This is a genomic window from Gemmiger qucibialis, assembly GCF_027689445.1.
GTDB lineage: Bacteria > Bacillota > Clostridia > Oscillospirales > Ruminococcaceae > Gemmiger > Gemmiger qucibialis.
In genome coordinates this window covers 1-57,671 of sequence record NZ_JAQFEN010000009.1, presented here as the reverse complement: position 1 = coordinate 57,671, position 57,671 = coordinate 1, and the positions used below count along the sequence as shown (strand labels likewise).

General features: G+C 55.8%; 41 protein-coding genes, 1 tRNA gene and 4 pseudogenes (1 of these 46 running past the window's edge). 22 read left to right on the top strand and 24 right to left on the bottom strand.

The annotated features are described in order from the left end of the window. The 4 genes from PG062_RS12180 to PG062_RS12165 all read right to left on the bottom strand — a co-directional run. Positions 1-507 carry the 5' portion of a hypothetical protein gene (locus PG062_RS12180; protein WP_113999852.1) on the bottom strand. It extends 99 nt beyond the left edge of the window, so the window shows 507 of its 606 coding nt (coding positions 1-507); its start codon is at positions 505-507; its stop codon lies off the left edge, out of view. Positions 508-799: 292 nt separating this feature from the next. After that, positions 800-1,936: a L,D-transpeptidase gene (locus tag PG062_RS12175; RefSeq protein WP_270752491.1), complete on the bottom strand. Its 1,137-nt coding sequence runs from the start codon at positions 1,934-1,936 to the stop codon at positions 800-802. Positions 1,937-2,020: 84 nt separating this feature from the next. Next, positions 2,021-3,211: a pyridoxal phosphate-dependent aminotransferase gene (locus tag PG062_RS12170; protein WP_270752490.1), complete on the bottom strand. Its 1,191-nt coding sequence runs from the start codon at positions 3,209-3,211 to the stop codon at positions 2,021-2,023. Positions 3,212-3,241: 30 nt separating this feature from the next. Further along, positions 3,242-3,895: an HAD family hydrolase gene (locus PG062_RS12165; RefSeq protein ID WP_114000369.1), complete on the bottom strand. Its 654-nt coding sequence runs from the start codon at positions 3,893-3,895 to the stop codon at positions 3,242-3,244. 227 nt (positions 3,896-4,122) lie between these two features. Between PG062_RS12165 and PG062_RS12160 the strand changes: the two genes are divergently transcribed. Then, entirely contained in the window at positions 4,123-4,998 is an 876-nt protein-coding gene (locus tag PG062_RS12160; RefSeq protein WP_270752489.1) for an undecaprenyl-diphosphate phosphatase, read from the top strand. 424 nt (positions 4,999-5,422) lie between these two features. Here the strand turns inward: PG062_RS12160 and PG062_RS12155 are convergent, their stop codons facing one another. Beyond that, positions 5,423-7,300 carry an LTA synthase family protein gene (locus PG062_RS12155; RefSeq protein WP_270752488.1) on the bottom strand — a complete coding sequence of 626 codons (1,878 nt, stop codon included), beginning with the start codon at positions 7,298-7,300 and terminating at the stop codon, positions 5,423-5,425. A 266-nt stretch (positions 7,301-7,566) separates the two neighbouring features. Here PG062_RS12155 and PG062_RS12150 point away from each other — a divergent pair, with 266 nt between their 5' ends. From PG062_RS12150 to PG062_RS12135, 4 genes are all read left to right on the top strand, one after another. Beyond that, positions 7,567-8,403 carry an MYG1 family protein gene (locus PG062_RS12150; protein WP_270752487.1) on the top strand — a complete coding sequence of 279 codons (837 nt, stop codon included), beginning with the start codon at positions 7,567-7,569 and terminating at the stop codon, positions 8,401-8,403. Further along, positions 8,355-9,260, top strand: a complete 906-nt coding sequence (locus PG062_RS12145; RefSeq protein WP_270752486.1) for a GNAT family N-acetyltransferase — start codon at positions 8,355-8,357, stop codon at positions 9,258-9,260. The genes PG062_RS12150 and PG062_RS12145 overlap by 49 nt, the downstream gene beginning before the upstream one ends. 388 nt (positions 9,261-9,648) lie before the next feature. Then, positions 9,649-11,517, top strand: coding sequence for an ATP-dependent zinc metalloprotease FtsH (ftsH, locus tag PG062_RS12140; RefSeq protein WP_270752485.1), 1,869 nt, complete (start codon positions 9,649-9,651; stop codon positions 11,515-11,517). 254 nt (positions 11,518-11,771) lie between these two features. Next, positions 11,772-11,987, top strand: a complete 216-nt coding sequence (locus PG062_RS12135) for a hypothetical protein (protein WP_270752484.1) — start codon at positions 11,772-11,774, stop codon at positions 11,985-11,987. Positions 11,988-11,999: 12 nt separating this feature from the next. Here the strand turns inward: PG062_RS12135 and PG062_RS12130 are convergent, their stop codons facing one another. The 5 genes from PG062_RS12130 to PG062_RS12110 all read right to left on the bottom strand — a co-directional run bounded on the left by PG062_RS12130 (position 12,000) and on the right by PG062_RS12110 (position 20,240). Then, positions 12,000-12,551, bottom strand: a complete 552-nt coding sequence (locus PG062_RS12130) for a GtrA family protein (protein ID WP_270752483.1) — start codon at positions 12,549-12,551, stop codon at positions 12,000-12,002. Positions 12,552-12,570: 19 nt separating this feature from the next. Next, on the bottom strand, positions 12,571-14,985 hold the full coding sequence (locus tag PG062_RS12125) for a glycoside hydrolase family 3 C-terminal domain-containing protein (protein ID WP_270752482.1): 2,415 nt from the start codon (positions 14,983-14,985) through the stop codon (positions 12,571-12,573). Positions 14,986-15,089: 104 nt separating this feature from the next. Continuing rightward, the gene (locus PG062_RS12120; protein ID WP_270752481.1) at positions 15,090-17,990 is read right to left on the bottom strand and encodes a glycoside hydrolase family 3 C-terminal domain-containing protein; all 2,901 of its coding nucleotides are present in this window, start codon (positions 17,988-17,990) and stop codon (positions 15,090-15,092) included. A 262-nt stretch (positions 17,991-18,252) separates the two neighbouring features. Beyond that, on the bottom strand, positions 18,253-19,533 hold the full coding sequence (locus tag PG062_RS12115) for an ATP-binding protein (RefSeq protein ID WP_270752480.1): 1,281 nt from the start codon (positions 19,531-19,533) through the stop codon (positions 18,253-18,255). After that, a complete protein-coding gene (locus PG062_RS12110; protein ID WP_270752479.1) occupies positions 19,530-20,240 on the bottom strand; it encodes a LytR/AlgR family response regulator transcription factor in 711 nt (236 codons plus the stop codon). Before PG062_RS12110 ends, PG062_RS12115 begins: the two co-directional genes overlap by 4 nt. A gap of 89 nt (positions 20,241-20,329) precedes the next feature. Between PG062_RS12110 and PG062_RS12105 the strand changes: the two genes are divergently transcribed. Beyond that, complete coding sequence (locus PG062_RS12105; protein WP_270752478.1) at positions 20,330-20,581, top strand: hypothetical protein; 252 nt, start codon at positions 20,330-20,332, stop codon at positions 20,579-20,581. 992 nt (positions 20,582-21,573) lie between these two features. Here PG062_RS12105 and PG062_RS12100 read toward each other — a convergent pair. Continuing rightward, positions 21,574-21,702, bottom strand: coding sequence for a hypothetical protein (locus PG062_RS12100; RefSeq protein ID WP_270752477.1), 129 nt, complete (start codon positions 21,700-21,702; stop codon positions 21,574-21,576). Positions 21,703-21,719: 17 nt separating this feature from the next. Here PG062_RS12100 and PG062_RS12095 point away from each other — a divergent pair, with 17 nt between their 5' ends. Continuing rightward, a complete protein-coding gene (locus tag PG062_RS12095) occupies positions 21,720-21,956 on the top strand; it encodes a hypothetical protein (RefSeq protein WP_270752476.1) in 237 nt (78 codons plus the stop codon). 92 nt (positions 21,957-22,048) lie between these two features. Here PG062_RS12095 and PG062_RS12090 read toward each other — a convergent pair whose 3' ends face one another. Then, positions 22,049-22,579 (bottom strand): hypothetical protein, encoded by a 531-nt coding sequence (locus PG062_RS12090; RefSeq protein WP_270752475.1) that lies wholly within the window; start codon positions 22,577-22,579, stop codon positions 22,049-22,051. A 36-nt stretch (positions 22,580-22,615) separates the two neighbouring features. Next, positions 22,616-23,854: a DNA polymerase IV gene (gene dinB / locus PG062_RS12085; RefSeq protein WP_270752474.1), complete on the bottom strand. Its 1,239-nt coding sequence runs from the start codon at positions 23,852-23,854 to the stop codon at positions 22,616-22,618. 183 nt (positions 23,855-24,037) lie between these two features. On the opposite strand from dinB, the gene relB reads away from it, so the two are divergent. From relB to PG062_RS12060, 5 genes and pseudogenes are all read left to right on the top strand, one after another. Then, the gene (gene relB / locus PG062_RS12080; protein ID WP_270752473.1) at positions 24,038-24,454 is read left to right on the top strand and encodes a type II toxin-antitoxin system RelB family anti-toxin; all 417 of its coding nucleotides are present in this window, start codon (positions 24,038-24,040) and stop codon (positions 24,452-24,454) included. A 102-nt stretch (positions 24,455-24,556) separates the two neighbouring features. Further along, positions 24,557-25,078 (top strand): ImmA/IrrE family metallo-endopeptidase, encoded by a 522-nt coding sequence (locus PG062_RS12075; RefSeq protein WP_270752472.1) that lies wholly within the window; start codon positions 24,557-24,559, stop codon positions 25,076-25,078. Positions 25,079-25,098: 20 nt separating this feature from the next. Beyond that, positions 25,099-25,380, top strand: coding sequence for a hypothetical protein (locus PG062_RS12070; protein WP_270752471.1), 282 nt, complete (start codon positions 25,099-25,101; stop codon positions 25,378-25,380). Between the two features lie 74 nt (positions 25,381-25,454). Beyond that, a pseudogene (locus tag PG062_RS12065) lies at positions 25,455-25,595 on the top strand (helix-turn-helix domain-containing protein); the annotation flags it as partial. Then, entirely contained in the window at positions 25,584-26,048 is a 465-nt protein-coding gene (locus PG062_RS12060) for a S24 family peptidase (protein WP_270752518.1), read from the top strand. The pseudogene PG062_RS12065 and the gene PG062_RS12060, both read left to right, overlap by 12 nt. Before the next feature lie 116 nt (positions 26,049-26,164). Here PG062_RS12060 and PG062_RS12055 read toward each other — a convergent pair whose 3' ends face one another. Beyond that, entirely contained in the window at positions 26,165-26,881 is a 717-nt protein-coding gene (locus tag PG062_RS12055) for a SpaA isopeptide-forming pilin-related protein (RefSeq protein ID WP_270752517.1), read from the bottom strand. Positions 26,882-30,182: 3,301 nt separating this feature from the next. Between PG062_RS12055 and PG062_RS12050 the strand changes: the two are divergent. The 3 genes and pseudogenes from PG062_RS12050 to PG062_RS12040 all read left to right on the top strand — a co-directional run. Further along, positions 30,183-31,034 (top strand): annotated as a pseudogene (locus PG062_RS12050) (DUF4253 domain-containing protein); the annotation flags it as partial. A gap of 15 nt (positions 31,035-31,049) precedes the next feature. Then, a pseudogene (locus PG062_RS12045) lies at positions 31,050-31,418 on the top strand (CbrC family protein); the annotation flags it as partial. A 67-nt stretch (positions 31,419-31,485) separates the two neighbouring features. Next, on the top strand, positions 31,486-32,955 hold the full coding sequence (locus PG062_RS12040) for an IS1182 family transposase (protein ID WP_270752470.1): 1,470 nt from the start codon (positions 31,486-31,488) through the stop codon (positions 32,953-32,955). 70 nt (positions 32,956-33,025) lie between these two features. On the opposite strand, the gene PG062_RS12035 is transcribed toward PG062_RS12040, so the two are convergent. The 7 genes from PG062_RS12035 to PG062_RS12005 all read right to left on the bottom strand — a co-directional run bounded on the left by PG062_RS12035 (position 33,026) and on the right by PG062_RS12005 (position 45,442). Continuing rightward, a complete protein-coding gene (locus tag PG062_RS12035; RefSeq protein ID WP_333559423.1) occupies positions 33,026-34,501 on the bottom strand; it encodes a glycogen synthase in 1,476 nt (491 codons plus the stop codon). Positions 34,502-35,093: 592 nt separating this feature from the next. After that, positions 35,094-36,611: a DUF4127 family protein gene (locus PG062_RS12030; RefSeq protein ID WP_270752468.1), complete on the bottom strand. Its 1,518-nt coding sequence runs from the start codon at positions 36,609-36,611 to the stop codon at positions 35,094-35,096. Positions 36,612-36,626: 15 nt separating this feature from the next. Next, entirely contained in the window at positions 36,627-37,829 is a 1,203-nt protein-coding gene (locus PG062_RS12025) for an AGE family epimerase/isomerase (protein WP_256273346.1), read from the bottom strand. Between the two features lie 46 nt (positions 37,830-37,875). Continuing rightward, positions 37,876-40,356, bottom strand: coding sequence for a glycoside hydrolase family 3 protein (locus tag PG062_RS12020; RefSeq protein ID WP_270752467.1), 2,481 nt, complete (start codon positions 40,354-40,356; stop codon positions 37,876-37,878). 22 nt (positions 40,357-40,378) lie between these two features. After that, positions 40,379-41,662 carry a Gfo/Idh/MocA family protein gene (locus PG062_RS12015; protein ID WP_256273348.1) on the bottom strand — a complete coding sequence of 428 codons (1,284 nt, stop codon included), beginning with the start codon at positions 41,660-41,662 and terminating at the stop codon, positions 40,379-40,381. A 28-nt stretch (positions 41,663-41,690) separates the two neighbouring features. Then, a complete protein-coding gene (locus tag PG062_RS12010) occupies positions 41,691-43,559 on the bottom strand; it encodes a beta-N-acetylhexosaminidase (protein ID WP_270752466.1) in 1,869 nt (622 codons plus the stop codon). Beyond that, a complete protein-coding gene (locus PG062_RS12005; protein WP_270752465.1) occupies positions 43,556-45,442 on the bottom strand; it encodes a hypothetical protein in 1,887 nt (628 codons plus the stop codon). Before PG062_RS12005 ends, PG062_RS12010 begins: the two co-directional genes overlap by 4 nt. 258 nt (positions 45,443-45,700) lie before the next feature. Between PG062_RS12005 and PG062_RS12000 the strand changes: the two genes are divergently transcribed. The 7 genes and pseudogenes from PG062_RS12000 to PG062_RS11970 all read left to right on the top strand — a co-directional run. Next, on the top strand, positions 45,701-46,642 hold the full coding sequence (locus PG062_RS12000; protein ID WP_270752464.1) for an ABC transporter permease: 942 nt from the start codon (positions 45,701-45,703) through the stop codon (positions 46,640-46,642). A gap of 29 nt (positions 46,643-46,671) precedes the next feature. Then, complete coding sequence (locus PG062_RS11995; protein ID WP_270752463.1) at positions 46,672-47,583, top strand: carbohydrate ABC transporter permease; 912 nt, start codon at positions 46,672-46,674, stop codon at positions 47,581-47,583. 48 nt (positions 47,584-47,631) lie between these two features. Next, the gene (locus PG062_RS11990; RefSeq protein ID WP_270752462.1) at positions 47,632-49,269 is read left to right on the top strand and encodes an extracellular solute-binding protein; all 1,638 of its coding nucleotides are present in this window, start codon (positions 47,632-47,634) and stop codon (positions 49,267-49,269) included. Positions 49,270-49,561: 292 nt separating this feature from the next. Next, positions 49,562-51,625 carry a helix-turn-helix domain-containing protein gene (locus PG062_RS11985; RefSeq protein ID WP_270752461.1) on the top strand — a complete coding sequence of 688 codons (2,064 nt, stop codon included), beginning with the start codon at positions 49,562-49,564 and terminating at the stop codon, positions 51,623-51,625. A gap of 46 nt (positions 51,626-51,671) precedes the next feature. Further along, positions 51,672-52,589 carry a DUF4855 domain-containing protein gene (locus PG062_RS11980; RefSeq protein ID WP_256273356.1) on the top strand — a complete coding sequence of 306 codons (918 nt, stop codon included), beginning with the start codon at positions 51,672-51,674 and terminating at the stop codon, positions 52,587-52,589. Between the two features lie 3 nt (positions 52,590-52,592). After that, positions 52,593-53,705: an SGNH/GDSL hydrolase family protein gene (locus tag PG062_RS11975; protein WP_270752460.1), complete on the top strand. Its 1,113-nt coding sequence runs from the start codon at positions 52,593-52,595 to the stop codon at positions 53,703-53,705. A 1,711-nt stretch (positions 53,706-55,416) separates the two neighbouring features. Beyond that, positions 55,417-55,671: pseudogene (locus PG062_RS11970) on the top strand (transposase); the annotation flags it as partial. Positions 55,672-55,843: 172 nt separating this feature from the next. Here the strand turns inward: PG062_RS11970 and PG062_RS11965 are convergent. The 3 genes from PG062_RS11965 to PG062_RS11955 all read right to left on the bottom strand — a co-directional run bounded on the left by PG062_RS11965 (position 55,844) and on the right by PG062_RS11955 (position 57,532). Next, on the bottom strand, positions 55,844-56,116 hold the full coding sequence (locus PG062_RS11965) for a plasmid segregation centromere-binding protein ParR (protein WP_253009369.1): 273 nt from the start codon (positions 56,114-56,116) through the stop codon (positions 55,844-55,846). Next, positions 56,113-57,042, bottom strand: a complete 930-nt coding sequence (locus PG062_RS11960) for a ParM/StbA family protein (RefSeq protein WP_270752459.1) — start codon at positions 57,040-57,042, stop codon at positions 56,113-56,115. Before PG062_RS11960 ends, PG062_RS11965 begins: the two co-directional genes overlap by 4 nt. Before the next feature lie 414 nt (positions 57,043-57,456). Beyond that, positions 57,457-57,532 (bottom strand) — tRNA-Lys (locus PG062_RS11955). Between the last annotated feature and the right edge of the window lie 139 nt (positions 57,533-57,671).

Genomic DNA, 57,671 nt, shown 5'->3' with positions numbered 1-57,671 from the left:
CTTGTACAGCCTGCCGGGGGTCAAGCCGGAGATGGTATAGGTGCTGCACTCCCCGCCGGTCGGGAAATACACCGTGGTGCCCGCCACATAGGAAGTGGTTGCCTTATCCTCCGAAAGTTCCCACAGCGCCACCTTGAACTCCAGAATACCGGTGGATTCGGTGGTGCCATAGCCCGTTACCTGCACGGTATCGGAACCCGCCACAAAATACTCGGTGTTGCGGTTCTGGATGCTGTTAAACGCAACATACAGCGTTCCATCCTGCACCTGTTGGTTCCAGTGGACCGAGGTATCCTGCAGCCCATCCGGGAAGTTCACCTCACCGCCGGGCTGCGCCACAATTTCGTCCGCCTCATCGTCATCGGAACCTTCTTCACGCAGGCCCAGCAGGTCTGCCGTTTTCAAAATCAGATTGCTTGCTACTTCCTTGGGGCTGCAGGCGGTCAGGCTGAGCGCCAGAACCGCTGCCAGCACAAGTGCAGCTGCACGTTTTGCCAGTTTCATCATTCATTGCCCTCCATGGCAGGTAAAGCTGTTTGTAACCCTTTTATTATATCCCAATTCGCCGGGCAGAACAAGTGCTTCTTGGTGAAAACCTGGTAAAACCTAAGGCAATACCGCATAATTCTAAGTGCCGATACGGCGAGCGAGGTGCGGCAGCTGCTAAGCCAAAAGCGCAGATAATACTGGATGTCTTATTGAGCATTTTGGCAACGCAGATGCCGTGCCGCAGCCGCCGAAGCGGTGCTTAAGCCGCTAGGCGGGAATTGTGCGGTATTGCCCTAACCCCTATGGTGTGTTATCCGCGGGTGCCCTCAACGCTGGAATCGGTGCTCCAGCCCTGCAGGTCAGTGGGGTTGATGGTGCCGTTCCAGCGGCCATCGTTCTGGGCGTCGTTCCATTCGTTCCAGGCTGCCTCGCTGCGGATAGCTGTACCGCTGCGGAATGCTGCATCCCACGGGTTGGCGGAATCCGGGTCGGTGGGGTCCCAGCCGCGCTTGCTCTCGTCCGTCGGGTCGGTGTAAATGGTGCCGGGCTTTCCCATGGGGCCGGGGTCATCGGCGTTATCATAGATCACCACGCGGGTGCCGATGGGGCAGTTATCATAGATCCACTTTACATCACAGACCAACAGCCGGATACAGCCCAGGCTGGCCTGGGTGCCCAGCTGGTTGAACTGGTCGTACTCGATATCGTCCTTGTGCTGGCTGTAATACGGCACAGTGTGGAACAGATAGGAATCCCAGATGCGGGTAGCGTACTGGCCATAGCTCGGCCCGGCCAGCAGCCGCCAGTCATAATTGACCGGCGTTGCAAAGAATCCCAGCGGGGTATCCGCGCCGCCGGAGCACACCATGGCCATATACGGCTTGGTGTAGTTACCCTCATCGTCCAGCGCCAGTACCGTCACGGTAGAAGCCGCGCGGTTGACCGCGATCATATAGGGGCAGCCATCTTTGGCACTGTATTTCAGCCCCTCGCTCTGGTAAAATTCATCGGCAGCCAGCTGTTCCATCAAGGCTTTGCCGCGCTCATCCCAAAGCGCCGGGTCCACCACCTGCGGGGCATCCTTGGTGCAGTTTGCGGACGCCGTTGCGGTGGCATCGGCAATGCGCTGTTCTTCCTCGGTCATGGTGGGCTGTTCCTGTTGGCTGTCGCCATCCGTGGTGCTGTCTGCACCGTCGGGCGCGGTGGAGCTGGAATCCCCCTGGCTCTGGTTGGGCTTGTTGGTAATGGTGCCATCGGTTTTTACCAGCAAAAAGCAGCCTGCGCACACCAAAATAAACACGGCAATGCAGAAAATCAAGGTGATCAGGGCATGCACGCGGCGGTTCTGTTTGCGTGAAACAGCGCGGCGGCGCTGCATATTGCTGCTCCTGGCAGCGGGTGCAGGGCGGCGCTTGGGTCCCTGCGCCGGACGTTTTTGTTGCGGCATTGTGCAGACCTCCCGTTTATGGTGTCAAAATCGTATGTTTCGGGCTTTGCTTCCCACTGCGGGCGGGCGCGGCCCGAACGGAATTCATTTCCCGTATTCTTCCGCCACAAATTTTTCCAGTGCGGCAAAGCTGCGGCGGACCTTCTCGGTATCAATGCAGTACGCCATGCGGAAGTAGCCGGGGCAGCCAAAGCTGTCGCCGGGAACCAACGCCAGGTCATACTTCATGGCCTTTTTGCAGAACGCATTGGCGTCCTCCTCCAGCGCTTTGGGGAAGATATAGAAGGTGCCGGAGGGTTTAACCACGGTAAAGCCCAGCTTTTTCAGCTCGGCGTAAATCAGCTCCATGTTGGTTTCGTACACGCCCAAGTCGCTGGTTTCGTCCAGACATTCGGCCACGGCCAGCTGGATCAGTGATGCCGGGCAGTTGTGGCCGGTTCCGCGGCTGATCTGGCCGCACATGGGCACAATATACTCGGCGTCCTCGCAGCGCGGGTTCGCAGCCACATAGCCGATGCGCTCGCCCGGCAGGCTCAGGCTCTTGCTGAACGAATAGCAGGTCAACGTATCGTCATAGAACTTGGCGACGTACTGGATGGGCTGCCCGCCGAACATGATTTCGCGGTACGGCTCATCCGAGATCAAAAAGATTCGGTGCCCATACTTGGCGCTGGCGGCGCGCAGGCGGTCGGCCAGGCCGGTCAGCGTCTCGGCGCTGTAGGCTGCGCCGGAGGGATTGTTGGGGGTGTTGATCAGCACGGCGGCGGTGTTCTCATCCAGCATCGCGTCAAATGCGTCAAAGTCAATCTGGAAATCCTTCGTGCGGGGCGGAACGACCTTCAGATTCAGGCCCGCGCCCTCCACATATGGCTTGTATTCCGGGAAGAACGGCGCAAAGGTGATAATATCCTGCCCCGGCACCGCCACGCAGCGCATGGCGTGGGCCAGCGCACCGGCAGCACCCGTTGCCATAAAGATATGCTCCATACCGTAGTCCATGCCAAAGCGGCGGTTCAGGCTTTCGGCCACCGCCTTGCGCACGGCGGGGATGGTCAGCGTGGGGCTGTAGCCATGCAGCGTCACCGGCTCCTTGGTCTGCAGCAGATCGATGCAGGTTTTGGTAAAGTGCTCCGGGCAGGGCACCGAAGGGTTGCCCAGCGAATAATCAAACACATTTTCATAGCCGATCTCGGTCCCGCGAGCCGTGCTCCACTCGGAGATTTGGCGAATAACGGACTTGCCGCTAAGCATATCTTTATAGCGCTGCGCAATCATTTTACAGTTCCTCCCACCGCAATTTCGCAGTTATTTCATGATAACGTCATACAGTTCATCGCTGTTTTCTGCCAGGTATTCCGCCCCGGCCGCATTCAGTTCCTCCCGCGTGCGGAACCCCCACACCGCCCCGCAGCAGGGCAGGTTCGCATTGTGGGCGGTTTCCACATCCACGTTGCTGTCCCCCACATACAGGGTGCTGGCCGGGTCGGCATGCAGGGCCTGCAGCAGGGCGTTCGTGCCCTCGGCGGCGGGCTTGGGGGCCACGCCGGTCATCTGGCCGCGCACGATCGTAAAATACTGCGTGCCGAAATAATCCTTGACGACCTCTTTTGCCAGCGCATCCGCCTTGTTGGAAAACACCGCCAGCTGCACGCCGTTCGCTTTCAGCTTTGCCAGCATTTCGGGGATGCCGGGGTACGGTGCGGTGGTGTCCCGCAGGTGCTGGCCATAATCCCGCTTAAAATCCGCCAGGGCCGCTTCCAGCACCGCCGGGGTGCGCTGGTCTGCCGGGGCCAGGCGCTCCACCAGTTTAGGGATCCCGTTGCCCACAAAATAGCGGTACGCCTGGCGCTCATGGGTGGGCCAGCCATATTTCCGGCACAGCCGGTTGCCGGCATCCGCCAGGTCAGTCAGGGTGTTCAGCAGCGTACCATCCAGGTCAAACACTACAGTTTTATACATTTTGTAATATCCTCTATTCTCTATACACATTCTAACTTTTCCCACTGATACGGCAAAAGCCACACTTCTATTATAGGAGCATTTTGCCAAAACGGCAACCGCTTTTGCCTGTTGTTTTGGAGCAAAAGTGTAAATTATACAGCGGCAGGGTGCAATATCACGTAAAGTGTGCTACTATATATTTGTATTGCTGGCCGGGAGTGATCCCGCCAAGGGGAGGAAAAAAGATGGACCTGTTTCTTTCAATTCTGAAATCCGTCATTTACGGTGTGATTGAAGGCATCACCGAATGGCTGCCGATTTCCAGCACCGGGCATATGATCCTTGCCGAGCAGGTGCTGAAGTTTGGCTATACGGAAGATTTTATGGAAATGTTCCGCGTTGTCATCCAGCTGGGTGCTATTCTGGCTGTTGTGGTGCTGTATTTCCACAAACTGTGGCCGTTCTGCAAGGATAATGGCCGCGATACCGGCTTTGCCGCCCACCTGCGCTGGCCCGTGGTCCGGCTGTGGTTCAAAATTATTGCAGCCTGCGTGCCCGCCGCCGTGCTGGGCATTCTGCTGGACGACTGGATGGACGCCCACCTGTATAACAGCGTGGTGGTTGCCCTGATGCTGATTGTGTACGGCGTTGCCTTTATCCTGATCGAGCGCCGCCCGCGGGTGCCCACCACCACCAAGCTTTCCCGCATTACTTACCCGCAGGCGTTCAAGGTTGGCTGCTGGCAGGTGCTCTCCCTGATTCCCGGCACCTCCCGCAGCGGCTCCACCATTCTGGGCGGCATGCTGTGCGGCATGTCCCGCCCGGCTGCCAGCCAGTTCACCTTCTTCCTTGCCATCCCGGTCATGGCCGGTGCCAGTTTGCTCAAGCTGGTCAAGTTCTTTGGCAAGGGCAACAGCTTCACGCTGGATCAGACCGTTGTGCTGATCGTTGGCTGTGTGGTTGCCTTTATCGTTTCCATCATCGCCATCCGCTTCCTGATGGATTACGTCAAGCGCCACACCTTCACCGCGTTCGGCGTTTACCGCATCGCGCTCGGCATTGTTGTTCTGGTGATCTGGGGCGTACAGACCTTTGTGCTGAAAGCGCCCGCCACCGTGTAACGGCCCAGAGTGTATCTGAAATCGAAAATCTCCCCGCTGCATTTTGTGCATCAGCACATTGCAGCGGGGAGATTTTTTCTTGCCGTTTTTGTTTCTAAGGCAATACCGCATAATTCTAAGTGCCGATACGGCGAGTGAAGTGCGGCAGATGCTAAGCCAAAAGCGCAGATAATACTGGATGCTGCAAAGGTGAGCGCCGCCAGTGGCGGAAACAGCGAACCGAAGCAGGGGCAGCGGTCGCAGAGTGCGAGGGACTTTTGCCCCCGAAGCACGATGCGGGTACCGCAACCCGACATTATCGAGCATTTTGGCAACGCAGATGCCGTGCCGCAGCCGCCGGAGCGGTGCTTAAGCCGCAAGGCGGGAATTGTGCGGTGTTGCCCTAAATCAGAGGAATCCTGGCTGACGTCTGCTTATCAGCTTCTTACTTTTCCATCTGGAACAAATTCTGCTGACTGGTTGCTTTGGCACCGATGTTGTTATACTCCAAATAGAAGTACCCATGCACCCAGGCATCCAGCTCTGCATTCTCGCCGTAGGTGTGGGTCACGCCGTCCGCGTCCATATAGTCATTGGCGGCTGTCACCACCGGGGCCACCTGCTTGAGTGCCAGCAGGTACTGGTAATACGGGGTCAGCGGCAGCCCGGCATTTTCCACCAGGGTGGGAGCCAGCATGCACATATCCATGCGGTTGTACTCGTCGGTGGCGCTGGTCTGGCCTGCGTTTTCCAGCGGGTAGTTTGCCCAGATCAGGTAGGGCGTGCTGCGCTCCAAAATCTGCAAATTGTTCTCATCGGTAAAGGTATGGTCGGCCACATGATCCACAAAGCTGGGGGCGTGGTCGCCTGCCATGGCAACAATCACCTTGCGGCCGGTCTTTTCGTACTGCTCGGTTAGGTATTCGGTCAGTTCACCAAAGGCACGGTCGGTCATATAGATGTTGCTCAGGTATTCATCCATGATGGAATCATACTCGCCGTAATCGGTTGCGGCATGCACGATATCCTCCTCCGGGGGGTTCATATCGTAATCGCCGTGGCTCTGGATGGAAACCAGGAACACAAACCGCGGCTGGTCCTCCGGCATTGCTTCATACAAACCTTCCAGGTCGCGGTAGGTGGCGCTGTCGGTCTGGTAGGGGCGGCTGCCATAGGTTTCCTTGGTCGGAAAATCATCCTGGAAGTGGGTCTCGTCAAAGCCCAGCGTCAGCCAGGCAGAATCGCGGCGGTAGTTGGAGTTGGTATAGGGGTGGGCTGCCAGCGTGGCATACCCCAGATCTTTCAGGTTGCTGACCAGGCTGTTTGCCTTGTGCAGGTTCAACCAGTTGAACGGTGTGATGGAGGGCATCAGCATCAGCGAGTTGGAGGAAAGCATCTCGTACTCGCTGGAGTTGGTGCCGCCGCCCACATGCGGGCTGATGGTGTGGCCGTAAATGGAGTTGGGCAGGTTTTTGGTCACCTGCATGATCTCCTGGTCGGCCTGCAGGTCCGTTACCAGGTCAAAGTCATAAAAGCTTTCGGACAGGATCAGGAACACATCGGGGTAGTCCTGCTCGTTTGCCGTTTCGGGGCTGGCCTGATAGTCCTGCGCCATTGCAGCGGCCTCGGTGGCGGCGTCCTCGCTGTAGCCGTCCGGCTGCAGGATGGGGTCCACCATCAGGCTGGCGGCTTCAAGGCTACCCGCCAGGTAGCCGTACTTATAATAGGTTTCCTGCCAGGCCCAGCCGTAAGTGGCGGCGGGCTTGATGGGGTTGGGGCTGAAATACCCCAGATACAACACCGCAAAAATGCCGCAGGCGCAAGCCAGCGCATGGGCGCCGCGCTGTTTCCAGCTGCGCTTATGCTTGCCGGCCAGTTTGACCTGCACAACGGCAGCCACCAGCACCGGGATGTACAGCAGCGCAATGGTAATAACTGTCTGGGTAATGTGCAGGGTATAACTGCCCATCACCTCTGCCGCGGTGCCCAGGTTCAGGATGTCCTGCGGCATCAGGGCGGAACCATGCAGGTCCCGCGTGTAATAGTTGACCAGCGCCAGCACGGTAAAAATCAGGCCGGAAACGCCGGTTGCAATGCCCCAGCTGCCGCACAGGGCAAACACCACCAGCGTCAGGCAGAACGCCGTCAGCGCATTGAGCGGTGCGTATACCGGCCACTGCCCTGCCATGTAGTTGGCAGTTGCGCCGTCAGAAATTTCTAACTGGTAGCGCGCCACAAAGGCCGCTGCCACAGCCAGCGCAAATGGCAGCACCGTGCCAAGCCAGAAGCGCTTGCTTTTTAATGTTTTTTTGATGTTTTGCATGGGTATCCAGTTCCTTCGCTTTGTTTGTTCATTAAGTTGCGGTCAACATTCCGCGTCAACGCACCGAATGTCCGGTATGCCCGCAAAAGGGCATATTAGGTTAGTATATCATATTTTATGCCGGTTGTGAATCACCGTTTTTCGGCCAAATGCTGCCACTTGTTCCAAATCCGGCCCGCCCGCGCAGATTTTGCATTTACCAACCTACGCTTTCATGTTATAATATTAGTTAATCATCATTTTACCCCATAGACGGAGGCTATTCTATGAAAATTCCTGCAAAAGGTTTTACTCACGGCGGCAAGTTCCATGCAGATGATGTGTTTGCCACAGCGCTGCTGATGATTGTGCGGCCGGATATCAAAGTAACCCGCGGTTTTGTTGTGCCGGATGGTTTTGACGGCATTGTGTACGATGTGGGCTGCGGTATGTTTGACCACCACCAGGAACCGCGCGAAAGCCGCCCCAACGGCGTGCCCTATGCGGCCTTTGGCCTGCTGTGGCGCGTGTTGGGTGCCCAGCTGGTGGGTGCCCACCAGGCTCGCCTGCTGGATGAAAACTTTGTTCAGCCCCTGGACTTGAACGATAACACCGGCGAACAGAACTCCCTGGCCGATGCCATCGGCAGCTTTAACCCCGTGTGGGATTCCGGCGAAGATTCCGATGCCTGCTTCTGGCGCGCCGTGCCCTTTGCCAAGCAGGTGCTGGAAAACGAGATTGCCGCAGCCAACGCCGTGAACCGCGCGGACGAGACCGTCCAGAACGCCTACAAGAACTCCAAGGACGGCATTGTGGTCCTGCCGGACTACATGCCCTGGAAAAACGGCCTGTACAAAACCGATGCCCTGTTTGTTGTCTACCCCAGCCAGCGCGGCGGCTACAGCGCCCAGTGCGTAACCGATTACAAGACCCGCCGCAGCAAGGTGCCGTTCCCGCCCGCATGGGGCGGCCAGCCGGAGGAGATCCTGCGCGAAAAGAGCGGCCTGGCTCTCAAGTTCTGCCACCCCAGCCGTTTCCTTGTCACCGCGGAAACCAAAGAGGATGCCATTGAGGCATGCCGCCGTGCCCTGCGCGCCGCCGGAAGGCCGGTGAGCGCACAGTGAGCGCCGAAACTCTAGAGCAGTTTGGTCCCCGCCCCAGCACCGCGGCGGACTGCCAGCCAGACCCGGCTTCCGCCTGGGTCTACATGGTGCGCTGCGCGGATGGCAGCCTGTATTCCGGCTGGACCAATGACCTTGCCCGCCGCCTGCGCGCCCACAAGGGCGGCAAGGCCGGTGCCAAGTATACCCACGCCAAAGGTGCCGTTAAGCTGACCTATGCCGAGCGCTGCACCGATAAAAGTGCCGCCCTGAAGCGGGAAGCCGCCCTGAAAAAGCTGCCAAAACCCGAAAAGGAAGCCCTTGCCGCCCAGTGGACCGCTGAAAACACCATCACCCTGCGGGATGCCGCGCCGGAGGACGCCGCCGCCGTGGCGGAGCTGTACAACTGGTATGTCACCCACTCCACGGCCACTTTCCAGTATGACCTGTGTACCGAGGAATTCCAGCGCGAAAATATCGCCTATGTGCAGCAGCGCGCGCCGTTCCTGGTTGCCGTCAATGCAGCGGGCAAGCTGTGCGGCTTTGCCTGCGCTCACCCCTGGCACAGCCGCACAGCTTATGCGTGGGATGTGGAGCTAACCGTTTACTGCGCCCACGACTGTGTGGGCCAGGGGGTTGGCGGGCGGCTGTACAAAGCCCTGCTGGACGGCGTGCGCCAGCGCGGCTACTGCAACGCCGTTGCCCTTGTGACCGGCCAGAACAAAGAGAGCTGCGCGTTCCATAAGGCGCTCGGCTTCAAAAAAATCGGCGTGGAACCCCGCACTGGGTACAAGTTCGGCCAATGGCTGGACCTTGCCTATTGGTGGATGGACCTGCGCCCCGGCCAGGAGCCTCCGGAGCCGGTGCGCCTGGGGCGATAAAACTGCATAACACAAAATTAAGCGGGGCACTGCTGATTGGCAGCGCCCCGCTTTTGTTATAAAGATTTGTAGAGGACGATGCCTGCATCGTCCCGCATACTGAGCTGCAACCATGGTATCCTGTCATCAACATCCTATCTCCCCGCCGCGCGTTTTTGTTTTCCACAAGAAGCCCCTCTGTTTGTGGAAAACCGTTCAGATTCTTTTCACTTTTCCCTGTCGTTACGCGGTCTGCATTCCTGTTTTTGCCCACAAACTGCCCTTGTTCACGCAAAGTTTACCGGAATTTCCAGCTATTTCATGCCTTGTTCATCCGCAGTTCATTTTTATTCTTCATGATAGAATCTATCGGGGGCCCCTATTACCGCCCCCAACTGGAGGAATTGTTATGCACGAAACCCAACAGCCGCGCGACCCCAAAAAGACGACCGGCATTGTATATGCCGTGATCCTTGTGGTGTTGCTGCTGCTCAATTTCTGGGCCTTCCCCGCCATGATGAAAGGCCAGGTCAAACAGGTCGATTACGGCACCTTCCTGAACATGCTCGAAGGCGGCGAACTGAGCACCGTTGAAATTCAGGACCAGCAGATCTATTTTGTGGACAAAAACGATACCACCTACTGCACCAACTCCATTGCGCAGGACCTGCAGCTGGTCAACCGGTTGGAAAGCGCCGGCGTTTCCTTTGGCAAGGTGTACAACCAGACCACCTGGGTGGATACCCTGCTGGGCTGGGTCATCTCGCTGCTGCCCATGATCATCCTGATCGTCTGGTTCAACCGCATGATGCGCAAGCGGGTCGGTGAAATGACCGGCGGCGCCAACAGCATGATTTTTGGCGGCGGCAAATCCGGTGCCAAACAGTATGTCGTTGAGGATGGCAAGTCCATCAAATTTGCCGATGTTGCCGGTGAGGACGAAGCCAAAGAGAGCCTGCAGGAAATCGTTGACTTCCTGCATAACCCCAAGCGTTACGAGGATATCGGTGCCAAAATGCCCAAGGGCGTTCTGCTTGTCGGCCCCCCGGGCACCGGTAAAACCCTGCTGGCCCGCGCTGTTGCCGGCGAAGCCGGTGTTCCCTTCTTCTCCATTGCGGGTTCTGAATTTGTCGAGATGTTCGTCGGCATGGGCGCTTCCAAGGTGCGTGACCTCTTCAAACAGGCCAACGAAAAAGCCCCCTGCATTGTCTTTATTGATGAGATCGATACCATCGGCAAAAAGCGTGACGGTGCTTCCGGTATGGGCGGCAACGATGAACGCGAGCAGACCCTGAACCAGCTGCTGACCGAAATGGACGGGTTTGACGCCGCCAAGGGTGTTATCATTCTGGCCGCCACCAACCGTCCTGAATCCCTTGACCCCGCTTTGACCCGCCCCGGCCGCTTTGACCGTCGTGTGCCCGTGGAGCTGCCCGACCTGAAAGGCCGCGAAAGCATCCTGCGCCTGCACGCTCAAAAGGTCAAAATCGGCCCCGACTGTGACTTTGCCGTGGTTGCCCGCATGACTCCCGGTGCTTCCGGTGCCGAGCTGGCCAATATCATCAACGAAGCCGCCCTGGGCGCTGTGCGCCACCACCGCATGGCCGTTACCCAGTACGACCTGCAGGAAGCCGTGGATACCATCCTGGCCGGTGCCCAGAAAAAGAATAAGATCCTGAGCGACAAAGAAAAGTGCATCGTGGCCTACCACGAAGTCGGCCATGCCATGGTTGCCGCCCTGCAGAGCCATTCCGCCCCCGTGCAGAAAATCACCATTGTGCCGCGCACTTCCGGCGCGTTGGGTTTCACCATGCAGGTAGAGGACGGCGACCACACCCTGATGACCAAGGAAGAGATCCTGGCCAAAATTGCCACCATGACCGGTGGCCGTGCCGCCGAAGAAGTGGTGTTCAACTCCATCACCACCGGCGCATCCAACGATATCGAGCAGGCCACCAAGATGGCCCGCGCCATGATTACCCGCTACGGCATGACCGACGACTTTGACATGGTTGCCCTGGAAACCGTGAACAACGCCTACCTGGGCGGTGATGCCAGCCTGGCCTGCAGTGAGCGCACAGCCGCCACAGTGGACGATAAGGTCGTGGAAGTCGTCAAGCAGCAGCATGAAAAAGCCAAACAGATGCTGATTGAAAACCGCGGCAAGCTGGACGAGATCGCCAAGTACCTGTACGAGAAAGAAACCATCACCGGCGAAGAGTTCATGCGCATCCTGACCGCTGTTCCCCAGCTGCCCACCGGTGCCGTGGAACAGTAAAGGCAACACCGCACAATTCCCGCCTGACGGCTCAAGCACCGCTCCGGCGGCTGCGGCACTTAGAATTGTGCGGTATTGCCTAAAATCTCCGCTCTGCGCGTTTTCTTTGTAAAATAACGGTGCCCCCGCCCTATGCAGTTCATTTACCGCACGGGCGGGGGCGTTTTGTTGTCATTCCGTAGGGGCGCACACCATGCACCCATCCGTTTTATATCATCACACTACAGCGCTACACCATGTAATAGCGCCATTTTATGGCCAGCCGTTACCCATTTGTAGGGGCCGCTGCTCACCTCTTTCCGAAAAACGCAATAAAAATGCTGTCTTTCTCCACATCAGGGAAAGGCAGCATTCTTCTTTATCCGTTCAGATCTTCGCCGTTGCTGGCAATCACATTTTTATACCATCCAAAGGACTTTTTCCTGTGCCGTGCCGCCGCCCTATTCGAGTACCGGGAAAAGCACCAGTGATCCTGCCGGGCTTTATTTTGCCTGTGCGCTCTCTGGGAAGATGATCTTGTTCACAAAGAAGAAGATCACCATGGAAATGCCGCCATTGAGCACGGTGGTGCCAATGTTGTAGATGAAATCCGGCACCAGCAGGCCCGCAACCGCCACCCACACGCAGTTGATGGAGTTGACGATGCAGGTGATCAAGCAGAACGCCACCACATACCAGGCGATCTGCTTGGCCAGGTTGCCCTTGCTGCGGAACACAAAGTTGCGCTGGATGGGAAAGTTTATGCATTCTCCCACCACCATGGCAACCATGTAGGCGCAAAAGTACGGCAGACCGCCATGGGCGGAATCATACCCCAGGATGTTCCACTGGAAGGTTTCGCCAAACAGCGTGACCGGGATGCCTGGCCAGCCAAAATCCACCACCGGCAGGCTGCTGAACGCCGCCGGCAAAAATTGCAGCAGCAGGTATTTGAACACCGTAACCAGGTTGGATACGATCACAAACAGTCCGCCTTCGCGCACCCACTTGGCTGCGGCGGGGTGTTTTGCCGCAAAATTATTCCATAGCTGCATAAATAGCCCCTCTCTTTCCTCAGCTGTTGCGCAGGCGCTGTTCCAGCTGTGCGTTCAGTACCAGGTTTTTCACGGCTTCTATGATCACCCGCACAAGGCCGATGATCCAGAATCCCTGTAATTCCATCACAATGCCATCCACCATGCCCATGCTGATGGCACCGCTGGTCATTTTGGCCAGGGCACGTAGCGGCATGTTATACTGGAACAGCACATTCAGGTCCGGCTTGCCGCGCTTGTAGCTGGCGTTCAGCAGTGCGGTAAGCACCAGCCAGATCAGCCAGCCCAGCGGGCTGCGGCTGTGGTTCAGCTCGCCCAGGGTCATGTTGCGGTCAATTTTAACTTTTCCCTGCTGCACCGGGCGGCCCAGCAGGGTGGCCCATTCGTCATCCGGCACGCTCTGCACCTTGCCGCTGGTATAGTGCGGCAGATGCTTGCCCGCATAGGGGTTGGGTGCGCCGGTACCGGTCACTTCCACCACGGCGGTCAGGCGGATGTCCGTACTGGACGCGCCGACCCGCAGCTCATAGCTGCCGCCTTCCACTTCCCAGCTGTCGGTCTTGGTGTTCCAGTAGCGGAATGCCTTGTCGTCCAGCGGGATGGTCACGGTCTTGCTTTCGCCGGGCTGCAGCTGCACCTTGGCAAAGCCTTTCAGCTCCTGTGCGGGGCGGAACACTTCTGCCCCGGGTTTTGCCACATACAGCTGCACGATCTCTGCTCCGGCGCGCTTGCCGGTGTTGGTTACGGTCAGGGTCACGCCATTGGACGCAGCCTGCAAATTGCTGTAGGCAAAGCTGGTGTAGCTTAACCCATAGCCAAAGGGGAATGCCACCGGCACACCGGCGGTCTGGTAATAGCGGTAGCCGACATACAGCCCCTCGCGGTACTGCACCATGCGGCCCGGCCCGGCAAAGTTATCCTTGGCGGGGGTATCCGCATAGGCGTTGACCCAGGTTTCGGCCAGCTTGCCGCTGGGGTTCACTTTGCCGGTCAGCACATCCAGCATGGCGCCCGCCCCCGCCTGGCCGCCCAGCGCACCATACACCAGGGTACGGCAGTGTTTGAGCCACGGGGTTTCCAGCGAAGCCCCTGCGCTGAGCACCACAACGGTGTTGGGGTTGGCCTGCTGCACAGCCTTTAACAGTTCGATCTGGTTGTCCGCAAGGTTCATATCGCCGCGGTCCAGACCCTCACTTTCCTTGATTTCATCCAGCCCCAGGCAGAGCAGCACCACTTCGGCCTTTTGGGCCAGAGCTACAGCCTCGGCCTGTTTGGCGGCATCCAGTTTGCCCTGGCGGTCAAAGCCGAGAGCAAAGCCCACGCTGGCCAGGCCGCTCTCTTTCAGGCAGTCCAAAAAGGTATCCACCTTGATGGAGTTGACCGCGCTGGAGCCAGCGCCCTGGTACCGCGGTGTCTGGGCAAAGTCGCCGATCACGGCAACTTTTGCGCCCTCGGCCAGCGGCAGCAGGTCGTTCTCATTTTTCAGCAGCACAATGCTTTCGGCTGCGGCGCGGCGGGCCAGGGCATGGTGAGCGTCCGCATCAAAGGTGCGGCTGTGGGACTGCACGGCGGCATGGGTATCAAACACCAGCGTCAGCAGCTCGTCCAGCCGGGCGTCCACATCCGCTTCGGTAATTTTGCCGCTCTGCACAGCCTGCATCAGCTCGCGCACCGCGTCCCCGCCGGGGGCGGGCATTTCCAGCGTGGAGCCGTTCTGCACGCCCAGGGCATGGTCATTGCTGCCGCCCCAGTCCGTTACCACAGCGCCGTCAAAGCCCCACTCCCCGCGCAGGATGTCCATTAACAGGTGGCGGTTCTCGTTGGCGTAAGTTCCGTTGATGAGGTTATAGCTGCTCATGATGGTCTTGGGCTTTGCTTCCTTGACCACGATCTCGAATCCGGTCAGGTACAGCTCCCGCAGCGTGCGTTCATCCACCACAGAATCCGACGCCATGCGGCGCAGTTCCTGGCTGTTGACGGCAAAGTGCTTGGGGCAGGCCGAAATACCGTTGGACTGGATGCCCCGTACATAGCTCGCGGCCATTTTGCCGGAAAGATACGGATCCTCGGAGAAATACTCAAAATTGCGGCCGCAGAGGGGGCTGCGCTTGGTGTTCAGGCCCGGCCCCAGCAACACGGCAACTTCCTGCGCGGCGGCTTCTTCGCCCATGGCCTGGCCGATCTGCTCGCCCAGGGCGGGGTCCCAGCTGCACGCCACAGTGGCTGCCGTGGGGAAGCAGGTGGCCGGAACACTGGGGTTCAGCCCCAGATGATCCGCCGCGCCCGCCTGCTTGCGCACACCGTTCGGGCCATCGGATAGGGTGATGGACGGGATATTATTTTTCGGCAGTGCACGGGTCCCAAAGGTAGTAGCGCCCGAAAGCAGCGCACATTTTTGTTCAAGCGTCAAAGCTTGCAGTTGTTTCTTTTGCATAAGGTGGTTCCTTTTCTTAAAAACAGCCTTGCGGCCCACCGCACAACCGCGCAAAGTCGGCGGCGATGGACCGCAGGGCAGCCGCACAGCTTACAAATTACACTTTACTGTGCCTTTTTCTTCTTGTAGCTTTTGAAGGTGAGAACTTCCAGCACGACCAGTAGTACAGCCAGCAGCACGTTGACCACGATCATAGCGGTACGCCAGATGGGGGTGGAAACAGTGTTGGCGGGGTCGTAAACGCGGGAGTTGACCACGGTGTACATGATGTTCTTGCAAGCCTGACGCATAGCCTTAACACTGGTAGCACTGGTGGTATCGGTCAGGTGGTTGGTGGCAACGTCGTAGTTCTTCAGCATCAGGTCGCAGCCGTTGCGGATGGCAATATCTGAATCCATGTAGTCAGTGAAGTGGAAGCCGTCGGTGATGACCATACCGCGGAAGCCCCACTCGCCGCGCAGCACGCCGTTCAGCAGTGCATTGCAGGCACCGGCCCACTGGTTGCCAATATAGTTCCAGCTGGACATGACGGCCTTGCAGCCGCCCACCTTGGCGCTGATCTCGAAGGGACGCAGGTAGATCTCGCGGATAGCCTGCTCGTCAGCCCAGGTGCAGAGCAGCTTGCTCTGGTTGATCTGCTGGTCGTTCAGGGCAAAGTGCTTCATGTAAGCGTAGACGCCGTAGCTCTGGGCACCGGCAATGGAGCTGGCACCGATGTAACCGGCGAGGACGCTGTCCTCAGAGTAATATTCGAAGTTACGGCCGTCAAAGGCGGAACGGTGGCCGTTCATGGCGGGGGCGTACCAGCCGGTGACGTTCATCTCGCTGGCCATGCGGCCGATGCTCTCGCCGTAGCGGCGGGCCAGGTCGGTGTTGAAGGTGGAAGCGATGATGATCTCGGACGGGAAGCCAATGGAAGAAACGCCGGTAAAGTTGTTGTTGATGGCAGCGGGGCCGTCGCAGTCGATGGTCGCGTACTTGTCAACGCTGGCCTCGGCCTTGGTCTGGTAGCCGCCCAGTGCGATCAGGTCGTCCATCTCGGTGACGGTCATCTGGTCGAGCAGGGTATCCCAACGCTCGTCGTCGTAGTCAGCACCGCGCAGGTCAGCCAGCTTCAGGCCGTTGTTGGCACCGGTAACGGGCATCTCATCGTTGGGGTCGTTGAAGTCCTCAGGGTTCCAGTTGTGGTCGGTGTACATGGTGTTCATGCTCTCCTCAGACATGGTGAAGTCGGAGGGAACGGCGACAGCCTCGGCATAGTTGGCAAAATGGCCTGCACGGGACAGGGTGACGAGCTTATCGTCAGCGAAGTCGAACTTGGTGGTTGCAGCCTCGGCATCGGTGCTGCGGGGGTTGGACTCGTCATAGACGATGGTGGAAGCGACATTGTAGGTCTTGGAATCCAGCACCGTGTGGGAATCCTCGTTGATGCTGATGATATAGTCGCCCTCTTCCAGCACGTAGCAGCCCTTGTCCTTGCTGTCAAAGCTGGCCATGTCCTCGGTGTTGAAGGTCAGGGTCAAGGTCTGGGAAGCGCCCGGCTCAATGGAGTCGGTCTTGCCGAAGGTGACGAGGTTGGCAGAAGCCTTCTCAATGCCGCCATCGGTGTACGGCGGGTTGAAGTAGACCTGCACGGCGTCCTTACCGGCCACACTGCCGGTGTTGGTGACGGTGACATCCAGGGTGATGGTGCCGTCAGCCTCGGTCATGGAGTCGATTTTCTGGGTAAAGGTGGTGTAGGACAGGCCGTGGCCGAAGGGATACTGAACGGTCTTGTCATAGTCGATCAGGCCCTCGGCAGCGGCAGTCTCGTAGAACTTGTAGCCGACGTAGATGCCCTCAACATAGTTGACGAAGTGCGGGGTAACCTGCTCTGGATCACGGCCAAACAAGCCGGCAGCGGTGTAACCAACGGAATCCGCATTGGTGTAAGTAAAGTCGCCGATGTTGTTGAAGTAAGGAGCTGCGGTCAGGTCATAGACGAAAGTGTCGGCAGAGTGGCCGGAGGGGTTGACCTCACCGGCAACAATCTCGCCCAGGGCGTTGAAGCCGGTCTGGCCGGTGCCGGGGCACCAGATAACGCTCTTGATCTGGGGGTGCTCATCGACGAAGCCCAGCTCGAGGGTGTTGGCAGCGTTGTAAACCAGCACAACGTTGTCGAAGTTGGAACAGACGAGGTCGACCATGTCGCGCTCAGTCTTGCTCAGGGAGAGGTAATGCTGGCCGTCCTCGAAGTCCTTGTACTCGGTGGAGTTGTCGGTGTAGTTGACGGTGCTCATATCGGTGGGCAGGTCAGAACCCTCGCCGCCAACACGGCTGATGACGACCATTGCAGTGTCAGAGAAAGACTTGGCGTTGTCGATCAGCTCCTGGGTGTAGCTGGCGGCGGTGGGCTCGGGCAGGGTCCAGTTAGGGTTGATGTAACCCAGCGCCGGGCGCTCGGCGCAGTAAGCGGTGTAGAAATCGCTCAGCTCGGTGTTGGTGTTGATGCCGGCGTTGTGCAGGCCATCCAGCAGGCTGACGGTGGGACGATCGGCAGAGATCGCGCCGGCGCCGGAGCCGCCGTAGACAGGGCCGACAGAAGCCCAGCCAAAGACGTTCAGGTTGCTGCCGGACGCGAGGGGCAGTTCGTTGTCATCGTTCTGCAGCAGGACGATGCCTTCCTCGGCAATCTCGGTGCACAGGGCGTTGGCCTCTGCACCAGATTCTTCGGTGATAGTGCCGTTGCCGGTGACCAGGTCGAGCATGGTGCTCATAGGGCCAAAGGCAACCAGGTTGAGCATGATGCCGAAAGCCACCAGCACGGCCAGGCCAGACTGGGCGCGCACCATGAATTTGGTGGGCTTGGCCAGTTTCTTGTTGACCGCCATAGCGATCAGTACGATAATGGCGGCGGCAACCACAACGCCAAAGAAGATGAGCTGCGGGATGCAGTTATTGACCACATCGGCAACGTCGTCCAGGTTGACGCCCATGTTTGCCAGGGTAAGAAGCAGGGTGTTCATTGTTTTCCTCCTTTTATTGTGCCGCCCTCCGGATGGCGGCTGACGGGATTTCCGCTTTTATTGATGATATTGTACCAAAACAATTTTCTTTCGGCTCATTTTTTGCACAAACTGTTGTTTCCGTTGCATGTTCTGCAAAAGTTTCAAAAACATTTCATTTTTTGTTGTGCACCTCTCACAAAGCATCTCGACCCTGTTTTGTGCACCCCGCCCAAACACCAAAAATGGCCGGGTGCCTTATCCTAGACCCCCAGCCATCCATTCAGCTTTTCTGCGGCAGCAGCACCCGCAGCGTAAACCACTCATTCTCCCAGTGCAGCGTCATAGTTCCGCCGCGCTTTTCGGCGGCGGCGCGCACACCGCGCAGGTCGCTGCCGCCATGGGTGTTGCGGCGCGGCAAGCCGTCCGCGCCCAGCTCCACTTCCTGCGCGCAGTAGTTTTCAAACCGCAGCATCACAAAGCCGTTCTGGGCGTACACCGCCACACGGATCAGCCGCTTTTCGTGGTCGGGCTCGGTCTCTACGCTCTCGGTCGCATTGTCCAGCGCCGTACCCACAATCGTGCAGATCTCCCCTGTCTCCAAAAAATCCAGCAAATGCCCGTCCGCCACGCAGGTCATCGTGATGTGGTACTGCTGACAGTACATGCTTTTGGCCGTCAGCAGGGTGTCCAGCACCGGGTTGCCGGTCTTGTTCTCCGCCTCGCACTGGCGGATGACGCTTTCCATGGCCGCCAGCGCCACATCCTGCTTGGCGTGGTCCCGCTCCGCCCGGATGGCCGCAATCTGCATTTTCAGCTCGTGGTAGCGCCGGTTGATCAGGCGGATGTTCTCCTTGCTCTGCTTGTACTGCTCGTACTGGCGGTGCAAAACGCCGTCCAGCTCCGCCAGCTCGCTGTGCAGGGCGGCTTCGCGCAGCTGCTCGTGCTGCACCGTCAAAATCAGTACCCCTGCCAGGTCCACCAGCGTGCGGATGTAAAACATGTTCATGTTGGCTTCGCTGCCGTTGGCAAAGCTCAAATTGCTCACGGCAAATGCGGTCAGCGCCATGACCACCGCCACAAAAGTTCCTGCGGGCGTTATTTTCATCTTTCCGGCCGGGCCGGGGCGGCGTTTTTCCACAAAAAGCATCGCGGCAAAAATGCCGCCGTACACCGCCGCCAACAGCAGCAGCGAAAGCGGCTCCGCCCCGCCGCGCTGCGGCCACAGCACGCAGTGCAGCTGCCATTCCACGCTGGCCGCCAGCTCCGCCAAAATAAAGGCCCGCGCGCACACATAGCCCGCTTCCAGCAGCGTAATGCTGCGTGTGACCCACAAAAACAGCAGCATGGAAAGAATCGCCATTGCCATGCAGGGGATCCACCACGCCAGCGGAACTTTCCCCGTGGCCTGCAAAAACGCCCCCAGCAGCACCGCCCAACCGGCTTCTACGCCCCAGATCACGCGCTGGTCCATCCGCGGCGGCAGCCTGTGCGCATACAGCAGCGCCGCCAGCACTTCCGCCAAAGCGGTGTACAGGCGGGGAATATCCGGCAATGTCGTCACTGTCCCGCACCCCCAATATAATCCGCCAGCTCCGCCATAAAGGCCTTGCGCCGCGGGCGGCTGATCTGCAGCGTATACGGACCAACCTGCACCATATCCTGCTGCACGCCGGAAACCTGCGCCAGATTGACCAGATACCCGCTGTTGCACCGTGCAAACGCCCGGCCCACCAGCTTTTCCTCATAGTTTTTCAGGGTGCCCGGCACCACAAAATCTTCTTTTTCGGTGTAAAAATGTACCTTGTGGCCTTCGCTTTCCAGGTAATAAATTTCCGCCGCGTCCAGCCGCCGCATGCCGCCGTCCACCGCCACGGCCAGGTAATGCCGCTCCCGCTTTTTCAGCTGCCCCAGCGCCTTTTGCAGCTGCTGCGAAAACGCAAAGTAGGGCACCGGTTTCAGCACATAATCCAGCGCCCCAACGGCATATCCGCGGATGGCATACTGCGCCATGTTGGTAATGAACACGATCAGCACCCCGCCGTCCCGCTCCCGAATGCGGCGGGCGGTCTCCATGCCGTCCAGGTGCTTCATCTCTACATCCAGAAAGATGATGTCGAACTGCGGGCGGTAATCTTCCAGAATCTCCATCCCATCCGCAAACTCCGTTACCTCAAACGGCGTGCCGTACTGCCGGGTGTACCGCTGCACATACCCCGCCAGCTGTTCCCGCACCGCCGCCTCGTCCTCCACAATCGCAATCCGGGTCATCTGCTGTTCCCCTTTCTCAACATCACACTGCGGCCCCGCACAGTCCACATCTGGTGCAGCTTCTTAAGGTGTATCTGAAAACAAAGAAAATGACGGATATTTCGCAAACACAAGCAGAATTTAAGGCAAAGAGCCGCAGGAATCCTTTGTGGATTCCAAGGCTTTTAACGCAAAATCCCGCTGCGTTTGTAGAAACAGACGATATTTTCGACTTTTCAGCTGCACCATCGATTGTTTTTAGTATAGCACATACAACCATACACAGCAAATGCGGGGTGGAGCAGTTTGTTTGCCCTCAAAGCGTTTTGTCGGTCGGGACTGCCAGACCAAGCCAGCCCTGACATGCCACAAATATACAGGTTCATTGCGAATGCAGATGTGGCGTTAAACGGAACAAAGCACACCCTCCGTGATTACAGTCCCGAGATAAACAAAAATCTTATCATCCATTGCTATCAGCCCGAACCCGGCTATTGTGCCTGTGTGCTGCAAGTGACGGAGCAATAAATCAGCGGGAAAAGCATCACGGAAATCGATGCGCATCTTGAAACCACTGCTCTGCCGGAAAAGCTTCCTGCACCTTGCTGTTTGTGCGCTCCGCCCCCTTTCTGCCGTCGTTGACTATTTCTGCCTTTAGTATATAGATCAACAAAAAAACGCCTCACACTTTCGTGTAAGGCATTCTTTGGTGCACCATCAGTGGGCGCGTTAAGAATTCAGTCCGGTCCGCTTGTCGGCCTGTAAGGCCTCCATTTTGCTTCGCAAAACCGCTCGTGCGGTTGTACGCCGCGCGCGGCGTACATTGTTCGCTCCCCGCTTTCGCTCACGCTCAATCGTGGCCCCTGCTCACAAACCCGCAACCATTTTTAGCGACCAGTCCCCGCGAGACGAACACGAGTGCTTGCGCGAAGTGCGAGTCCGTCCCGAAGGAAATGGTGCAACAAAAAAGCCGCAACATTCGTTGCGGCTTTTCTTGGTGCACCATCGGGGACTCTCCCGCGGGCTAAGGAACGCCGCACTGTGGCGTTCCTTACGGCACCTGCGTGCCGCCGCCCTGTTCGAGTATCTCCGACGCTGCACCAGATCGTGCCTTCTTAAAATAGAGCAACAAAAAAACGCCCTACACTTTCGTGTAAGGCATTCTTTGGTGCACCATCGGGGACTCGAACCCAGGACCCACTGATTAAGAGTCAGTTGCTCTCCTTAGTTGCTCACACTCATGGTGTATGCTGTTGTAATAAAAAGCACTCTTCTAACGATCAAAATCACTAAATATGTCCTATGCAAAGTCATTAACCAGCACCGTTTTTGTATGGCGCTGGTCAATTTTCTTTTACGCACTAATCAGCGGTATAAGTTTCTGTTCTTCTGTGATTTCCAAGAATTGCTGATATTCCATATTCTCTTCCTTATTTTTCCATTTGAGCCATTCCATTTCGGCCCTTGCCTTGTTATAAGCCATTTTGTACCTCCGTCAGATTGAAAAAGTTTCAAACCGATGGAGGTCTGGAGGCGAACGGCATCTCGACAGGTCAAAATGCAGATTCTCCATTGCCAGTCCTTCCCAAAAGAGGTCAGCAAAAAGGCCGGGACGATTTAAATCGTCCCGGCCTTGCTACCGTATTGGCTGGCAACAAAAAAAGAGCCCCATCGCTTATGCGATGGGGTGCTTATAAAGGTATGCTCTCTGCCAGCATACCCATTCTACATTTTTAATGTCGACTGTTCATTAGGCGTTATATAGTTATTTTCTTGTCTTTTTGATGACATTTCATTGTCACTGTGTAGTATTTATGTCGTAGTTTTGTTTATCCACCACTTTCTGTTCTTGCATTTACCTTTTCTCTTGGAATCACGATGGCCCACAATGCGTATCCAAACAAAAGCACCGCTTCTTGACGTCGATTATAGTACACGCTTCGCTCCAAGCCCAGACTCTCAATGATTTCATCTACTCTGTACACCACTCCCGTCAGATAATTTTTTGAAAGAAGTTCCGCATACAGGTCTCCCCGCTTGTAAAAAGTACGCACTCGTTCAATCGCAAGATCGATGAGTTGAATCCAATGTTCAGATTCCATAAGGTTCTGAATTCTGTATTCAAATTTTTCTCGTTGGACATCTGGAGCAAATTCCATAAGGTACGCCAACGCAGCAGTATAATCCTCACCATAGTGGCAGGATTCATCCATAAGATAGTACGCATCATTTTGAACACTCCAACAGATTCTGCGATAGCTGCACAACAGCAACTGGCTTTTGGCGTAGATTGTATTCACATCAAGCCCTGCATTTTCGTACATTTTTATCACTTCTCCAGTGATTCCTGTTTTTCTCATGATACTGTGGTTCCTCCTTTTCTGAACAAATGCGCTTTAATGGTACATTGGCGCAGGCATCTTGGGGAAATCAGTGCTGAGTGTTGGTCTGCACGATTTTCCCATTAGTGATGCTGGCACGACTATCTTATTGCCAAATCGCTCCCTCAAGCGATCCACTGCTGATTCCAATCGAACAATGTCATCTTGTTTATCATAACCTGCAAACAAATTAAGTTGCTGTGGTGTGTCCTCTGGGACTAAATCAATTGCTCGTACCGTAATCGATCGTAAAGGCGTAGTAAACCGATGTTTTTTGAAGAAGAGCAATTTGGCCGCCTGTGCCAAAAACAGCGTACTCTGCGTTATATACTCCAACTTCATCTGATACTGGCAGCTAAAAAAATTTTTATCTCTGACATTTATCTGAATTCCTCTTGCAGCCAAATGATTTTTCTTCAGTTTATAGCCAATTTCCTGCGTGAGATCTAAAATTGTACGCCACACTTCCTCATCCGATTCCATATCCTTTGCCGTAGTTGCTCCATGACCGATACTCTTTATTGGTGCAATGTACCCATATCTGGCGACTCTTGATGTGTCGCGGCCATTTGCGTACAGCCATAGTTGAGTTCCCGCAACGCCAAATCGTTCCTGTAAAAATTGGAGATTGGTTTTGGCCAAAGCACCTATCGTATTGATACAATAAGAATCCAACTTCTTTGTTGTTTGTCTACCCACACCCCACAAGTCCGATACCGGCAGTGGCCAGACGAGTTCTTGAAATCCTTCTTCCGGAATTACCGTTGTTGCATCTGGTTTTTTCATATCCGATCCAAGTTTCGCAAATATCTTGTTTGACGCCACACCGCAAGAAACGGTCAATCCAAGTTCTTCTTTAAACCTCCTGTGGATTTCTGCTGCAATTTCTTCACCTGACCCAAACAGTTCCACACTGCCTGAAACATCAAGCCAGCACTCATCCAGTCCATACGGCTCAATCAGAGGCGTATATTTCTTATAAATTTCATGTGCAAGTCTCGAATACTGAACATACTTGTCATAGTGTGGCGACACAATAATCAAATTGTGGCATTTGTTCTTTGCCTGCCAAATGGCCTCTCCTGTTTGAACTCCAAACGCCTTTGCTTCATAACTTTTTGCAAGAACTATTCCGTGCCGTTCTTCTGCAGCACCACAAACCGCAATTGGCTTACCTACAAGTGAGGGATTTAGTTGCCGTTCGATTGATGCATAGCAATTGTTTATATCGCTATGAATAATAACCCGCTTCACTTTTTTTCATCCTTTCCGAAAAAGGGTATTGCATTTTCTATGCCGCCGTGTTATAGTTAGCTTGTAAGTTATCATTTCTATTTATAAGTTATCTTTTCTTGTACTTATGATAACAGCGAGCAATCTTAAAGTCAACAAGTTTTCATAAAATGCTAACTTTAATTTCGGAAAGGTGGTTTTACGATGACCAACACATTGGGAACCAATATTGCAAAACTTAGGGAAAGCCAAAAACTCACACAAGAAGAACTCGGAAAGCTATCCGGTGTTTCTCGTGTGAGCATCTATAAAATTGAGACCGGACAAAGCACTCCAAGGGATACTACCTTACAGCATATTGCTGAGGCACTGCATACGACTCCTTCCGCTTTGAGAAGCAATCAAAACGAGGCCCCCATTTCTCAGCTCGACCAAGTCAAAGAACTCTATGGCGATCAGGGTGCAGAAGAAGTAAATGAGTTATTCGCCAAAAATGTCGGTCTCTTTGCTGGTGGCAAACTTTCACAGGCCGCCAAAGATGCCTACTACCGTGCGCTCACACAGGCATATCTCGATTGTCGTGGCGCAGCCGAGTCCGAAAAGAAGGACTCCGAGAATTGAAGTACAGACTATTGGACTCTCCATCTGGTAAAATAGAGATAGGCTCTCCAATTATACCTTTTTGCCGTATCCAAATAGTAACCCGAAGGGAGGGTGTGACTTATGGCAATTGAGTATATTATTGATGCCGTTGCTTTTCTCAAGCAAGAATATGGCGATATTTCTCCCATGGCCCTCGCCCACTCAAAGGGTATCCTTGTTGATGCACAGCATTATGGTAATATACAAGAATCCTTTCGGGGATTTGCCATCCAACTTCACGGAAAACTTCATGTAACCCTGAATCTCGACCAAGATGAAGTAATGCAGCAGGTGTGTCTTGCACATGAATTAGGGCATTGTATTCTCCACCCCTATTCTGCAGATGCGAGATCTTTCACAAGTCTTTCGTTGGACAACACCTCCACCACTGAATATGAGGCCAGCCTTTTTGCTGCTGAATACTTAATAAATGATAATGATATCCTCACGCTTTGCCACGATGGATACAGCGTCCAGCAAATAGCTTGCTCACTTGGATATCCTGTAGAGTTGATTGTGCTTAAGGTCAAATTACTCTTATACAAGGGATACTCCGAGCTACGACTTCCGTTTGAGGCACATGGAGATTTTCTAGGAGATTGACTTTTAAAGAGGTACCCACCATGACACAATGGCAGCGCGTTTATATAGATGTGGATTGCATTATTCAATCGGATGGCGTAATGCGTCCGCGGATCATTAAATGGCCGGATGGTCGACACTTTATAATCGACAAAGTTATCTGCCGCCGTCAGGCCGCCGCTGCCAAAGCTGGCGGTCAGGGTGACCGCTATACCATCGCCGTCTGCGGCCAGGAACGTTACCTGTTTTTTGAGCGTTCTTCCAATATTTCTGGTAATACAATTGGGAAATGGTATGTTGAGGTCGAGGTGCCTGTTCAATAATTCTTTTTGATCCGCCGGGGGAATCCGACTACACAAAAGGAGTACAAATGTTTGCAGAATAGCTAAAACGCGCCCGGCAATCCATGCACTATAGTCAGGCGGAAATTGCTTCAAAGCTGGGTGTCACACAGCAAGCCATTGCCAAATGGGAAACGGGAGTATCCACTCCTTCCCCTACCTCAATTTCTAAACTCTCGGACATCTTGGGTATATCTACTGATGTACTCCTCAAAGGTGCCAAGGACATCTCCCCCGTTGGTCACGATTTCCTTGATGCTCCCGCCGAGTATTCCATCCCTGCTGTTGGGAAAATCAGACCATACGGAAAGTCGTATATTTTCGACGAACAATATGGTTCCGCATGGGCATACGTACCAAACCCGAATGACCATATTTACTATGTCCTTGACGATGATGCAATGGCACCTCGTATACTGGCTGGTGATACCGCGTTGATTCATTATCAGCAGCGTCTTTGCGATGGAGATATCGGCCTTTTTATCTATAATCCTTATCCAGTCGGCTTCATTGCGCAGTATAAGCAAGTAGGGTCATCAATAGTTTTGCACTTTTTTAATTCTACGCGAGAAGATTTCGTAGCCAAAAGTAATTTGCTTGACTATCTATTTATAATTGGCAAGGTTGTTGAGACAAGGGTCAAGTGGTAATTTCCACTGGACGTCAATTATTAGACGGTTACCTTCATACCTTTGGACTCAAAGTGTATTTAGCCAAAAATCCCCCGCAGAGGACCTTACGATGGGTCGCTCTGCGGGGGATGATTTTAGTTGTTGGTCTTGCGCTTTTTCAGCAGCAGGGCCAGGGCGGTGCCGGCCAGCAGCAGACCAGCCGTCATAAACGGCCAAGTGCCGATGCCGCCGGTTTCCGGCAGGTTGTAGCCGGGTCGGTTAGTCACAGAAACAGATGCTGTTCCACCGCCTGTGGGGCGGGTCACCTTGCGCACTGTGCTGTCAAGGTTATAGCCGTTGGGGGCCTGCACCTCGACATACCGGTACTCGCTTTCGGAAAGCCCTGCCCAAGTCAGGGTGCCATTAGCATCGGTCTTGACCACAGACTTCAGGTACCATTTTGTGCCATTTTCGTCCTCGTACGTCAGGTCTGGCTTCTTGGTAACGAGCAATGCACTGCAGGCATCTTTCGTCATCTGGTCCGCTTCAACCGGGCTGTACAGGGCAAAGTAAGCATCCTGCAGCTTGATCTCAGGCTTGTTTTCCTCGATCTTGGTCAGCTTCGCTGCCCAACTGGTGCCAATGTTTACACATTGCAGCGTGTTTTTATTGGCATAGTTGTAAGTAAAGCTATAGCTGCGTGCCGTGCTGCGGTTAATGGAACCATAGCGGTAGTCACCTGTAATCGGCAACTCGATCACATGATAGGTGCTCCCGTTCTTCCATGTCCAAGCCGTATCAGTTGCGGTCCAGGTGCCGTTTGCATAGCTGTACTGCTTCAGGTCTTTCAGCCATGGGGCATCGGATTCCATCTGGCCGGGGTCAACCTTCTTTGCCACATACGTGTAGGTACGCCCTTGCAAGGCTTTGGCCAGGTCGGCTTCGGTAAAGTCATCCTTCAAGGTCACTGCGGCACCGTCATAGATGACAAAATTGAATTTTGCATCTGCACCGGCAGCCATAGCCTCACCATCCGGGGTCTCCAGGCGCTTTTGCAGGGTGGGCACATACGGGGTACGCAGGCCAACGCCCGAGGGGGCAGCTTCCAGTGCAGTTCCGCCATTCACCTCATAGTGGTAACCAAAACTGTTGTAAGCGGTCTGGCCGGGTTCGATGCTGTCCGGGGTATCTGCTTTGGCGTCGTACTCCACGGTAACTTTGCTGTGTGCAGGCATGGCTGCACCAGACGGGTCATCGATAATAATGCGGAAAGATCGTGCCCCCTCCGGGTTCGTCGTCCATTTAACGGATTCCTTACCGTTCCAGTCATCCCCATCAAAGCTAACGTCCTTGCTGTACTGTATTTTAATGTACTTAGGGTCGATTACCTTTGTCTCAAATGTACCATCATTTTGACGGATGCTGGCCTTTACGGTGAATGTATTGCCCTCTGTCAGGCTCATCTGGTATTCACTGCCGCGCATATCGTCGTCCTGGAAGGGGTTATGATCTCCCTCTTGCGGCAGGTTATTGATAAGCACCAGTTTGGTCAGGGCCTGCGGGGTGGCATAGACCGTATTGTCCACTGTCAGGGTATAATGGACGCTGGCATTCTTATCCGGCAGGACGGTCGTGGTATCTGCCTCGTCGGAGCTGGTCGAGTAAACTGTATGATCTGCCGGGTCCTTTTGGGAGACGGCAATCGACGAGCTGGTAGAGTAACCGTAGGACACCATTACATTCGCACTGCTGCGGATGGATGTGCGGGTCTCGCCCTTGCCCCAATACGGGGTGGACAATTTTTCATCGATCACGCCCCTGGTAGCCGTACCATCCCAGCCCAGGTCGTCCCGCAGCGGGGTCAGCCAGGCGGTGTTGGTGTAGGTCTTGTTGACCAGCCGAGAATCATCCGGCTTTTCGGTCCAAAACCGAAAATCTGTATAGGTTCCGCTCTGAACTGCCCATGTGGGACCAGCCAGCCGTACATTCACGCGGAGTTTTCCAGATACCGTATCCCGAACAATCGCAATGTAGAACGAAGGATCTTTTTCTACAACAGGGTGACTACGATAGGTTCCGCCATGTGTATCTGCCTGTATTTTTATTGGATCGCCATTTACTTTGAGCCGCTGGTTCGCCACCAGGAATGTGTCACTTGCTTTGTCATAATCCCTGATCGAGCACAAAAACGCATATGTATTACCACTTTTTAACTCAGCTTCTGTAGTACCAAAGTAGGCATAAACACTCGTTATTCTATATGGTTCCTGTATTTCATCACTGATAACATAATCTTCCAGTGCAGTCGTGCCTTTATTTTCAACCAGCACGCTCCAGCAAACCTCTTCCTCGTTGCCTACTGCATTGGGTTTTGTATTTGGTGATTTTGTGGAACCATACACTGTCTTGCTCAGTCCAATTTCCACCTTGCCTAAATGCTGTGTAACCGTGGATGTCAGCCATTTTGTTGTTTCGTCCGCCGAGTCCACCGCAAACCCACAGTCAGCTGCCCATGCATTTTCATTGATGGTCGGATTCGTATCATCGTTTGGCAGCACAGCTTCCATCTGAGAACTGTCCTTCACGGCAAAGCGGCTCGTTCCAACCTCTATCCCACCGCCATTATAATCGCAATAGGGCATTACGGCAGTATTAACGGCCATATCTTTTGACTGCGTCTTTGACCCAGAGTAGCAGAAATATCCGAACTGTATTGCCTGCCCAGATTCAAGATAGCACTTGCCTGATTCTGCATCATACTTTACAGTACCTGACCCGCCGGGGGTAAAGGTGAACGTCACTTTTTGCCGTCCATCCTGCAAGTCAGCTGTGCTGGCTGCAACCTGCACCCTTACCGCTGTAAAATTTTTGCCGCTTGTAGTACACTCTGCAAAAGGAAAGCTGTTGGCGGTTGTTATTGTCTGTACCGTTCTGCTAAAATCATAATAATATCTCGCAGGGTCACTCTGCAAATTTTTCAGGGTCATGCCGTCCGGCAGAATGTCCTGAACATCTTCCAGATACAACCGGCCTTTTCCCTCATTGGCGATAGTAATATAGTACTGCGTAGCGAACGGATGTGTTCCCGTAGTGCCGTAGATATTTCTGGAATTTGTCCCCTTGTTACTTATAAAGTAACCTGTTGTAACATCAAAGTTATTAGTCAATCTCACAACCGCCGTATTGTATACGCCCTTTTGCAGGACGCCTTTTCCCGTCATTTTCAGGTTGTGGCTGACACTGTCGTCCATACCCATGGCTTGGAACGTGTTGACCACACCAGTGCTGCTGTAGGCGTCCACATAGGCATCCCAGGCATCGCCTTGCGGGTAGGTAAGCTCTACATAGATATACACCGGCTGGCTGCCAAAGGAGATACTGAAACCATCACCCCAGGTAATAGCCTGCTGGTTTGGCTTTTGAGCATCCGGCACCGTAATCTTCCAATCATCCTGGCTGCCAGTTATCATACCGGCGCCTTCGCCTGTCCCAAAGTCATAGCTGACGGCAATGTTTTCACCCTTTGTCCATCGGAAACCTGTCAGACTGGCAGGCAGCAGGTCCTTTATATCCTTGCCCTGCAGCTTGATCTGCCCGGTCAGTCCATCCCGCGCCTGCAGTGTAATGCGGTAAATGACTTTTTCACCGCTGCTGACAGCACAGGCCTTTTTGCCGGTCGCCTTCGTTGTCGCTTCAGGCACGATCTCCTTGGTCAAATCAAAGTTCAGCACTCTACGATTATAATAGGTTGTCAGGCGGTGGGTCTGGTGGTCACCGGCCCATACGATGCCATTTATCGAATATTGGGGCACCGTGTTGGAATATACCCGCGTGAGGTAGTAAAAGCTCTGCGCATGGTCATTGCTGGTATTTTCCGTCTGATCCGCCGTGGTGTACAGCCGGATCGTGTTTGTCCAGGAGCTTGCCTCACCGGCGACTGTGATTTCATCGGCATAGGTATATGTACCGGCATTGTCACCATCACCGCTCAGCCATACCCCTTTGTAAGTTCCGGCCTTATTCAACAGATAATATGCTCTGTTATTGTAGGTTACAGTCGGCAGGTCATGAGTCCAGGAGCGGTCCTTGTTTTTGCCTGCTTCGGCCAGCAATACCTGTGCCCCGCTTGTAACATCCACAAGGGGGACGATTCCGTTTACCTTGGTACCGCGGTACCAGGCCATGGCAAAGGTGATTGAGGAACGCTTCACCAACTGGCAGGGACAGGACTTCGACGAGGACACGCTGGAGCCCTCTGAACTGACCGAGGCGTTGATGGAGTATCTGGACTGTGAATGCACCTATTTCCCCTCCATGAAGGACGATGATCCCATCATGTCGGCATACAGCTATGCCAAACGGGAAAGTGTCAAAGAAGGCTTTGTGCCGGTACTCATCAAGGCGGATGACGAAACGCTGCTGGAGTGTCTGGTGATGAACGCCGACCCGAAGAATGATGTAGACATTTACGAATTTGACCTCAAAACTGTAACGGAGTACCGGAAGAAGATGCTCTCCACCTCTGTCAAAGACGGAAAGGCGGTTTTGGAGGAATTGACCGGCCAGCGCAAGGAAGAAGCCGAGGATGACGATATGGACTGGGATGAGGAAATCCTGGGCGAGATGGAAGGCGGCTATGAGAATAACCGTATCTCCTGCTACTGGGATTCCGACACCGATATGACCCACCCTCTCATTCTGGCGAAAATTCCGGTCAAGAACCCCTGGGAGATCTTTGCCTACCTGCCCTTCGGAAACTGGAACGACTGCCCCGATACGCCGGAGCTGATGGCAGCGGCGAAATACTGGTTCGAGCAGTACGGCGCGGTGCCTGCCGCCATGAGCCACGATGAGCTGGAGTTCCTGCTCCCGGCTCCCGTCCACAAGGAGAAGGCCATGGATGCAGCGGTGGAACTGTATGGCTTCTGCCCCGATGTCATTGACCAGGGACCGGAAGACGCCACCGTAGGCGCTTTGGCTGATGTGCTGCGGCGGTCCACTGTCTGGTATCTCTGGTGGGATTGATGGGAGATTGTGACCATGAACGAATACCTGAAGCAATATATTGAACTCCAAAAGCAGTTTCGGGAGACAAAAGGAAATCCGGACAGTGTCCGCGCTCTCTATACCTTCAAGGAGAAACTGGAGCAGTCGGAAGACAAGCAGGCCAAGGAAGTGCTGGTGGATGTGTATGATCTGCTGGACTTCAAGAAGGATGCCTACGAACTGCTCTGCCAAATTGGAAATCGTTCCGATAAAAAGACTCTCAAGCGGCTGGGTACGCTGAAGGACTATGCGGAAAACTGGGGCAATCATTATGCCCTCCCCAAGCCCAAAACGCCGGAGGAAAAGCAAAAAGAGAAGGAGCGGCAGGCCCAGCTGGGCCTGCCCCAGCCTGTCGAAAAAGGCCACCTATCGGTGGTCTTTTTCTCGTATAAGGAAAGGGAATGCGGTATAATGGTGTGGGGTGATAAAAATGCTGGTAAAGAACGCAGAAAACAGAGGACAACTGGAATTTGTAAGTTTGGAAAACATGGTGCCGCAGGATCACTTGCTGCGGAAGATCGACGCAGCCATTGATTTCAAGAAGATCTACGAATTTGTAGAGGATCTGTACTGCGAGGACAACGGCCGTCCAAGCGTAGACCCGGTGGTACTGTTCAAAATTGTTCTGATCCAGCATATCTATGGGATTCCTTCGCTCCGCCGAACTCTGGAAGAAGTGAGCATGAACCTGACATACCGGTGGTTCATTGGATATCCGCTGAATGAGGCAGTGCCGCATTTTTCCACGGTGAGCTACAACTTCAAGCACCGGTTCAACCATGGCACGGTGGAGTATGTATTCCGCTGGGTGCTGAAAGCGGCGGCAGAGGAAGGGTATCTGGACACAGAAGCGATTTTTGTGGATGGAACCCATATTAAGGCAAGTGCCAATCTGAAAAAGCAGGCCAAAAAGGCGGTTCCCAAACAGGCGAAGCGGTACGCAAAAGAGTTGTTTGCTGAGGTAAACAGAGACCGGGAAGAACACGGCAAGAAGCCCTTTTCCGACGACAGCGACAAAAATCCGCCCCAGGAGAAGCAGACGAAGGAAACGGTGGTATCCACCACCGACCCGGAAAGCGGCGTGTTCCACAAGGGGGAACACAAAAAGTGCTTTGCCTACGAGGCGCACACGGCCTGCGACAAGCACAATTTTGTTCTTGGTGTTTACGTCACTCCCGGCAATGTCCACGACAGCGTAGCCTTTGATCCTTTGTATGATGAAGTGTGCAGAAACTACCCCGAGCACAAAACCGTGGTGGCGGACAGCGCCTACAAAACGCCTTGGATTTGCAAAAGGATCTTCGGGAGCGGCCACGTTCTTTCCACTTGCTATACCCGTCCCAAGACCAAAGAGAACGGCCATCCCTGGTGGATGTATGTGTATGACGAGTACTTTGATGATGTGATCTGCCCGGAGTACCGTGCGCTGCATTATTCCACCACAAACCGGGAGGGCTACCGGGAATACAAAAGCCGGGCTTATCTTTGCAAAAGCTGTCCTACCAGAGGGATATGTACCGAAAGCTCCAGGTGCGAGAAAACGGTGATGCGCCATATCTGGCAGGACTATGTGGAGATGGCGGAGCATGTCCGGTATATGCCGGTGTACAAAGAACTGTACCGGCTGCGAAAAGAGAAGATCGAGCGTGTATTTGCCGATGCGAAAGAAAGGCACGACATGCGTTACACCCAGTACAGAGGCTTGGCCCAGGTGACAAACTGGGTGAAGCTTAAATTTGCTGCCATGAATCTGAAAAAGCTGGCCACCTGGAAATGGAATGGCCGCCATCCGGCACCGGATGGCGGCAAACGGTCCAGATTGCACGAAAATGCGCCTGATATTTCACTGCTTTTTCCACCTGTCTTCTTGTTTTCAAACAGAACACCTGCTCTGGCCTGATTGCCAAAGCAGGTTTTTCTACAGGCTGAGCCCGGCCTTGGGGGCCGGGCTGGGGATAGCGGAGATCAGATCACCACGGAGTGAGCTCCAGATACAGGTCTTTGTACTGCTTGGCCGAGTTCTCCCAGGAAACATCCTTGGCCATATCCCGCTGTACCACCTCGTCCCAGTGGTAGCGGTTGAGGAAATACTCGGTCTTGGCGCGGTTGATGGCGTCCAGCAGCAGACCGGCGTCGTAGCGGTCGAAGGTGAAGCCGTTGCCGTCGCCGTTGAAGACGTTGTAGGGCTGCACGGTGTCCTTCAGGCCGCCGGTTTCCCGCACGATGGGCAGAGTGCCGTAGTGCATGGCGTTGAGCTGGGTCAGGCCGCAGGGCTCGAAGCGGGAGGGCACCAGCAAAGCGTCGGCGCCGGCGTAGATCCGGTGGGCCCGGGCCTCGTCGTACTGGATGCAGGCGCTGAACATGCCCTTGTAGGCGTTCTCGTAGTAGCGGAAGGTGTCCTCATACTGCTTGTCGCCGGTGCCCAGTACCACCACCTGGGTGTTGCCGTCCATGACCTGGGGCACGATGGCGTTGACCAGATCCAGACCCTTCTGGTTGGTCAGGCGGGAGATCAGGCCGATGACGAATTTGCCCTCGTCCTGGACCAGGCCCAGCTCCTGCTGCAGCGCCAGCTTGTTCTCGTGCTTGTGCTGCAGTACGTTGGTGATGTCGTAGTTCACCGCCAGGGCGGGGTCGGTGGCGGGGTTCCACATGCCGTAATCGATGCCGTTGACGATGCCCCGCAGCTTGTAGTTGTGGTAGCGCAGATGGTTTTCCAGCTTTTCGCCGTATTCGGCAGTCTGGATCTCCTGGGCATAGGTGCCGCTGACGGTGGTGATGCGGTCGGCGTAGGCCAGGCCGCCCTTGAGCATGTTGGCATCCTCGTAGCCCTGCTTCAGGGCGCCCATGTTGAACACCGAGTCAGGCAGGCCGGTCCAGTAGCGGATGGTGGGGATATTGTAGATGCCCTGGAACCGCAGGTTGTGGATGGTGAGCACGGTTTTGGCCCGGCCCACGGGGGAATCCTGGAACATGGTGTGCAGATACACCGGTACCAGCGCGGCCTGCCAGTCGTGGCAGTGGATGACGTCGGGAATCCAGTTCAGGAAGTTCAGAGCCGCCAGAGCAGCCTTGCTGAAGAAGCAGTATTTGGGGATGTCGTCCACCAGGCTGATGTAGGGGTTGCCGCTGGAGAAGAACTCCTGGTTGTCGATGAAGTCATAGACAACGCCGTCGCAGATGTACTCCATGATGCCTACATAGTAGTTGCGGCCGGTCTTGCCCAGATCCATGTAGAACTCGCCCCGGTATACCATCTTGTCCTGGTATTTCTGAGGGATGCAGGCGTAGCGTGGCAGGATCACCCGGACGTTGCAGTTCTGTTTGACCAGCTCACGGGGAAGGGCGTACATCACGTCGCCCAGACCGCCGGTTTTCACGAAAGGATGGCATTCCGATCCGATAAAAGCAACACTTCTGCGGGGAGAATCATAGTGCGGTTCCATAGCAACTTCCTCCTTTGGCTGAACCGATTCTTCTGCGACGGGCTTCGGCTCTTCTGCCACGGGGGTCGGTGCGGCCTTCTTGGCAGCGGGCTCGGCCTTCTTGGCAGCGGGCTCGGCCTTTTTGGCAGTGGGCTCGGCCTTGTCAGCGGCTGCAGGCTTTTTTTCTGCAGCCGCAGCAGTTTTTGCTTCTGCGGTCTGCCTCTTGGTGGACTGCGCTTTTTTCTGTGCCACAACAACTCTTCCTTTCAAATTGTATTGCGCCAATGCCCCAAGGCTGTGAAGCGACGCAAAGGCTCCTCTCCCTCGTCCCTTCCCCGGGGATGGCGGGCTGGGGGCATGGCAGCCATAGCTTCCCGGTCCCCTGGTCCTATGAGAAAACATTAGCATATTCTAGCCCGAATTTCAATCCTTGCAGGCTTTTTTCGTGGCTGTGGGCACAGATACAGAAAAATACGTGTGCAGCCACAGGCAGAACTGTGCGGAAATCTGTCTGAATGTGCGCTTGGGGCATAGGGGCGCTGGAGGGGCGCGGAGCTTTTTGCCTGAAAAAAAGCGGGCGGCAGATGCCGTCCGCTTGGGGGCTGATTTTCTTTTACATGCCCGCTTTGGAAGGTGCGGAGAGCTGGATGAAAAGCTCGATTTCAAACGGGCGATGCCAGGGAAAGGAAATTTGGCTGATTTCCACCTGTGCAGGGAGAGAAAGCCCTTTGGCCAGCCGGCACATCTGCCGTGTCACATATTTTGCAAGCAGCTGTTCCTGCCAGGAGCCGTCAAAAGAGAGCCCTTTTCGCTGCGCGTATGCAGCAACGTCCCGGCGCACCAGGCTCATATAAAGCCAATCCTCCAGAATCCGATGGCAGGTGAACAGGGCACTTTGTGTGCTATCTTTGCCGCAAAGCATTCCCTGGGCGATGCAGCAGCCGGCAGCATTGGCCGCTGTGTTCCAGCCTGCATAGGCATAGAGCGTTTTCAACAGATTTTGCTGCTGCAAAAGGTCCATCCATTCCCGGTCGGCTCCGTTTGTGACAGCCAGGTCGGCCAGAATCACAGGCTTTTTGGCGGCCAGCGCCCGCAGATTGGCGGCGAGATCGGGCAGGCATCGTTCGCCAAAAGCAGAGTGAGGGGCGGGAGATTTGGCGTCGCCCATGGCGCTTTGCCCTTCGGTGGGGGCGTTGACAACAAGGATGTAGTCGGCTTCTTGCAGGGAAAAGCAGGTTCTGCCGCCGGCCGCGGCGACCAGCCATTTGAGGTTTTCGCCCAGCGGCCGGTCTTCAAAGCGGGGAATAACCATGGGTGCGCCGGCGCTGCTGTAACAGATGTGCACCGACGGGGTTATGCCGCGGCTGTGGTTGACCGCCCGTGCCAGCAGGATGCAGCCGGCCTCATCGGCGCCGGAGTAGCTGTATATGCGGCTGCCCAGCGCGTGGCTGCGGATAGCGGCGGCGAGCTGCTGCCGCTCTGCGGCGGCCCATCCCAGGAGAGCACAGTCGTCCAGGGGAATGGTGAGAAAATCCAATACCCCCTGTTCCGCCAGAAAAATAGTTTGCAGATTCACCGCGTGGTTGGTGCTGCGCCGGCTGCAGAAATCGGAGAGGACGGAGCGCGGAATGCTCTGTTCCAGGCCGGAAAGCTCGGATTTTTCTTCGGCTGTGGCCAAATTGCGCTGGATTTTGTCCCGCAGCACTCCCACACGGAAGAGGGAGCTCCCGTGCTCGGCATAGTAGTCCGGCTCCTCGTCGGCAGAATTGTAGCAGGGCGCCCGCATGATAAGGCTGAAGGCAAAGAGCTTGACCTGGGGATATCGCGCGCGCAGATCGGCCAGAAGATGCAGGCGATCCAAACATTCCCGGGTGGTTTGATGGTGCAGCCGGGAAGGGACGATGCCGCCGTATACGAGCATATCAATCGAGATCACCGCATAGTCACAGCAGGAAAAGTTTTTTCCCAGCCATTGCGCCAGCAGCAAAAACGGGGCAGGCCGCTTTTTGCTGCCCATCAGCTCTTTGGGAGGGAGCAGCAGCTGGACATCGGTGCATTTTTCGACCATTAACGCGGGATAGAGAAAGTTGCAGGGGCGCTCATCCAATGGCAGCAGTAGGATACGGGGCATAGCCAGTCCTCCTTTTTATGGAGCGAGAATCTCGTCGATGAGCTTGTCCGCCATGGAAAGGCTGCGGGGCACGTGGAACGGGCCCTTGAAGGTGCTTCCCTTGCAGGCAGGCAGCGTGGGTTTGCCGTCCCGGCGCAGGTATCCATACCACTCCCCGTATGCAGGGTCGGCGAAGTGGTCGCGGCAATAGGCGATGGTTTTGTAGAACCAGTCCAGATAGGTTTCGTCCCGGGTGTCGCGGTAGGCCATGAGGCTGGCGATGAGGATTTCGTTGTGGGGCCACCACAGCTTCATGTCGTGTTCATAGGCTTCGGGGGGCAGCCCCATGCAGTCAATGAAATAGAGCAGACCGCCGTATTCCTGGTCCCAGCCGGCGTTGATGGCAAAACGGAACACATCCTCGGCCTTCCGGTGCAGGTCCCGGCTGCCGATGCGGTTGGCTTCCTCCATCAAAAACCAGCTGCACTCGATATCGTGGCCCGGGTTGACGACGCGCCCCGCGGAAATGTCGCTTTGAAATTCTCCGTTCATCCCCACCGATTCCAGGGTGCAGTGCAGATCGGGTTTGTGGTGGTAGGCGAAGATGTCGTGGACGCACTGGGCGGAATACTGGTCGTAGAGAGCGGCCTGTTCCGGGTCTACACGGCGCAGAACGCTGGTCATGTTCAAAAAGATCATGGGGTCGGCCAGAGCGCGCCCCTTTCGGGTTTCGGGGATGGTTTTGGGGCCAAGGCCGGTGGGGTCGGGAGCGCCGTGGTTCAGATCGTATACCAGCTGATAGGCCCGGCGGGCTCGTTCCAGGCATTTTCTGTCGCCGGTAATGCCGTAGTATTCCGCATTGGCGATGGCATAAAATTCCTCGGAAAAGCAGTACCGGCGCTGGCGCAGGGGCTTTCCGTCTGCCGTCACGGTGAAGTACATCCGGTTTCCGGCACTGCGGTTGATGCAGTGGTCTTCCATAAAATCCAGACAGGACCGGGACGCTTCCAGCCATTCCGGCCTGGTGCCGTACAGGCGGCACATGTGGGCAAAAATCCAGCCGCACCGTCCCTGCATCCAAACGCTTTTATCGGTGGAAAACACCTTGCCTTCCCGGGTCAGGCAGGTGTAGATGCCGCCGTGCTCGGGATCCATGCCGTTTTTGAGCCAAAAGTTCACAGAGGATTCAAGTTCGGTGCGAATCCAGCTTTGCCAGCTGCGCAGTTTTTCGGTATCCATTGTTGTAAAAACCTCCTTGTATGTGATTGCCGCCCTGGTTGTCTGGTCAGGGCGCTGTGGGGGCGGAGAGCCCCAGCGCCGTTTTGATGATCCGCCCGGCACAGCTGCGCAGCAGCCGGCGGTCCAGCCTGCCATCGCGGAGAGCGCACAGCAGCGCGCTGTACTCCCGCCGGTTGCCGGGCATCAACAGGTCGTTGCCGGCCTGGATGCAGCCCTCGGCGGTGCAGCGGCGGCTGGACGTGGTGTCCCAGTCGGTCATAAAGATGCCGGCAAAGCCCCATTCGCAGCGGGCGATGGCTGTGCAGAGGGCGGCACTGTTTGCCGCATGGACGCCGTTTACCAGATTGTAGCTGGTCATAATGGCACTGGGCTGGGCCGACTGTACGGCGATTTGAAAACCCCGCAGATAAATTTCGCGCAGAGCCCGTTCCGAAACCAGGCTGTTGGATTCCAGCCGTTCGGTCTCCTGGTTGTTGCAGGCAAAGTGCTTGAGGGTGACGCCGCAGCCCGGGCAGGACTGGACTCCCCGGGTGATGGCGGCCGCCATCTGGCCGGACAAAAGCGGGTCTTCGGAAAAATATTCAAAATTGCGGCCGCAGAGTGGGCTGCGGTGGATGTTCATGCCGGGCGCCAGCCAGAGGCTGACCCCAAACAGAGCCATTTCGTAGCCCACGGCGGCCCCCACTTCCTGCAAAAGGCAGGTGTTCCAGGATTGGGCCAGCATGGTTCCAATGGGAAATGCAGTGCAGTACTGGTAGTGCCGGGTGCCGCCCGGGTTGTACTCGCCGCGGGCCAGAAAGCCGTTTTCAAAGCACTGTTCCAAAGGCGGGATCAGCGGCTGCCCTTTTTGGGTGAAATAGCAGCTGGCCAGCCGCAGGCCGGCGGGCCCATCCGCCAGGACCAGAGAGGGAACCCGGATGTCCCCGCCGATTTCCTGGGTTTCGCCGGCAGACCCGGGCACGCTCACCCCGGCGGACCCCAGTTGGCTTTCGTCGTCTTTGTGCCATTGGCCCACACAGAGCCGCACCAGCGAATCATCATCCAGCTGCGAGGCGATTGCAAGGGCTTTTTCGGCGTTGGGGTCGGGGTGCGGACGAGAGCGGGCGGAGCCGAGCAGCAAGCCCGGGCGGACCGGCAGGATGGGCAGCCCCTGCTGCAGGAGTTCTTTTTCCAGAGAGCGGCGCTTTTCCAGGCAGTGCTTCATTCCGGGAGAAAACCAGTCCTGCGGTGCGTCCGGCCAGCAGAGCGAAACCTGTTCCAGTACCTCCCGCTGTTCCAGCTGTATGCCGCCAATCAGGCGGCAGCTCTGCAGCGAGTTTCCCAGCCAAAGGCCATAGGTTTTGGCGTCCAGTACCCAGCCGCCCGCCTGCGGATCAAAAGAGGCGAGAGCATCGGGAGAAAATTCCAGTGCAAGTGTCTGTTTCTGCCCGGGCGCCAGCAGGCCGGTTTTGGCAAAGGCGACCAGCCGGCGGTATTCTTTTGGCTGCAGGGCGCAGGGACAGGTGGCGTAGAGCTGCATCACCTCTTTTGCGCTCCAGCGGTCCCCGGTGTTTTGCACGGTGCAGTCCAGCACAAACCGGGGCCGGTTTCCCCGTTCCAGGCGCAGGCAGCCGGCCTGGATGGAAAACTGCGTGTAGGAAAGGCCATCTCCAAATCCAAATCGAACCGGTACGTCAAAGGTGTCAAAGTAGCGGTATCCCACAAAAATCCCCTCATGGTACCGAACGGTGCGGGGGTCAGGGGAAGGCTGCTGCATACAGAGGCAGTCCTGCAGCCGCAGCGGCCAGCAGTCGGTGAGCCGCCCGCTGGGGGACACGGCGCCGCGCAGCACGTCGGCCAGGGCGTTTCCGCCTTCCATGCCGGGCTGTGAGAGCAGCAGCACGGCATGGATCCGGGGCAGCTCGTCCAAAACCGAAAGGTCCACGATGCCGCCGGTGTTCAGCACCAGAATGACAGAGGGATAAAAGCTGCACAGACTGCGCAGGTCCTGCATTTCCCATTTCGAGAGCAGATAGTCGCCGGGCTCGTTTTTGCGGTCTGCCCCTTCTCCCGAGGACCGGCTCAATACATACAGTGCAGCATCGCAGGCCGCTTTGGCAGGCGCACAGGCGGGAGCCTGAAAGGGCGTGTTGACATACGCGGCAAAAAAGTGGGGCTGCTGGCCGGTTTCCAGCTGTTCCCAGACGCGGTCCCGCCATTTGCTGCGGGCCTGGCGATAGATGGTGTCACAGTGCTGCAGCCAGGCTTCGTTGGCGATCTGAAAGCCGGCGGCGTACAGGCCGTCGCGGATGGAAACGGTTTCCCGGGCGTTTACATCTCCCGATCCGGTCCCGCCCTTCAGGGTGTGCAGAGCGCCTGTGCCGTAGAGGGCAATGCGGCAGCCGGAGGGCAGAGGAAGCGTGTGGTTTTCGTTTTTCAAAAGGATTATGCCTTCCTCCGCAGCCCGGCGGGCAAGGGCGCGGTGCACTTCTTCGTAGGGGCGGGGGGAGCAATCGGTGCAGCGGGGCAGGTGACGAACACATGGCATGGGGAATACCTCCGGGGAAAAATCAGGTGCGGCGGGCAAACTGAAGCAGGTCGATGCAGGCGCCGCCCTCCAGCCGTGAACGCTCGGCAGCAAGCGCCATGATATGGCTGTCGATGGAAACGTCCACCGAGGTGAGCGAGGCGGGGTCTTCCCGCTGGAAAAGTGCGGCCAGGGCGTCCATCATCCGGTCATCGCCGCCGCCGTGCCCGGCAAAGCGGTCGGTGAGCTTGTCCAGCTCGATGATCTGCTCGGGCTGCCCAAAGCGGCGCAGCATCACGCGGTTGCGGAGCATGTCGATCTCCAGCTCTCCCAGCGAGCCCATGGCGCGCATGGTGCGGCAGCATTCCTGGGTGAAGGCGGTCACGGTGAAGGTGGCGCAGACGCCGTTGGCAAACTGCATGTTCACACACTGGTGGTCGGCCACATCGTTGTCACAGGCGTAGACACAGCGCCCGTAGGGCCCCTTTTCCAGAGCGGCGCGGATGCTGTCCGGCGTGGGCGTTTCGCTCAGCACCGAGCAGGGCCAGCCGGCATTGCCGCCGAGAATGCCGGTCTTTTCATTTTCCATGTAGATGCGCACAGCGCTGTACGGGCAGCGGGTGGATAGGGCACAGCGGGTGCAGCGGTCGTCCGCGCCTTCGGGGGCGCTTTCAGCGCGAAAAACAGACAGGCCGCCGTTGGAGGAGAGGGATATACAGGCGCTGCCGGCAAACCAGCGCAGCAGGTCCAGGTCGTGGCAGCTTTTTGCCAGAATCATGGGGCTGGAATCCTCCTCGCGGCGCCAGTTGCCCCGCACATAGCTGTGGGCAAAATGCCAGTAGGCCACATTTTCGATCAGATCCATGTGGATGAGCCGGCCGATCTCTCCGGATTCCAGCAGCCGTTTCACAGTGGAGAAAATCTGAGTGTAGCGCAGCACATGGGCCACGGTGACGATCCGGCCGCAGCGGTGCGCCGCTTGCTGCAGTGCCAGACATTCCTGCAAAAGGGGAGAGATGGGCTTTTCGAGCAGCAGGTGATACCCTTTTTCCAGGGCGGGAAGTGCCAGCCGCACATGGTCGCGGTCCTGGGTGGCGATGACAGCCACATCCCCCAGACGGGGCTGCTGCAGGAGGGATTCCATGGTTTCGTAGCACTGGCTGTCCGAAAGGCCCAGGTCCCGCTGCACATCCCGGCGGCGGATGGGGTTGGGTTCGGCGATGGCGGTCACCTGCATTTTGTCGGGGTTGCGCTTGGCATAGGAGGCGTATACCTCATATCCCCGCACACCCAGACCGCCGATGACGATTTTGATGGGAAGATCCATTATAATACCTCTTTCTTTTTTATATGCGTTATATGCGGCAGGCGGAGATGCATTCGCCCCAGGAATAGCAGCCCCGGAATTTGCCGTCGGCGTTGGTCAGGCAGCGCAGCTTGGGGCAGGCAAGGGTTTCGATCTCGTCGATCTCTCCCTGGTGCAGGCGCTGCATTTGGACTTCGGCGGTGCGGAATCGCCCGGTCAGGCCCGCCATGCGCAGATCGATCACCTCATAACCGAAAGGTTTGTTCACCGCTTCCCACAGCCTGCCCCAGGCGGCTCGGCAGCTCTCGCATTGCCGGGCACAGGCGTGGGCCAGGGCGGCCATTTGGGCGGCCTGGGGGCTTTGGCAGCGGGCGGCGGGAGCCTGAAGAAACCACTGGACCTTCAGCGCCAGCAAGCCGGCCAGCTGCTCGTAAAAGCGGTACATGGCCTCAAACCGCGGCTCCTGGCTGGTAAAGCCGTGGTACAGGCGCTGCAGCGATTCATACCGGCCCGAAAGGGCAAGGCCCTCGCAGTCGGCCTGAAACAGCGGCAGCAGCGGGTCCTGGTAAAGCAGAAATTTGGAGAAGTTTACGGGGTCGTCGGACACAGGGGCAAACAGGGCAGGCAGATCGAACTCGCCCAGACGGGAAAAAGCCTCGCAGGGCTCCCCCACGCAGCTTTCAAAGCGGCTGGCCAGGGCAGAGGGGCTGGTTTCGCCGGTATAGGTGAATTCGGCGTACAGCTGCAAACCGTACAGAATGGCGGGCAGCGGGCATTCGGCGCCGTTGTCGCCCCAGGCGGTGGCCAGCACGGTGGAAATGTGGTGGTCACGCGCTTCTTCCAGGCCGGGAAGGCTGGCGCTGCGCATTTTTTCCACCGCGGGCACGGGCCCCACCCAGCTCCACAGGCCGCCGGCAAACAGAACCGGTGCGCCGAACTGCTCGTGAACGTCAAACAGCTTGCGGTAGCTTGCCCGGTCCATGTGGTAGTAGTCCCAGTAAACCAGAGGAACATCCGGCAGAGCGGCGTCCAGAACGGGCTGGGGCAGCTGGTCGGGAACGTCGTAGTAGCCGCCGGTGGGCGAAGCGGCGCGCAGGTACATGTCGCTCCAGATCATCGGCGCGAAATTGTATTTTTGGGCAAGAGCCGCCACCCGGGAGAGGTGCCGGTTCATCAATTCCCAGGCGGGGACGATCCCGTTTTTGAAGCGGAAATTTCCCAGCCCCAAAGACCAGGCCTCGTCCATGCCGATGTGGATGCGCCGGGTGTGGAAACAGGCCCGCACAGCCTGGAACATCTGCTCGATGTAGGCATATACCTTTTCCTCCCCCACCATCAGGCAGTCTTCGGTGTCCCGCAGGTCGGGGTCATTCTGCGGCCAGTGCAGCGCCCGCTCCAGATGCGCCAGGGTCTGGATGCAGGGGATGAGCTCGATGCCCAGGTCCGCCGCATACCGGTCCAGTTCCCGCAGCTGCTGCTGGGTGTAGCGGCCCCGCAGATAGCCAAAATAGGGCTGCTGAGGGATTTCGTAGGTGTCCTCGGTGTACAGCATGGCTACCGACATGCCCATCAGGGCCATTTTGCGCAGCATCAGCTTCACCGTGTCGGGGGTCAGCACGGCATTGCGGGAACAGTCCAGCATTGCACCCACCTCGGCAAAGGCCGGCTGCTGCTTCCAGGCGAGGGGCTGGCGGGACGGCTGTTTCAGATAGGACAAAGCGCGGAAAAACTCGGCGGGCACCCGGTATTCCACCTCCAGCGAGTTTTCTTCCAGCCGGAAGGCAAAGCGGCCGGCCCGGCGCGCGGTGACCGCAATGCCGCCTTCGCCCACGGCAAAACCTTCGGATTCACACAGATGCCCCAGGCCCGCCAAGAGTTCCTCCGGCAGGCTGGAGGGGGAAAGAACAACCAGTTTCATTTGTAAAACTCCTTTAATTTGTCTTTGAGAACTCCCTGCAGCAGGCCGGCACAAATTTCGGCCACGGTCCAGCCGCTTTCAACGGCCCAGGGCCCCCAGCCCACATCGTTGGGCAGACCGCAGACCTCCATTTGCTCCGCGTCAAAGCCCCGTGCCCAGGCGCCGTCGATCCGGGGGTCCTGGCTGTGGATCTGGGCTGTGGACAAAAATGCGGCGTGCCGGCAGAACAAATCGTAAAAATAGGCATCTTCCGTGACAAAATAGGCCTGCATCAGCCCCAGGGGAACCCAGTTGTTGCTGTATAAAAGGTCACACACCGGGTCGCCGTTGCGGGCCAGCAGGGAACATTCGCCGTTTTCCTGCTTGCTGCATGCGGCGGAGTAGTCGTCGTCCCATTCCAGGTAGGCGCCGGAGAGGTGTCGCATCTTTTCCAAATCCCGGGTCACGGTGTAGAGCATCTGCCGGTATTCCTGTTTGCCGGTGGCATAGTAGAGCCAGGCAAAGGGGAGAAGAAGCCGGCAGAGCTCCTCGGTTTGGCTCTGTTCCCGGATGGTTTTGGGATAGGCCTGCAGCAGCGCCTGCATGCCGGTTTCGCCCACGGCCAGGCAGCGGGCGTCCTTTTCCAGCTTGCCGTACAGCAGTAGACAGGCCAGATAAAAGGCATTATAATGTGCGCAGGGGAAAGCTCCGTTCTGTCGGCTCAGCGCGGCAAAATCTTCCTCGGACATGTTCAGATTGTCGGTGCGGGCCGGCCGCAGGCCATCCGGCCCGGTGGTGTTCATCAAAAATTCCAGCGCCATCCGGCACTGGGGCAGATATTCCCGCCCCAGCCCGTACAGGGCTTTGAACAGGGTCACCAGCATGGCCCGGGCCATATCGTCCTGGTAGCACACCTCCCAGGCGATGTCGGTCCAGCGGAGCATGCCCTGAAAGCGGCCCGAGCGGATCTGCATTTTGTCGTAGACAAAAGCTTCCAGGTTTTGGGCCCGCTCCAGGCTGCGGGCGTCGCCGAATGCCAGAAAGTGCATCAGATAGGCCAGCGCCGCTTCGCCGCAGCAGTCAGTGCGGATGGAGGAGGCGGTTTTCTGGTGGCCGTCGGGGTAAATTTCGGTGCCCAGCCCTTCCAGCACGCCTCGTTTGCCCTCATCCACCAGAATGCCGGAACGGCTGAACCAGTCGATGCCGCTGGCGGCACAGTCGGCGGCGGAACGGGCAAAGCCGGTTTGGTACTGAGGCGGAAACTCCACCTCCTCCAGAACCGGCGCGCCGCACAGCCAGCCGATCAGCGAGCGCACCAGTCGGCTCCAGGCCGGCACCGGAGAGAATCGCGCCCGCAGAAAGTTGCACAGCCGGAAGGAGCAGACGGCGACGGCGGGGGTTTCCAGCCAGATGCCATATTGCTGGCAGTCGGTGCGCTCCTGTTGGCTGAGCGGCTGGCGGGCGTGTTCCGACAGCCCCTTTTTATACATTAAAATAGGTCTGGCCAGATTGTTGCGATAGTAGGGGGTGCAGCGCATATTGCATTGATCATCCAACAAAAGTCCATCTTCCAGGCCGGCGAATTCCGCGTCGGTGCACACCAGCCGGAGAAAGCGGGTGGAATCGGGAGATGCACAGTAGTTCTGGCAGAAACTCAGGGTGTATTCATACAGCACCCGTCTGCCGCTGTGCGAAAAATCCTCCACCACACTGCGGCATTCCGCCGGGAAAACCAGCGGTTCCTCCCGGGTGCCCCCCAGCACGCAGGCGCACTGGAAACCATCGAGGCAGTGGGGGGTGAGAGCGTTCGGGTGCAGGACTTCGACGGTAAGAGCCGGAGATTTCTGCAGCAGAGCGAGCAGGTCGCTGGGGCCGCAGGTGATGACGGCAACGGAAATAGACATAAGTTCCCTCTTTCTGGTCCGGGGACCGTTTAGTGTTAGCTATATTATAAAAGCACTATTTTGCAAGTCAATAAAAATCAAAAAATGTGCAAAATGAAAAAAATGTACGCAAAAATATTGCGAAAAGGAGTGCGGAAAAGGCTGCTGCAAAAGTTGCGCCCACGCTAAAAGTATTGTTTATTGCATTTCCGAAAGGGCCGGCGTACACTGAGATTGTTCAATCAAGCACATGAAGCAGGAAAGGCTGGTGGCAAGACCGTGCGAACTCCAAACGCAAAGACGGCACCCAAGAGAATCAATTATAAATTAAAAAGTCAGATACAGCTGTACGCCATTATGTCGCCGGTGCTGATTTTGATTTTCATCTTCTGCTATGTACCCATGTATGGCCTGCTGATCTCCTTCCAGGACTGGACACCCGGCATGCCCTTTATGGATTTCACCGGGCAGACCAAGTGGGTGGGGCTGAAACATTTTTCAACATTTGTACATGACCCGTATTTCTGGCGGCTCATCAAAAACACCCTGGTGCTCAGCGCCATGAACCTGGGCATCGCGTTTTGGATCCCGATCATTTTTTCGCTGCTGATCAATGAAGTGCGGCTGGTCAAGTTCAAAAAGTTTGCCCAGACGGCAAGCTACATGCCTTACTTCATTTCCAGCGTGGTGGTGGCCGGCATGGCGCTTTCCTTTTTGAGCAGCGACGGCATCATCAACAAATTCATCATGATGATGGGCGGCGAACCCTTCCTTTTGAATATGAAGCCGCAGTATTTCCCCATCGTGTACACAGTGATCAACATTTGGCGGAACTTCGGCTGGGGCAGCATCCTCTACCTGTCTTCCATGGCTTCCATCGACCCCACTCTCTACGAGGCGGCCAGTCTGGACGGCGCCAACCGGTGGCATAAAATCTGGCATGTTACCCTGCCAGCCATCAAACCCACCATTGTGGTCATGCTGATCATGGGCGTGGGCGGTATGCTGGGCGCGGATTCGGATATGATCCTGCTGCTGTACAATCCCGCAACCTACGAATACGCCGACGTCATCGGCACCTATCTGTACCGCTATGGCCTGGTGGGCGGCAACTTCAGCTACGGCACAGCGGTTGGATTTATGATCGCGCTGATCAACTTCGGCATGGTTTATCTGGCCAACATGGTCTCCCGCAAGGTTGCCGATTATTCGCTGTGGTGATCCGCTGCGGATGGAAAGGAGAAGAAATTATGACTCAGATATTGGCGCGCAAGAAACACGGCATTCCAAATGGATCGCGGCTGGTGGATGTGCTGATCGTGATCACGGTGGCAGTCATCTGCCTGTTCACCCTGTATCCCATGTACTATGTTTTCATCATGTCCATCAGCAAGCCCCAGGATGTGCTGGCGATGAACGTATCCTTTTGGCCCACGGGATTTGAACTGCAGGCCTATAAAAAAATCTTTACCGATTCCGATATGTGGCGTGCCTACGGAAATTCCATCCTGTATACAGTGTCCACCACGGTGCTGGTGATCATCACGAGCGTGATGGGTGCCTATCCGCTGTCGGTTCCGGAACTGCGGGGCAGAAAATATGTGGTTGCCTTTGTGCTGCTGCCCATGTACTTTGGCGGCGGATTGATCCCCACCTTTCTGCTCATGAGCAAGCTCAATCTCTACAACAATATTTTCGCCATCATTGTGCCGGCGTCTTTCAATATCTGGTACATCATTCTCACCCGCACCTATTTCACGGGGCTGCCCCGGGATATACGGGAATCGGCGTTCATAGACGGCGCCAGCAATTTTACAGTTCTGCGCCGCATCTATCTGCCCCTGGCAAAGCCCATTTTGGCGGTGGTGTCCATCTACTCCATCGTGACCATGTGGAACAACTGGTTTGCGGCGCAGGTCTATCTGCCGGATAAAAGCCTGCATCCGCTGCAGCTGTACCTCAAGAGGGTGCTGGTGGCCCAGACTGTAGATCTCACCAAGCTCAACTCGGCGGATATCGAAAATGCCATGAATCAAATGCTCTCCGCAACGCAGATGCAGTATGCGATGATCATTTTCACCACCCTGCCGATCATCTTTACCTATCCCTTCTTCCAGAAATATTTCATCAAAGGTGTTATGCTCGGTTCTCTGAAAGGCTAAATGAGAGAAGAGCAAAAAATAAAATCATGCACAAATAGGAGGAAAACAATGAAAAAAAGAAAAATGCTCTCCCTGTTTTTGGTGGGCTGCTTGGCTGCCGGTACTCTGGCCGGCTGCGGCGGAAAATCCAATTCTGGCGATTCCCAGAGCGGCAGCGACCAGGCTTCCAGTGATTTCAGCAAACTTAAGATCCTGGGCACCGAGGGCTGGGCTCCCTGCAACGACTGGAACGAGGTAGAGGAATACAGCGCCTATCAAATCCTAAAAAGCTGGCTGGACGATGCAAAGCTGGACATCGACTGGGAAGTGGTTGCCCCTGAGCAGTACTCGGTGATCCTGCAGACCCGGTTTGCCTCCGGCAAGGATCTGCCCGACATCGCCAAGGCCCATACCATGGACGACGCCGCCCTGATGGCTCTGGCGGAGCAGGGCCTGATCATCCCCATCAACGAGATCATCGACAAATATTCCCAGGGCCCTGCCAAGGAGGCTTTTGACAAAAAGTTCCCCACCATACGTCCGCTCACCACTGCCGAGGACGGCAACATTTATTGGTTCTGCAATGTGTCGAGTAAGTACTACGGCGACAATACCGACCCCAACGGCAGCTTCTCCATGCTCTACCGCCGCGACTGGGCCGACAAGCTGGGGATTGCCGAACCCACCAATCTGGAAGAGTTTACCCAGATGCTGCGGGACTTCCGGGAAAAGGACGCCAATGGCAACGGCCAGCAGGATGAGATCATGTTCATCGATCCCTCCTCTTTCCGCACCAGCATCGCCCAGTGGTTTGATCTGCCCACCGATATGATCGCCCTGGATCCGGTGGAAAACAAGATCGTGAGCCCCTGGAACAGCCCCAATGTCAAGCCTTATTTTGAATACCTCAACAGCCTGGTGCAGGAAGGCATTCTGGACCCCTCTGTCGCCGGCAACTTTGAGCTGATGGCCCAGAAACGCGCCGAAAACAAGCTGGGATGCCTGTGGGACTACACCAATGCCATGTGGAACGAGCCCACCGTGGCGGAGATTGCCCCCGATGCGCTGTATGCGCCGCTGATGCCGCTGCCCGCCCTGGACGGCGTGGAGCCCGGCTCGATGTCTGAGCCCGGTTCCATGGTTTGGGAGCGCTATGTGGTCACCAAGGATTGCGAAGACCTGGAGGCCGTTGCCCGCCTGCTGGATATTGTGTATTCCGATGAGTACGCTGTGCTCACCGCCTTTGGCCAGGAAGGCGTCAACTTCACATACGAAGACGGCGTTATGACTCCCATTCCCGATCTGACTGCGGATATGGCCCACGAGCAGCGCATCTCCGAAGGCGCCATGCTGTGGAACGGCGTTCTGCCCCGCGTGCAGGAAGTGGATATGCGCCAGCAGGTTGCCAATTGCGATGACTACAAGCGGCAGGTCACTTTGGACCTCATCGACTACGATCTGAAATATCCGGATCAGGTGAACAATTTCCTGGCTCTGCCCACCAAGGAAGAATCCGACAAGATCAATGCCCTGCTGCCCAATCTGCAAACCGCTTCCAAGGAGCTGGCCACCAAACTCACCCTGGGCCAGATCTCTGTGGACGACCTGGACAAGGAAGTGGAAAAGCTGGAAGAGCTGGGCCTGAGCGAACTGGTCGATATCTACCAGGCTCGCTATGAGCGCTACCTGGCCAATATGCCTTCCTGATGATAGAGCACGATAGATCAATGTAAATAGTCAAAGCCGTGCCGCAAAACGCGGCACGGCTATTGCACTTGAAGCTGGGCAGGTGTTTGCTGCGGAATGGATTGCTATTTGCCTATTTGTGATGTAATCTAGTAGCAAGCACGCTTGTTGGTAAAATATTGCGGCACAGAGGGAGAAAAACAGGATGCATCGTTTATACTGGCACTCAAAGGACTTTCAGCGCTATTTTTTTACATACATCGCTTTGTTTGTATGTGTTTTTCTTGTGGGGATTTCTATTTTTTCTGCCGCCATGCGGAAAGAACGCAAGGAAGCCAACGAAAAGTCCTTTTTAGCCGAGAGCCAGAAGGTGCGGGACGTCCTGGACGATATTTGGGAAGTGGGCAGCGAAGTGAGCAACGTGCTGCAAAATTCCATTTGGGTGCAGAAGTTCACTTCGGAGAGCAAGATTTTTGAAAATGAGTTCGGCCCGATGGAAAAACAGGATATTTCGGTCAATCTCACCGCTCTGTGCAGCCTCAACAGCGCTCTGCGGGATATCGCAGTGCTCTATCCGCAAAAAGATCTGGTGGTGACGTCCAGCGGGTGGTTTTCCGTTTCGGAGTACGAAAACTATTTGCAGCGAAAATTGCAGCTGCCTGCCAATCTCGTCACCGAGCATCTGCTGAATGTGCCGGGGTGCGAGGGCCCGCTCAAACCCAGCAATTTTGCTTTTCACAATGCGGACTATCTGGTCTATGTGCAGCAGCTGGATATTCTTACTCCGCCCCGGGCAATTGCCATAAGCTGCTTTGACAAGGCAGCCATGCAAAAGCTGCTTCAGCAGGTATGCGGCGAACAGGTGACCCAGCTGCTCGTAAAGGACTGGAACGGCCAGCCCATCTGGCAGGTGGATTTTCAGCAGACCTCTGCACCGACCCAAACATGCAGCACCAGCAGCCAGAGCATGCTGGTAACCTATGACCTCACCTGCGAGGATGCCCCCATTCCCTTTGCACAGAGCGCCTGGAACTATGTGCTGGTATTAGTGCTTGCCATGCTGGGCATTTTGGCCGCCTATGTGCTGGCCAGCATTCAGTACCGGCCTTTGGGGAACCTGATTCAAAAGATAAACAAAAAGGTCAAGGGCAAAAACGAACAGCAGGATATTGACACCCTGGCCACCTGCGTGGGCAGGCTGTACGACGACCACACCAATATGGAAAACACCATTGCGGCCTATCGGTATGCCCTGCGGGAGCAAACCAATGCGCAGCTGCTGCGCGGCTATTTCAACAGTGATCAGCAATCGGTTCCTTCCTCCTGCAATTACTGGTATGTTGTGGTGGTGTTCCGCCATCAGCCTGGCAATCCCGACAACGAAATCGAGGACACGCGGATTCACCTGGAATTTTTGCTCACCTTGAAAAAATCGCTGCAAACCATCAAATGCGGCCAGAGCCACTGCGAACTGGTGGAAAATATTGATGAGTGCACCGCTGTGATTGCAGAATTTCCCTCTCTGCCGGACGAGGACATCGCAATGGAACTGGCGCAGCCGCTGTACGATGCGCTGATCGAAGAGGATATAGAATGCAGCGTGTTTGTGGCCCGCGCCCGCAGGGGCCTGACGGGAATCAGCGCGGCGTACCAGGAAATCAAAGAGAGCATGCGGGAAAAGAAGGGAATTTGCGGCATCCAGTTTGCCAGCCCCAACATGGAGTATTACTACCCGCTGGATTGGGAAACGCAGCTGGTGCGTGCCATCCGGGAGGGCAGCGAAAAAAGAGCGCAGGCGATCCTGCAGCAGCTGTACGAGGAAAATCAGCGCCTTGGGCTGAGCTATACGCTCATCTGCCGGGTTGCCACCCTTTTGTACGAAACCATGCGGCGGATTATTTTGGAAGAAAAGCTGCCGGTGCAGATGTTTTTGAAAATGGAGGAACCGCAGCATGGCATGACGCTGGAGCAGGCGTTTGACCGCGCAAGAAACACCGTCAACACGCTCTGTGAGCAGATCATGCAGAAAAAGCAGCAGGCGGCCACCAACGTGAACCGCTCGCTGGTGAGCTATGTAAACGAGCATCTGCACGACCCCGATCTGTCGCTGAATTTGCTGAGCGACCATTTTGGCGTGTCCAATGCCAGCGTTTCCCGCATCTTCAAAAATACGGTGGGACAAAATTTCTACAACTATATCACAGAAAAGCGGATGGCAAAAGCCAAGGAACTGCTGGTGCTGAAGGGATACTGTCCCCGGGAAATTGCCACAGAAATAGGGTACGACAACGAGTATTCCTTCAAGCGTGCTTTCCAGCGCACCTACGGCATCACGCCCCGCGACTTTTTGGAAAAGGAAGGGAAAAATGCAAGGTGAATATTGCACATCCGGACAGAATACAGGCGGAATCCGGAATCTGGTATTGATTTATAATGGGTATTACGACCGGCAGCAGGGAGATTGGAGCGCACAAGAGCTGCTGCCCTATCTGCTGTATCAAAAACGAAATGCCGGTTTCGGCGAGCCCTTTTTCGATGGATTTCTCTTTTTGGGGCTTTTGTCCTGCACAGGCAACCAGCTGTTTGAGGCGGTGGACCCCGCCAAGGCGGCCACCTGGGAGGATTTTGAGTGGTATCTGAACAAAACGCTGCGGCCGCAGGGGGACCTGTGTGCGCTGCACGAGGCGGTGCTGCAGGCCAGAAAACTCAGCCGGCGGCCCCAGCTGCAGGCGCGACTGGTGCTGACCATTCCCTTTCCCTCCCGGCAGACCTTTGGCGGACCGGAAAGCCAGAAAGCGGCCATTGACCGGTATATGGACCGCATGGCGGAGCTGTACCGCCCCTTTGAGCAGCTGGACACGCTGCGGTTGTGCGGCCTGTACTGGCTGCATGAGGATGCTTCCCAGACAGAACTGATTGACTATGCAGGCCGAAAAGCCAGAGAGCGCGGACTTGCCTTTTTGTGGATTCCCTACTACCGGGCTTTGGGGTTTGACCGCTGGCAGGCAATGGGATTTGATGCGGCCATCCTGCAGCCAAACCACTACTTTAATGGAACGCAGCCGGTGCAGATTCAAAATGCAGCGGAACTCGCCGCCCAAAACCACATGGGGCTGGAATTGGAGTTTGACGAGCGCGCTTTTGACGACGAAAATTTTTACCGGCGTTATCTGGATTATCTGAAAGGCGCACAACGGTTTGGGTTCAGTGGATCCCAGGTGTTCAAGGGATATTACCAGGATGTGAAGGCCATATACAACGCGGCGAACAGGGGCGGCGCCCGCGGCCGTGAGCTCTATGAAAAAACTTTCGAGGTTGCAACAGGGCATAAAGGAGAGTAAAGCATGGCGGACGCAGCTGATTTTGACCGGCAGATGGCGGCGCAGAATGCCCGGGGGGAAGAAATCCTATGGCACGAAGTTCCCAACGAAAACATTCTGGTGGAAGGTTTGGGCTTTTTTGCAGAGGAAAGGCGATGGAACCGCCTCCCCCAATCTCTTTCCGGTATGCTGCAGGCCCAGCGGCCGGCGCTGATCGAATTGTCTTCTCACATGGCGGGTGCCTGCCTGCGCTTTCGGACTGACAGCCGGGCAGTGTGGGTAAAGGCGGCGGTAAACGCGGCTCCCTATATGGCGCATATGACTCCGGCGGCCCAGTGCGGGTGCGACTGCTATTTGAGGGCTTTGCCCGACATGGCCTGGCAGTTTGCAGGGCTGACAAAGTTTTCGCCGCAGGAGGACTCCTTTTGCTGCGAACTGGCGCGGGACCTTCCGCCGCACACCGAGGTGCTGGTGTATCTGCCGCTGTATATTGGCATTCGGTCGATTGCAATCGGCCTGGAAAAAGGGGCGCAGATGCAGCCGGCATTGCCCCGCAAACATCGCAGGACCATCGCCTTTTATGGCACTTCCATCACCCAGGGAGGTTGTGCCTCCCGGCCGGGTATGGCGTATCCGGCCATTTTGTCCCGGGAACTGGACCGGGAAGTGTACAATTTGGGGTTTTCGGGCAATGGCGTGGGAATGTCAGGTCTGGCTTCCTGCTTTTGCAGCCTGCCCCGGCTGGGGGCGCTGGTGGTGGACATCCAGCCCAACGCCGGCCCCCAGGGGCTGCTGGAAACCAACCTGCCAGCCTTTCTGGATGCGGTGCGCGGCTGTGCGCCGCAGCTGCCGGTTTTGGTGCTTTCGGCAAGCTGGCAGACAAAATGCGGCTGGAACAGCACCGAAGCGGAACAGTTTGCGCGGGAAGAGCGTTTTCAGCAGCAGGAGGTGGAACGCCGGAAATCCCGGGGAGATAGCTTTATCTGGTTTGCATCGGCACGGGATATGTTGGAAACGGTTGCAAAGGAAACCACCGTGGACGGCGTCCATTTGACCGATCTGGGCTTTTGGCTGCTGGCTCAAAAACTGCGGCCGCTGCTGTGCCGGATGCTGGAACAAGGACAGACAAACGAATAAAAACCATATAAGAAACACCCCGCAGGGGAAAAGCTGCCCAATGGCTTTTCTGCTGCGGGGTGCTTTTTGTAAAAAGCGGCCAAGCAAAATTTTTGCTGGCTCTGCCGGTGAAAAAAGTGTGGAAAACAGGGCGGGCAAAGGCCCTGTTTTTCTCGTTTTACCGGCAAAAAATATTGCTGCGCATTTGAAAATTTTGTTTATTGCAACGTTGAAATCCGGTTCCCATAATGGGAATCAAATGCATGTGTCCTGTCTGCGCTGCTCCCGAAAAGGAATGCGGCTGGACGATCGGAAAATTTCAAAAAGAAAAAGGAGATGCAACCATGAAAAGCAACAAGCGAATGCAGGCGCTGCTGAGTACGGCGATGTGCGCGGCGATTCTGTTTTCCAATGCCGCCGCCGTATTTGCGGCCGAAGTTCCTCCCTTGCCGCGGAAGGAAGGCGAAAACCCTCTGGCGGAACAGTCGCCGGTCAACTTGCTCCGGCAGCCAGGCGCGGCGTCCTCCTACCAATACGGCGAGGATGCTCTGTATAATATGTCCAATCTTGACCTTTTGGGCAGTGATGTCAGTTCTCTGGACCTCGATTGCCAAAAGCTCACCGACGGCGTCAAGAGCAGCGCCGGTTCCATTGATTTTGACAGCGTAGTCAATTTTTATTCCAATTCCGCTTTCAACAATGCGGAAAATGGGGCAAAGTTCTCCAATCAGAACACGGTGGATTTTGACCTTGGCCAGCCGAAAACCATTGTGGAAGTAAATGCATACAGCTCGGCCGGGCTCACCGGCCGCTACGCCGGTTCGCTGGGCCATATCGGCAAATACAGCGTCTATGTGTCGGCAGACAAAAACCAGTGGACCTGCGTTTTGGATGGGAAAAACTGCGGAGAAGACATTTCGGAGCAGACTGGCGCCTATGTGGCCCGGTATGCGGTTTCCGCGGACAAGGTGCCGGGGCACCCCGATGCCACCGGAATCTACGCGCAGTATGTGCGGATTTTGTTTGAAACAAATGCGCTGTGGGGCAATTATTCCTTCCTCACAGCGGAAGAAGTGGAGATTCTGGGGCAGGATGGCAAGGCCCAGGGCGCCTTTGAGCCCGCCGGCGAACAAGAATCTCCCGCCGCTGAGAATCTGGCGCGGACCGCCTCCTACACCTACTCGCCTTCCACCGAAAAATATATGTTGACGGCGGAGAATGACCCGACATATTCGTCGGATGCCGACTGCAAAAAGATGAACGACGGCGTTCGGGGAGATGCCACCGGGGCGGATATGACCAATTGGACGGTCTTTGAACCCATTCCCTGGATAAATCCCGACAACGCTTCCAACTACAACAACGATCCCCTGTGCGCCATTTTTGACCTGGGCGCGCAGAAATCCATCACCGGGGTATCCACCGCTTCGCTGGTTACCCAGCAAATCAAGCAGAGTGCCAACCTTCAGATCTATGTTTCCAACGACAAGCTGGACTGGTTTGAGGTTTCCAAAAAGAACGGCTACGACCAGCAGGAGCCTGTGAACGGGGTGGTGGAACTGTCCTGGGATGCGGCTACGGACAAGGTGAAGGATCATGCCGATGCCACCGCGGTATATGCCCGGTATGTGAAGGTCGTCTTTTCTTCGGTTTCTCCCGATGCGCCCAGCCAGCAGGTGGCGTTGGACGAAATTGAAATCCTGGGCAGCAGCGACCGGATGGAGGGCGCCTATCTACATATCAGTCAGGGCAACTGCAAAACTGTTATGCTCACATGGAAAAGCGTGGCTCCAGATATTTGCGATATGCTCTTTTCAATGCCGCCAAATATGTTTGCCTTTGGTGTCCTACATTCTCGGCCTATCTTGAAAAGAAGCGTTCTGAGGGAAAGCATTACAATGTTGCCATCTCTCATGCTACTAAAAAGCTGGTAAGGCTTATTTTTGCTATGCAGCGTTCTGGGAAAGCCTTCTTAGCTGATTATTAAGCGTGCGATTTTATACGGAGCGAGTATCCGACAACGGATGCTCTTGTTTGCTATACCAATTTTTACCACTTTAAAATTTCTCTCGAAAATTTTGTTTTGGGGCTTGACTTTTAATAGTTAGTCTTTTGCCTTCTGCTTTTCTACCTACTATTAAAACATTGGAATCACCCCCCTACAGTGAATTCAGGAAATCGAGCGCAGAGTCTGGTATAGCATTCTCTGACAGTGGGCTTGGAACAGCGTTGGTTATGTTGACTGCCTGCAACTCCTCCCGCACCACCTTGCGGATGCTTTTCTCCAGCCTATCCGTCTGTTCTGCCGCAAGGATACTCTGCACCAGAAACTCTTTGCGTTTGGCAGGCGGCACCTGCTGCAACAACGCCCACGCGCGGCGGTGCTGCGGTTCGTTAAGGTTCGGGCGGAAAACATATTGCGGTCGTTTCATACCTCGCTTTTGCGGCGCGACACGGCGGCCAACGCACGCTCGAATCCGACCGCGTTCACCTTGTCGTCCAGCAGGAAAATCGTCTTACAAAGGCCGTCTTTGGGACTTAGGTGGCGGCTCACCACCGATGCGCCGCCGCCCAGCAACACGGCGGGGATGGCGTGCAAATCGAATCCCGCTTCCATCGTGGCAGACAGAAGATGCTCTGTGTACTTGCGACCTTGTTTGTTCACAATGTCGCGCACCGTATCGCTGACCGTGCATGGCTGACCCGCCAGCATATTTTCGATTTGGGCATCCGTGAGGGACAGCCCGGTTTCGCGCCGCACCTGCTCCCGGATGTCATCTACGCAGCGGATCATGCCGAGCTCCAAGCTGTGCGCAGTGTCAGCCGCAGGGATGGCGTTGTCGATGCGCATAAGGTCCACTGTCCAGCCGCCCAAATCCATGAGGAGCATGGACGGTTCGTCCTGCAACAGCCCGGTTTCGGTCATAAGGGCGGCGTAGCCTTGGGGGAAGATGGCAACTTCTTCGATAGTGATGCTGTACTCCACACCCTCGAACTTGTAGTTCACAGGCTGGTTGCTTCGCAGCAGATAATCTTTGAACTTGGGTTTGTCGCGCCCAAAGCTGGTCAGCGGCAACCCCGCCGCAATGCGCACCGAGCATTCGGGCGGCAAGCCGCGCTGCCGGATTTCTTTTGCAATCGCTGCCAATGTCAGCAGGTAGTAGTTGTCGTTTATGGTCTTGTCCCGCTGGATAGGCTGCCGCCCGGAGCCACAAACAAAAAAGCACCCGCCAAACTCTAAGAGTCCTTGGCGGGTGTAGGGTTCGTGTTCTCCGTAGCTTGTCAGCCCTGCCGGGAACGAGCAGTGGGCTGTTTTGATGGCGTAGTAACCGTGGTCGATGCCGATAATGATGCTCATGGGAAATACCTCCATTTTTTGTATTCTACAATCTATAATAAACGGTTGCCTTTTGGGGCTTCCGGAATTTTTGCATGAAAAAAGCGGTTCATTGGTATTGTACCAACAAACCGCCATTAAGGATTTGGAGAGCTTATTTTGACAGTCCTCTCCCCTTCTGATATAATTTACTCTTGATTGTCGCCTCCAAATTATGAGGGAGGTGAACGCTTGAGTTTTCAGGAAATAATTTTGCTGCTTACTTTTATTGGCAGCTGCATATATGCCACCGTTTCTCTTACACTAAAAGTTCTTGAATTTCTCTTAAAAAATAAAAAGAGCCGCTGACTTAGACAGAAGTCAGCGGCAAATGAATGCACTCCACAAAGCGGCAATCATTATGAAAATAGCCTTACGTTTCCGTAAGGCTATCTTTGGTGCACCATCGGGGACTCGAACCCAGGACCCACTGATTAAGAGTCAGTTGCTCTACCAACTGAGCTAATGGTGCATATATGAGATTTACGCGATACATCGTGAAATCTCAATTTGAATAGTTCAGTCGAAGTTCATCATTCACAGCTTAAGTGTGAGTTAATTACGCTACCAACTGAGCTAATGGTGCTTAATAAAGCAAACCCACGAACCGG

Bases quoted from the DNA above. Each gene is read 5' to 3' on its own strand.
- PG062_RS12125 (WP_270752482.1), bottom strand. From the start codon at position 14,985: ATGCAAAAGAAACAACTGCAAGCTTTGACGCTTGAACAAAAATGTGCG.
- PG062_RS12100 (WP_270752477.1), bottom strand. From the start codon at position 21,702: ATGGCTTATAACAAGGCAAGGGCCGAAATGGAATGGCTCAAATGGAAA.
- PG062_RS12150 (WP_270752487.1), top strand. From the start codon at position 7,567: ATGAAAATTCCTGCAAAAGGTTTTACTCACGGCGGCAAGTTCCATGCA.
- PG062_RS12075 (WP_270752472.1), top strand. From the start codon at position 24,557: ATGGCAATTGAGTATATTATTGATGCCGTTGCTTTTCTCAAGCAAGAA.
- PG062_RS12030 (WP_270752468.1), bottom strand. From the start codon at position 36,611: ATGCCCCGTATCCTACTGCTGCCATTGGATGAGCGCCCCTGCAACTTT.
- PG062_RS12110 (WP_270752479.1), bottom strand. From the start codon at position 20,240: ATGACCCGGATTGCGATTGTGGAGGACGAGGCGGCGGTGCGGGAACAG.
- PG062_RS12040 (WP_270752470.1), top strand. From the start codon at position 31,486: ATGCTGGTAAAGAACGCAGAAAACAGAGGACAACTGGAATTTGTAAGT.
- PG062_RS12105 (WP_270752478.1), top strand. From the start codon at position 20,330: ATGACGGATATTTCGCAAACACAAGCAGAATTTAAGGCAAAGAGCCGC.
- PG062_RS12120 (WP_270752481.1), bottom strand. From the start codon at position 17,990: ATGAACACCCTGCTTCTTACCCTGGCAAACATGGGCGTCAACCTGGAC.
- PG062_RS11960 (WP_270752459.1), bottom strand. From the start codon at position 57,042: ATGAGCATCATTATCGGCATCGACCACGGTTACTACGCCATCAAAACA.
- PG062_RS11975 (WP_270752460.1), top strand. From the start codon at position 52,593: ATGGCGGACGCAGCTGATTTTGACCGGCAGATGGCGGCGCAGAATGCC.
- PG062_RS12025 (WP_256273346.1), bottom strand. From the start codon at position 37,829: ATGGATACCGAAAAACTGCGCAGCTGGCAAAGCTGGATTCGCACCGAA.
- relB (WP_270752473.1), top strand. From the start codon at position 24,038: ATGACCAACACATTGGGAACCAATATTGCAAAACTTAGGGAAAGCCAA.
- PG062_RS12015 (WP_256273348.1), bottom strand. From the start codon at position 41,662: ATGGATCTTCCCATCAAAATCGTCATCGGCGGTCTGGGTGTGCGGGGA.
- PG062_RS12170 (WP_270752490.1), bottom strand. From the start codon at position 3,211: ATGATTGCGCAGCGCTATAAAGATATGCTTAGCGGCAAGTCCGTTATT.
- PG062_RS12035 (WP_333559423.1), bottom strand. From the start codon at position 34,501: ATGGAACCGCACTATGATTCTCCCCGCAGAAGTGTTGCTTTTATCGGA.
- PG062_RS12165 (WP_114000369.1), bottom strand. From the start codon at position 3,895: ATGTATAAAACTGTAGTGTTTGACCTGGATGGTACGCTGCTGAACACC.
- PG062_RS12010 (WP_270752466.1), bottom strand. From the start codon at position 43,559: ATGAAACTGGTTGTTCTTTCCCCCTCCAGCCTGCCGGAGGAACTCTTG.
- PG062_RS11990 (WP_270752462.1), top strand. From the start codon at position 47,632: ATGAAAAAAAGAAAAATGCTCTCCCTGTTTTTGGTGGGCTGCTTGGCT.
- PG062_RS12090 (WP_270752475.1), bottom strand. From the start codon at position 22,579: ATGAGAAAAACAGGAATCACTGGAGAAGTGATAAAAATGTACGAAAAT.
- PG062_RS11995 (WP_270752463.1), top strand. From the start codon at position 46,672: ATGACTCAGATATTGGCGCGCAAGAAACACGGCATTCCAAATGGATCG.
- PG062_RS12175 (WP_270752491.1), bottom strand. From the start codon at position 1,936: ATGCCGCAACAAAAACGTCCGGCGCAGGGACCCAAGCGCCGCCCTGCA.
- PG062_RS11985 (WP_270752461.1), top strand. From the start codon at position 49,562: ATGCGGAAAGAACGCAAGGAAGCCAACGAAAAGTCCTTTTTAGCCGAG.
- PG062_RS12135 (WP_270752484.1), top strand. From the start codon at position 11,772: ATGGCCAGCCGTTACCCATTTGTAGGGGCCGCTGCTCACCTCTTTCCG.
- PG062_RS12070 (WP_270752471.1), top strand. From the start codon at position 25,099: ATGACACAATGGCAGCGCGTTTATATAGATGTGGATTGCATTATTCAA.
- PG062_RS12055 (WP_270752517.1), bottom strand. From the start codon at position 26,881: ATGGAATCCGATGCCCCATGGCTGAAAGACCTGAAGCAGTACAGCTAT.
- PG062_RS12160 (WP_270752489.1), top strand. From the start codon at position 4,123: ATGGACCTGTTTCTTTCAATTCTGAAATCCGTCATTTACGGTGTGATT.
- PG062_RS12155 (WP_270752488.1), bottom strand. From the start codon at position 7,300: ATGCAAAACATCAAAAAAACATTAAAAAGCAAGCGCTTCTGGCTTGGC.
- ftsH (WP_270752485.1), top strand. From the start codon at position 9,649: ATGCACGAAACCCAACAGCCGCGCGACCCCAAAAAGACGACCGGCATT.
- PG062_RS12130 (WP_270752483.1), bottom strand. From the start codon at position 12,551: ATGCAGCTATGGAATAATTTTGCGGCAAAACACCCCGCCGCAGCCAAG.
- PG062_RS11965 (WP_253009369.1), bottom strand. From the start codon at position 56,116: ATGAAACGACCGCAATATGTTTTCCGCCCGAACCTTAACGAACCGCAG.
- PG062_RS12145 (WP_270752486.1), top strand. From the start codon at position 8,355: ATGCCGCCGTGCCCTGCGCGCCGCCGGAAGGCCGGTGAGCGCACAGTG.
- PG062_RS12005 (WP_270752465.1), bottom strand. From the start codon at position 45,442: ATGTCTATTTCCGTTGCCGTCATCACCTGCGGCCCCAGCGACCTGCTC.
- PG062_RS12020 (WP_270752467.1), bottom strand. From the start codon at position 40,356: ATGCCATGTGTTCGTCACCTGCCCCGCTGCACCGATTGCTCCCCCCGC.